Annotated in this window: 55 protein-coding genes and 1 pseudogene (2 of these 56 running past the window's edge); 19 read left to right on the top strand and 37 right to left on the bottom strand. The window is 44.2% G+C overall.

What is annotated here, in order from left to right; translation table 11 throughout:
• Nucleotides 1-1,154: the 3' portion of a glutathione-disulfide reductase gene (gene gorA, locus L884_RS0106775; protein ID WP_028766780.1), read on the top strand. Its footprint begins 202 nt before the window's first position; only the last 1,154 of its 1,356 coding nucleotides appear in the window; the start codon falls outside the window, past its left edge; it ends in the stop codon at nt 1,152-1,154.
• 99 nt (nt 1,155-1,253) lie between these two features.
• Here the strand turns inward: gorA and L884_RS0106770 are convergent, their stop codons facing one another.
• Both L884_RS0106770 and L884_RS0106765 read right to left on the bottom strand, forming a co-directional pair.
• Nucleotides 1,254-3,206: a BCCT family transporter gene (locus L884_RS0106770; protein ID WP_028766779.1), complete on the bottom strand. Its 1,953-nt coding sequence runs from the start codon at nt 3,204-3,206 to the stop codon at nt 1,254-1,256.
• Nucleotides 3,207-3,812: 606 nt separating this feature from the next.
• Entirely contained in the window at nt 3,813-4,904 is a 1,092-nt protein-coding gene (locus tag L884_RS0106765; protein WP_028766778.1) for an NADH:flavin oxidoreductase, read from the bottom strand.
• 673 nt (nt 4,905-5,577) lie between these two features.
• Here L884_RS0106765 and L884_RS0106755 point away from each other — a divergent pair.
• Together L884_RS0106755 and L884_RS0106750 are read left to right on the top strand one after the other, a co-directional pair.
• Nucleotides 5,578-6,813: a carbohydrate porin gene (locus L884_RS0106755; RefSeq protein WP_028766777.1), complete on the top strand. Its 1,236-nt coding sequence runs from the start codon at nt 5,578-5,580 to the stop codon at nt 6,811-6,813.
• Between the two features lie 163 nt (nt 6,814-6,976).
• A complete protein-coding gene (locus L884_RS0106750) occupies nt 6,977-8,065 on the top strand; it encodes a hypothetical protein (RefSeq protein WP_028766776.1) in 1,089 nt (362 codons plus the stop codon).
• A 119-nt stretch (nt 8,066-8,184) separates the two neighbouring features.
• Here L884_RS0106750 and L884_RS0106745 read toward each other — a convergent pair whose 3' ends face one another.
• Together L884_RS0106745 and L884_RS0106740 are read right to left on the bottom strand one after the other, a co-directional pair.
• A complete protein-coding gene (locus L884_RS0106745) occupies nt 8,185-8,781 on the bottom strand; it encodes a PepSY-associated TM helix domain-containing protein (RefSeq protein WP_237162522.1) in 597 nt (198 codons plus the stop codon).
• The gene (locus tag L884_RS0106740; RefSeq protein ID WP_245603082.1) at nt 8,774-9,205 is read right to left on the bottom strand and encodes a DUF4920 domain-containing protein; all 432 of its coding nucleotides are present in this window, start codon (nt 9,203-9,205) and stop codon (nt 8,774-8,776) included. The genes L884_RS0106745 and L884_RS0106740 overlap by 8 nt, the downstream gene beginning before the upstream one ends.
• A gap of 201 nt (nt 9,206-9,406) precedes the next feature.
• Here L884_RS0106740 and L884_RS0106735 point away from each other — a divergent pair, with 201 nt between their 5' ends.
• Nucleotides 9,407-11,593, top strand: coding sequence for a TonB-dependent receptor domain-containing protein (locus tag L884_RS0106735; protein ID WP_245603081.1), 2,187 nt, complete (start codon nt 9,407-9,409; stop codon nt 11,591-11,593).
• A gap of 293 nt (nt 11,594-11,886) precedes the next feature.
• Here the strand turns inward: L884_RS0106735 and L884_RS0106730 are convergent, their stop codons facing one another.
• The 4 genes from L884_RS0106730 to L884_RS0106715 all read right to left on the bottom strand — a co-directional run bounded on the left by L884_RS0106730 (nt 11,887) and on the right by L884_RS0106715 (nt 16,159).
• A complete protein-coding gene (locus L884_RS0106730; RefSeq protein WP_028766772.1) occupies nt 11,887-13,041 on the bottom strand; it encodes a M20 aminoacylase family protein in 1,155 nt (384 codons plus the stop codon).
• Between the two features lie 82 nt (nt 13,042-13,123).
• Nucleotides 13,124-14,110: a DMT family transporter gene (locus L884_RS0106725; RefSeq protein ID WP_028766771.1), complete on the bottom strand. Its 987-nt coding sequence runs from the start codon at nt 14,108-14,110 to the stop codon at nt 13,124-13,126.
• A gap of 39 nt (nt 14,111-14,149) precedes the next feature.
• Complete coding sequence (locus tag L884_RS0106720; RefSeq protein WP_028766770.1) at nt 14,150-14,929, bottom strand: maleate cis-trans isomerase family protein; 780 nt, start codon at nt 14,927-14,929, stop codon at nt 14,150-14,152.
• Nucleotides 14,930-14,992: 63 nt separating this feature from the next.
• Entirely contained in the window at nt 14,993-16,159 is a 1,167-nt protein-coding gene (locus L884_RS0106715) for a M24 family metallopeptidase (protein WP_028766769.1), read from the bottom strand.
• 339 nt (nt 16,160-16,498) lie between these two features.
• Here L884_RS0106715 and L884_RS0106710 point away from each other — a divergent pair, with 339 nt between their 5' ends.
• From L884_RS0106710 to L884_RS0106695, 4 genes are all read left to right on the top strand, one after another.
• Nucleotides 16,499-17,179: a helix-turn-helix transcriptional regulator gene (locus L884_RS0106710; RefSeq protein WP_028766768.1), complete on the top strand. Its 681-nt coding sequence runs from the start codon at nt 16,499-16,501 to the stop codon at nt 17,177-17,179.
• A gap of 20 nt (nt 17,180-17,199) precedes the next feature.
• Nucleotides 17,200-17,583, top strand: coding sequence for a RidA family protein (locus L884_RS0106705; RefSeq protein ID WP_028766767.1), 384 nt, complete (start codon nt 17,200-17,202; stop codon nt 17,581-17,583).
• A 109-nt stretch (nt 17,584-17,692) separates the two neighbouring features.
• Entirely contained in the window at nt 17,693-18,871 is a 1,179-nt protein-coding gene (locus L884_RS0106700; RefSeq protein WP_028766766.1) for a diaminopropionate ammonia-lyase, read from the top strand.
• A gap of 414 nt (nt 18,872-19,285) precedes the next feature.
• Nucleotides 19,286-20,230, top strand: coding sequence for a YeiH family protein (locus L884_RS0106695; protein WP_028766765.1), 945 nt, complete (start codon nt 19,286-19,288; stop codon nt 20,228-20,230).
• Nucleotides 20,231-20,549: 319 nt separating this feature from the next.
• Here L884_RS0106695 and L884_RS0106685 read toward each other — a convergent pair whose 3' ends face one another.
• The 8 genes from L884_RS0106685 to L884_RS0106645 form a co-directional block, all read right to left on the bottom strand.
• Nucleotides 20,550-21,263 (bottom strand): DJ-1/PfpI family protein, encoded by a 714-nt coding sequence (locus L884_RS0106685; RefSeq protein WP_051435559.1) that lies wholly within the window; start codon nt 21,261-21,263, stop codon nt 20,550-20,552.
• Nucleotides 21,264-21,455: 192 nt separating this feature from the next.
• Entirely contained in the window at nt 21,456-22,640 is a 1,185-nt protein-coding gene (locus L884_RS0106680; RefSeq protein ID WP_028766763.1) for an HD-GYP domain-containing protein, read from the bottom strand.
• A 254-nt stretch (nt 22,641-22,894) separates the two neighbouring features.
• Nucleotides 22,895-23,116, bottom strand: a complete 222-nt coding sequence (locus L884_RS0106670) for a hypothetical protein (RefSeq protein ID WP_028766762.1) — start codon at nt 23,114-23,116, stop codon at nt 22,895-22,897.
• 14 nt (nt 23,117-23,130) lie between these two features.
• Nucleotides 23,131-23,889: a DNA-binding protein gene (locus L884_RS0106665; protein WP_028766761.1), complete on the bottom strand. Its 759-nt coding sequence runs from the start codon at nt 23,887-23,889 to the stop codon at nt 23,131-23,133.
• A gap of 69 nt (nt 23,890-23,958) precedes the next feature.
• Nucleotides 23,959-24,495, bottom strand: coding sequence for a hypothetical protein (locus tag L884_RS0106660; protein WP_028766760.1), 537 nt, complete (start codon nt 24,493-24,495; stop codon nt 23,959-23,961).
• A complete protein-coding gene (locus L884_RS0106655; RefSeq protein WP_028766759.1) occupies nt 24,492-25,163 on the bottom strand; it encodes an energy-coupling factor transporter transmembrane component T in 672 nt (223 codons plus the stop codon). The genes L884_RS0106660 and L884_RS0106655 overlap by 4 nt, the downstream gene beginning before the upstream one ends.
• A complete protein-coding gene (locus tag L884_RS0106650; protein ID WP_028766758.1) occupies nt 25,153-26,517 on the bottom strand; it encodes an ATP-binding cassette domain-containing protein in 1,365 nt (454 codons plus the stop codon). Before L884_RS0106650 ends, L884_RS0106655 begins: the two co-directional genes overlap by 11 nt.
• Nucleotides 26,518-26,533: 16 nt before the next feature.
• A complete protein-coding gene (locus L884_RS0106645; protein WP_028766757.1) occupies nt 26,534-28,720 on the bottom strand; it encodes a TonB-dependent receptor plug domain-containing protein in 2,187 nt (728 codons plus the stop codon).
• Nucleotides 28,721-29,181: 461 nt separating this feature from the next.
• Here L884_RS0106645 and L884_RS0106640 point away from each other — a divergent pair, with 461 nt between their 5' ends.
• The 3 genes from L884_RS0106640 to L884_RS0106630 all read left to right on the top strand — a co-directional run bounded on the left by L884_RS0106640 (nt 29,182) and on the right by L884_RS0106630 (nt 31,991).
• Nucleotides 29,182-30,528 (top strand): isochorismate synthase, encoded by a 1,347-nt coding sequence (locus L884_RS0106640; RefSeq protein WP_211239194.1) that lies wholly within the window; start codon nt 29,182-29,184, stop codon nt 30,526-30,528.
• 222 nt (nt 30,529-30,750) lie between these two features.
• Nucleotides 30,751-31,410: a 7-cyano-7-deazaguanine/7-aminomethyl-7-deazaguanine transporter gene (locus tag L884_RS0106635; protein ID WP_028766755.1), complete on the top strand. Its 660-nt coding sequence runs from the start codon at nt 30,751-30,753 to the stop codon at nt 31,408-31,410.
• A gap of 122 nt (nt 31,411-31,532) precedes the next feature.
• A complete protein-coding gene (locus L884_RS0106630; protein WP_028766754.1) occupies nt 31,533-31,991 on the top strand; it encodes a GNAT family N-acetyltransferase in 459 nt (152 codons plus the stop codon).
• A gap of 613 nt (nt 31,992-32,604) precedes the next feature.
• Here L884_RS0106630 and L884_RS0106620 read toward each other — a convergent pair.
• Entirely contained in the window at nt 32,605-34,743 is a 2,139-nt protein-coding gene (locus L884_RS0106620) for a sensor histidine kinase (protein WP_028766753.1), read from the bottom strand.
• Between the two features lie 69 nt (nt 34,744-34,812).
• Nucleotides 34,813-36,235: pseudogene (locus L884_RS0106615) on the bottom strand (sigma-54-dependent transcriptional regulator).
• Nucleotides 36,236-36,462: 227 nt separating this feature from the next.
• On the opposite strand from L884_RS0106615, the gene L884_RS0106610 reads away from it, so the two are divergent.
• Genes L884_RS0106610 through moaA (L884_RS0106585) form a run of 6 tightly spaced genes read left to right on the top strand, consistent with a single transcriptional unit; the run spans nt 36,463 to nt 42,178 of the window.
• A complete protein-coding gene (locus tag L884_RS0106610) occupies nt 36,463-37,275 on the top strand; it encodes an ABC transporter substrate-binding protein (RefSeq protein WP_028766751.1) in 813 nt (270 codons plus the stop codon).
• Nucleotides 37,272-37,979, top strand: coding sequence for an ABC transporter permease (locus L884_RS0106605; protein ID WP_028766750.1), 708 nt, complete (start codon nt 37,272-37,274; stop codon nt 37,977-37,979). The genes L884_RS0106610 and L884_RS0106605 overlap by 4 nt, the downstream gene beginning before the upstream one ends.
• Nucleotides 37,980-37,983: 4 nt before the next feature.
• Nucleotides 37,984-38,718 carry an ABC transporter ATP-binding protein gene (locus tag L884_RS0106600; protein ID WP_037410506.1) on the top strand — a complete coding sequence of 245 codons (735 nt, stop codon included), beginning with the start codon at nt 37,984-37,986 and terminating at the stop codon, nt 38,716-38,718.
• Between the two features lie 42 nt (nt 38,719-38,760).
• The gene (gene mobA, locus L884_RS0106595; RefSeq protein WP_028766748.1) at nt 38,761-39,363 is read left to right on the top strand and encodes a molybdenum cofactor guanylyltransferase MobA; all 603 of its coding nucleotides are present in this window, start codon (nt 38,761-38,763) and stop codon (nt 39,361-39,363) included.
• Nucleotides 39,364-39,371: 8 nt separating this feature from the next.
• Nucleotides 39,372-41,171: a bifunctional molybdopterin-guanine dinucleotide biosynthesis adaptor protein MobB/molybdopterin molybdotransferase MoeA gene (locus L884_RS0106590; RefSeq protein ID WP_028766747.1), complete on the top strand. Its 1,800-nt coding sequence runs from the start codon at nt 39,372-39,374 to the stop codon at nt 41,169-41,171.
• Nucleotides 41,172-41,191: 20 nt separating this feature from the next.
• Nucleotides 41,192-42,178 (top strand): GTP 3',8-cyclase MoaA, encoded by a 987-nt coding sequence (gene moaA / locus L884_RS0106585; protein WP_028766746.1) that lies wholly within the window; start codon nt 41,192-41,194, stop codon nt 42,176-42,178.
• 216 nt (nt 42,179-42,394) lie between these two features.
• On the opposite strand, the gene L884_RS0106580 is transcribed toward moaA (L884_RS0106585), so the two are convergent.
• The 3 genes from L884_RS0106580 to L884_RS23015 all read right to left on the bottom strand — a co-directional run bounded on the left by L884_RS0106580 (nt 42,395) and on the right by L884_RS23015 (nt 44,701).
• Nucleotides 42,395-42,844 (bottom strand): hypothetical protein, encoded by a 450-nt coding sequence (locus L884_RS0106580; protein ID WP_028766745.1) that lies wholly within the window; start codon nt 42,842-42,844, stop codon nt 42,395-42,397.
• On the bottom strand, nt 42,837-43,514 hold the full coding sequence (locus tag L884_RS0106575; protein WP_028766744.1) for a trypsin-like peptidase domain-containing protein: 678 nt from the start codon (nt 43,512-43,514) through the stop codon (nt 42,837-42,839). The genes L884_RS0106580 and L884_RS0106575 overlap by 8 nt, the downstream gene beginning before the upstream one ends.
• A 1,043-nt stretch (nt 43,515-44,557) precedes the next feature.
• Nucleotides 44,558-44,701 (bottom strand): hypothetical protein, encoded by a 144-nt coding sequence (locus L884_RS23015; RefSeq protein WP_156925664.1) that lies wholly within the window; start codon nt 44,699-44,701, stop codon nt 44,558-44,560.
• 366 nt (nt 44,702-45,067) lie between these two features.
• On the opposite strand from L884_RS23015, the gene L884_RS0106565 reads away from it, so the two are divergent.
• Complete coding sequence (locus L884_RS0106565; RefSeq protein ID WP_028766743.1) at nt 45,068-45,520, top strand: hypothetical protein; 453 nt, start codon at nt 45,068-45,070, stop codon at nt 45,518-45,520.
• A 77-nt stretch (nt 45,521-45,597) separates the two neighbouring features.
• The gene (gene mutM, locus L884_RS0106560; RefSeq protein ID WP_028766742.1) at nt 45,598-46,413 is read left to right on the top strand and encodes a bifunctional DNA-formamidopyrimidine glycosylase/DNA-(apurinic or apyrimidinic site) lyase; all 816 of its coding nucleotides are present in this window, start codon (nt 45,598-45,600) and stop codon (nt 46,411-46,413) included.
• A gap of 17 nt (nt 46,414-46,430) precedes the next feature.
• Here mutM and L884_RS0106555 read toward each other — a convergent pair whose 3' ends face one another.
• From L884_RS0106555 to moaA (L884_RS0106480), 16 genes are all read right to left on the bottom strand, one after another.
• Entirely contained in the window at nt 46,431-47,096 is a 666-nt protein-coding gene (locus L884_RS0106555; RefSeq protein ID WP_028766741.1) for a TVP38/TMEM64 family protein, read from the bottom strand.
• 85 nt (nt 47,097-47,181) lie between these two features.
• Nucleotides 47,182-48,681 (bottom strand): capsule assembly Wzi family protein, encoded by a 1,500-nt coding sequence (locus L884_RS0106550; protein ID WP_028766740.1) that lies wholly within the window; start codon nt 48,679-48,681, stop codon nt 47,182-47,184.
• A 6-nt stretch (nt 48,682-48,687) separates the two neighbouring features.
• The gene (coaD, locus tag L884_RS0106545; protein WP_028766739.1) at nt 48,688-49,167 is read right to left on the bottom strand and encodes a pantetheine-phosphate adenylyltransferase; all 480 of its coding nucleotides are present in this window, start codon (nt 49,165-49,167) and stop codon (nt 48,688-48,690) included.
• Nucleotides 49,168-49,358: 191 nt separating this feature from the next.
• A complete protein-coding gene (locus tag L884_RS0106540; protein ID WP_028766738.1) occupies nt 49,359-50,042 on the bottom strand; it encodes a TIGR01621 family pseudouridine synthase in 684 nt (227 codons plus the stop codon).
• Nucleotides 50,043-50,077: 35 nt separating this feature from the next.
• Entirely contained in the window at nt 50,078-51,334 is a 1,257-nt protein-coding gene (locus L884_RS0106535) for a sensor histidine kinase (RefSeq protein ID WP_028766737.1), read from the bottom strand.
• A 49-nt stretch (nt 51,335-51,383) separates the two neighbouring features.
• Nucleotides 51,384-52,061 (bottom strand): response regulator transcription factor, encoded by a 678-nt coding sequence (locus L884_RS0106530; RefSeq protein WP_028766736.1) that lies wholly within the window; start codon nt 52,059-52,061, stop codon nt 51,384-51,386.
• Nucleotides 52,062-52,064: 3 nt separating this feature from the next.
• Nucleotides 52,065-52,586 carry a PepSY domain-containing protein gene (locus L884_RS0106525; protein ID WP_028766735.1) on the bottom strand — a complete coding sequence of 174 codons (522 nt, stop codon included), beginning with the start codon at nt 52,584-52,586 and terminating at the stop codon, nt 52,065-52,067.
• A gap of 44 nt (nt 52,587-52,630) precedes the next feature.
• Nucleotides 52,631-52,981 carry a NirD/YgiW/YdeI family stress tolerance protein gene (locus L884_RS0106520; RefSeq protein ID WP_028766734.1) on the bottom strand — a complete coding sequence of 117 codons (351 nt, stop codon included), beginning with the start codon at nt 52,979-52,981 and terminating at the stop codon, nt 52,631-52,633.
• Nucleotides 52,982-53,090: 109 nt separating this feature from the next.
• Entirely contained in the window at nt 53,091-54,197 is a 1,107-nt protein-coding gene (locus L884_RS0106515; protein WP_028766733.1) for an ABC transporter ATP-binding protein, read from the bottom strand.
• On the bottom strand, nt 54,178-54,858 hold the full coding sequence (gene modB, locus L884_RS0106510) for a molybdate ABC transporter permease subunit (protein ID WP_028766732.1): 681 nt from the start codon (nt 54,856-54,858) through the stop codon (nt 54,178-54,180). Before modB ends, L884_RS0106515 begins: the two co-directional genes overlap by 20 nt.
• Nucleotides 54,858-55,637: a molybdate ABC transporter substrate-binding protein gene (modA, locus tag L884_RS0106505; protein WP_028766731.1), complete on the bottom strand. Its 780-nt coding sequence runs from the start codon at nt 55,635-55,637 to the stop codon at nt 54,858-54,860. The genes modB and modA overlap by 1 nt, the downstream gene beginning before the upstream one ends.
• Nucleotides 55,638-55,668: 31 nt before the next feature.
• Complete coding sequence (moaE, locus tag L884_RS0106500; RefSeq protein WP_028766730.1) at nt 55,669-56,121, bottom strand: molybdopterin synthase catalytic subunit MoaE; 453 nt, start codon at nt 56,119-56,121, stop codon at nt 55,669-55,671.
• 1 nt (nt 56,122) lies between these two features.
• Nucleotides 56,123-56,374, bottom strand: a complete 252-nt coding sequence (gene moaD / locus L884_RS0106495; protein ID WP_028766729.1) for a molybdopterin synthase sulfur carrier subunit — start codon at nt 56,372-56,374, stop codon at nt 56,123-56,125.
• Nucleotides 56,375-56,382: 8 nt separating this feature from the next.
• Nucleotides 56,383-56,859, bottom strand: coding sequence for a cyclic pyranopterin monophosphate synthase MoaC (gene moaC, locus L884_RS0106490; RefSeq protein ID WP_028766728.1), 477 nt, complete (start codon nt 56,857-56,859; stop codon nt 56,383-56,385).
• Nucleotides 56,860-56,921: 62 nt separating this feature from the next.
• On the bottom strand, nt 56,922-57,446 hold the full coding sequence (gene moaB, locus L884_RS0106485; protein WP_028766727.1) for a molybdenum cofactor biosynthesis protein B: 525 nt from the start codon (nt 57,444-57,446) through the stop codon (nt 56,922-56,924).
• Nucleotides 57,447-57,544: 98 nt separating this feature from the next.
• On the bottom strand, nt 57,545-57,671 hold the end of the coding sequence (gene moaA / locus L884_RS0106480; RefSeq protein ID WP_028766726.1) for a GTP 3',8-cyclase MoaA. It continues 854 nt past the right edge of the window; only the last 127 of its 981 coding nucleotides appear in the window; its start codon lies beyond the right edge, outside the window — the gene reads right to left on this strand; the stop codon is at nt 57,545-57,547.

Genomic DNA, 57,671 nt, shown 5'->3' with positions numbered 1-57,671 from the left:
AAGATTATGGTTTTGATGTAAGCGTAAATAAGTTTGACTGGAGCACGCTAGTTGCCAGCCGCGAAGCTTATATTGATCGCATTCATGGCGCATATGATCGCGGCCTAGAAAGTAATGGCGTCACACTCGTACGCGGTTACGGCCGTTTTGTTGATAGCCGTACAATAGAAGTTAACGGCGAGCACTATACTGCTGACAACATCTTGATTGCCACTGGCGGTGCAGCAACTATTCCAAATATTCCTGGTGCCGAGCACGGTATCGACTCCGACGGTTTCTTTGCCCTTGAGCAACAACCAAAGCGCGTTGCAGTTGTTGGCGCTGGCTATATTGCCGTTGAGGTAGCAGGTGTTCTGCAAGCACTTGGCAGCGACACTCACCTATTTGTGCGTAAACATGCCCCGCTACGTAATTTTGATCCAATGTTAAGCGAAGCACTCGTTGAATCTATGGCGATTGATGGGCCAACACTGCACACCAACAGCACCCCAGAGTCGGTCACTAAAAATGCTGACGGTAGCTTAACTTTAAAGATTGAAAACGGCGAAAGCTACGATGTTGATTGCCTGATCTGGGCCATTGGCCGTCATCCATCTACCGCTAACATTGGTCTTGAAAACACTAAGGTTGAGCTAGATGCAAAAGGCTATGTAATTACTGATGAGCAGCAAAATACGACTGATGCAGGCATCCACTGCGTTGGTGATATTATGGCGGGCGGCGTAGAACTAACTCCTGTTGCCGTTAAAGCGGGCCGTTTATTGTCGGAGCGTTTATTTAATGGCATGACAGACGCCAAGATGGATTACAGCTGTATTCCTACCGTAGTATTTAGCCACCCAGCTATTGGTACAATGGGCCTCACCGAACCTGAAGCTATTGCTCAATATGGCGAAGACAACATTACGGTTTATACATCAGGCTTTACCTCTATGTACACCGCAGTAACCGCTCACCGTCAAGCTTGTAAGATGAAGCTAGTCTGTGCCGGTGAAGAGCAAAAGGTTGTCGGTATTCATGGTATTGGTTATGGCATGGATGAAATCCTGCAAGGCTTTGGCGTAGCAATGAAGATGGGCGCGACCAAAGCTGATTTCGATGCTGTAGTGGCAATTCACCCAACCGGTGCTGAAGAGTTCGTCACCATGAGATAATCTACTGATTATTATAAAAAAGCCGCTAAATTAGCGGCTTTTTTGTGTTTAGGTTTTAAATAACTACCCGCAACTCAATTGCAGGTAGTTAAAGCATGATTAGCTAGGTGTATTCAACCTTGCTTGAATCGCAAGCTTCACCTCTTCTTGTGCCTGTAGCGCTTCCTCTTCTAGCTTTTCACGCATAAGCGCATCAAAGGCTACACGCGCTTGTTGTGCAAGCTCTGAGGCTGCAAGCTTAGCTTCCTTAGCTTTCATCGACTCTTCTGTTAGCTGGCGCAACTGTTCAAGGATCTCATCTGGCGCATCACCTAAATCAATACTTGACTCACCGCGTGCTAATGCCTCTTTGCGTAACTGCTTTTTCAGCATCCAAATAGCATCATTAGCTTCACGCTCAAGATCTGCCGCTTCAATAGCATTATCGCGAAGCTGTTCAAAACGTGCCAACGCCTGACCTTCTTTGCTCCAAGGATCGACATCCGGTAGATCAGAGATATTAATCACTGGATCAACATAGTCATCTTGATGTGATAAGTCTAACGTTGCCGCCTTAACGCCAGAAATCATCAGCATTACCGCAATAATCAATAACGGTAAACCACCGACAATCGCCGCTGTTTGCAGTGTTGCCAAGCCGCCCATAAACATTAATGCCGAAGGCATAAATGATAGGGTGAATGCCCAGAACAAACGGTTCCAACGCATTGGATCTTCTGTCACATTAGTTTGTACTACCGACGCTAAAATATAAGAGATAGAGTCGAAAGTCGTTGCAGTGAAAATTACACATAGCAAGGTAAACAGTGCGATGATTAGCGTGCTAAACGGCAGTTGCTCTAAAATTGCGAAGATTGCACGAGTTGCACCTTCAGCGTTAAGAATGCTGACGACATCTAATTGACCAGACAACTGCAGTGATAAACCATAGTTACCTAGGATGATGAAGTACATAGAACAACCCAGTGAGCCAAAGAATACTGCACCTGATACCATTTGCTTAATGGTTCTACCACGTGAAATACGCGCAACGAATAAGCCCATACTCGGTGCGAATACTAACCACCATGCCCAGTAGAAAATAGTCCAGTCTTGCGGGAAGTGAGTATCAGCAAACGTACCTAGACCACCAAAAGGCTCAGCCCAAGTCGCCATCACAAAGAAGTTAGACAACATACGGCCGATCGAATCTAAGCCAGTTTCCAACATGAAGATAGTTGGACCACACACCAATACAAACAGCAGTAAACCTAACGCACCCCAGAAGTTAATATTACTTAAAATCTTAATGCCTTTATCCATCCCCATGTAAGACGAGTAAGCAAAAATACCGGTACACACCATGAGCACTAGGATTTGACTACCTGTGGTTGCAGGAATACCAAATAGATAGCTAATACCTTCGTTAATTAAAGGTGCCGCTAAACCTAACGTAGTTGCTGCGCCGCCTAATAGACCAAAAATAAACAACACATCAATCACTTTGCCTAACTTACCAAAGCTGTTGGCTTCGCCAATAACAGGCATCAGTGCGGCTGAGACTTTAAGTACCGGCTGCTTACGTACATAGAAGAAGTAAGCAATTGGAATTGCAGGGATCATATAGATACACCAAGCAATCGGTCCCCAGTGGAACAAGCCATAAGTTGCAGCCCAACGTACCGCCTCTTCACTACCAGGCTCTAGCTGGAACGGCGGACTTTGATAGTAATAGGCCCACTCAATTGTTCCCCAGTACAAAATACTGGCCCCAATACCACCACAAAATAGCATTGCCGCCCAAGAGGCCAACGCAAATTCAGGTTTTTCATCAGGATCACCAAGTTTGATCTGACCGATATCAGAAAAAACAATGTAAATCATGAAGAAAAATGCTGCTAAACCTAAGCCTAAATATGCAAAGCCTAGTTTGTCCGTCATAAATGTTTTAGCAACGGCAATCCATTCAGCCCCTTCAGCTGGATATAACAATAATGGGATAACTACTGCACAAAGCAGTAGCAGCGCACCGAAAAATGTCGGCTTGTCGATAAGCTCGAAGTGTTTTTTCATTTTTATTATCCGCAACAACCTACAACAGATTTAATTAAGTGCACGCCACAGACTGCTCCCCATACTGAATAGCTCAGACGGGTTTTCTACCAAGAGAAAGAGTATGAATTATGTGTGTGAACGGTTTTTTTTGTGAGTCTTATAACACTCGAAAGTTATCCAGATTACGATTAATTTGGACTAAGGATAAAATAATGTTAATTCAACTTACTGTCGACAAACTTATGTCGCGAATAAGCGCAATTTGTGACGTAGTTCTCATTAGATTTACACCACTAAAAACTTACTGAACAGCAAATAGTCAAATGTTAACAAAACCAGCCGCAATGGGACTCATAGACAGGTTAAAACAGGAGAAACCCAAAGAGAGCCTATAGAAAAGATATATAAACAAGCATTTCAAGCTAATATAGGCCGAACCTAATATAATTAACAATGTAATAATAAGGATGACGCAAGTTTAGAGCTTACTTATAGTGAAAGTAGAATTTAGCAATCAGTACTAATAATCTCAGCAGAAGTTGATGCCAATAAACCTTATACCAATCAGTATAAACATACAGTCACCTTGTACTGATTGGTATTAGCATCAACAATATCGACAACTTAGCGTTTCTTATATACCACGCAGAAATTACCACGCTTAGTACGGCATTTAGAACAGCGCTCGCAATCCACCTCCGCTAAGCTGCCCTCTTGCCAACGCTTGATTAACTGTGGTTCCGCCAATAAAGGACGTGACAAGGCAAAAAGCGCAATATTTGTGGTTTGCGCTAACTCTTCAATCGCACAGATGTCAGCAAGACCACCCACGGTAATAACGGGTAAATTAACTTCTTGGCTTACTACTGCGCCAAATTCTCTGAAGTACCCCTCACTTTGAATGGTATAACCATCAAATTGCTCACCAATCACAGTATTAGCATTACCGTGAATATTGCCGGAGATGATAATCGCATCAACCCCCACAAACTCTAACTTTTGACAGATCAGGCGAGTCTCAGCAAACGTTAAGCCACCGTCAAAAAATTCAGAAGCGGTAAGCTTAACTAAAATCGGATAGTCATTGCCTACAAGCTTGCGGATCTCTGCGTAGATCTCCAGCAAAAAGCGCATGCGGTTTTCAAGACTGCCGCCGTATTCATCTTGACGCTGATTGTAATATGGACTTAAAAATTGGTTAATTAGATAAGTATGTGCCGCATGGATCTCTACCCCATCAAAACCCGATAGTTGGGCACGATAGCTCGCCTTAGCAAAAGCCTGAACGATGTAATTAATCTCGTCCTTGGTCATTGCTTTGCCCATAGTTTGAGTCCCACGCTCAGCAATGGCACTTGGGGCAAAAATCACCCGCTCACCCACATTGTAAGTGGTCTTAGTGCCACCATATGCCAACTGCATCACTATCTTGCTATCGTAACCATGCACTAGTTCGGTTAGCTTTTGATACTCGGCAATAAAGGAGTCGTCATACATTCCCATCATGCCCGCGTTTGGCTTTTCTTCAGCGACAATATTGGCGTAGCCGGTAACAATCAACCCAACCTCACCTTTGGCAAGTTCTTCATACACTGAGTACAACTTGTCAGTCATATGACCTGTTTCAGTTGCCATATTTTCCCAAGTAGCGCTTCTTACAAAGCGGTTTTTTAGTGTCATGTTGCCAATACGGGCTGCTGAAAACAAAATGCTCACGTGTGATCCTCTTAAGTCATATTTACGCTTTGCCAATTGGCAAGACGTAGCAGGCGCGGCATATTACGCGCAAAACATAAGAATTTCCTTAAGCTAGATTAAGCTTTTGAGAATTGATGTGATTGTCGAGTTGCGAGCAGAACAAAACTAATCATTGAGCAATTGAACAATCAATTTGTATCTTGGTCTGCACTGTCGCTGCGTATATCGATAAATATTGTGCATTATTGCGGCAAACCTATTAACCACACAACAAACGTGTTAAATTTGCACCACATAAGGCAACCCTAATAAAACATTAATCACCCTGTTTTTTAACGCGCATTGATTTAACTACCATCTGGTTGCCCTATTTCAGGAGATTGAAGTCTGACTTTTGCATCGGCTTAGTTAGGCAACATAAATCTATACACTCAACGTATACGCTGCCAGGAGCCCTTATGATCCCCAGCACCTATATTGTCGTCCGAGCATTAACTCGAGCTTATCTTCAATCTCCCATCTTAATTGACCAGCAATCCCAATATCCAAACACTTATAAGCTCGCTATTTCTAAAGTGCAGCAACAAGAACTAAATCTTACAAACAACACTTAGCGTTACCGTATTAACTCGACCTCAAAAAGATAGCGGTAACCAGTTTACTCAACACAATTGAAACTTAAGGATAAATGATGACACGTTACTCACTTGCCGCTTGTATCGCCTTAGCGTTAGCTTCCAACGCGCAAGCAACTTCGGTTGATGAAGAGCTCGCAGCATTAAAGGCTCGAATCGAACAACTTGAAACAGAGCAACAACAAGCCAAGGAACAAGCAGCTAAAGATGAGCTGCAAGCGCAAGAGAGTAGCGTTAAATTTGGTGGTGCAGTTCGCACCAATTACGTTTATGAAGACTACAATGACGCCAATGCCGATCGTGGTGGCGACTTCGACTTTGATCTGTTTCGCATAGATGTTTCTGGTAACTATAAAGATCTAATCTTTTCAGCCCAGTATCGCTGGTTTGAGTACATGAATGTGGTTCAGCATGCTTGGGTTGGCTATAACTTTACCGAGCAACAGCAAGCCAAAATTGGTGTCACCCAAGTACCTTTTGGGCTACTCACTTACGCCTCAAATAACTATTTCTTCAGCTCAAACTTTTATCTTGGACTAGAAGACGACCACGACTTAGGCCTCAACTACACCTATAAAGGCGATAACAACCAGTTTGATTTTGCGTTCTATAAAAATGATGAACAAGGTGGTATCGATGGCTTTGTGTCAGATCGCACCGACCGTTACGCCTATGACGTTGTAGGTATTCGTTTAGACGGCGAAGATGCCTATGACGCCCCAAGTGACGGTTACGCAGCCGGCGAGGTCAATACCTTTAACGCTCGTTACGCCCACACCTTTGCATTTAACGACATTAGTGTAGAGCTAGGCGCATCACTGCAAGCAGGTCAGCTAGAGATAGAAAATGGCACAGATGGTGACAATGTAGCAGCAGCGATCCACAGCATGATTAATTATGATCGCTGGAACGTAAAACTACAGGTGACTGACTACAAATACGATGTAGACGGGATGGATGTTGATCGTATTGTCGTGGCTGCTTATCATTTTTATGACTCAATTCCTGCTGAAGCAACCACCTATATTGCCAACCTTGCCTACAGTTTACCGGTAGAAATTGGCCCTATTTCAAACCTAACTTTCTATAACGATTACTCGTTAGTGACCGACAAGCCTGCAGCAATGCCTGACACCTTTATGAACGTCACAGGAATGGCCATAAGCGCAGGCGGACTCTATACCTATGTCGACTTTGTGGTGGCAGAAAATCAACCCTTTATCGGCGGCACTATGGTAGGTGATGGCGACACCAACACCCGCTTTAATATCAACTTTGGTTATTACTTCTAACTGGAAAGTCTGGATATTCAGTAATAATAGACCGATTTATTTACCAGTAAACTGATCTAAAAATGTTAGCTAACACCATGATTTTAAAAGATGATGGTGTTAGCATTCATCCCCTAAACACAACTTGCGATGCCCAGTCACGTTCCGATAAGAGATAACAATAATGTGCCCTAAGATGTTGCGCCTTACCTTAGCCTTTAGCTTAATATCTACTCTGACTTTACCGGCCTTTGCCGCAGATGAATTATCAGGTACTTGGCAAGGAACCTTAGGTAAAAGCAAAATCCGGGTTTGCTTCAATGAGTACGGCACCGGCAGTTATTACTATCAGCGTTATTTAACTCCAATCAGACTTGAACAGGTCGATAACCACTGGCAAGAAGACAAACAGACTGGCTTCTGGCAGTTTGATAGTAGCAGTGAACAACAACTTATAGGCCGTTGGTTTAAGACTGAGCCAACTCAAAATCAGTCAGCTAAATCGTTAACCATTAAGCTCGAACGCCAAATCAGCCCTGATGGTATCAATGATTGCAGCAGCGATGCCTATAACCTGCCGCTAGAAACCAAGCCAACTGTTCGCCGTGGAAAGTGGCAGCAGTTTAACTATGCTGACGCAGAGCATGCCAGCGCTAACAAAACTAACGCCAGCCCACTAAGCTACCGCCAACTAACATATGGCGCAGAACTCGGCCTCGAGCTTAAAGGTGAACAAACAGGTATCCCAGCAATTAACCAGTGGCTCAAGCAAAAGCTGACTAGCAAACAACAATTTGCCGAGACTATTGAAACCCGCCGCAGAATGCTGGCGCAGATCGGTCAACCAATTGCAGACGAAACTGGAGCTGAAATTGACTTTATTAACCAACATTGGCTTAGCGTACGATTTTATCGCTGGGCAGCAGGTTATGGCGCTGGCGGTATAAGCCGCACCTATACCAGCTTTAATCTAAACGATGGTCAAGCATTCAACCCATGGCAATGGTTTAAACAAGGCGTTGCCCTTGATGAAATGCAGCATCAACTACCAGATGCACTGCGCGAAAAACTATTTGCCGATATGGAAGTGTATGAGGACTGTGACAACTCAGACGGCTCAGGCTATTTCTATCTCACCCTCAGCCCAAAAGGCATCGAGCTCTGGGAGACACCAAACGGCAGCGGCTGTGAAAACGAATTCACCCTCAGCCCCAAAGAGGCAATGCCGTTCGCTACTGAGTACGGTAAGAGTCAGATTAAGCTAATGGATTAATCTTCTATTGTTCACTCTGGTGCCTTAACCTTAAGGCACCTTTGAGTAAAAAATAAAATCAACGCTCCATGATTTCAATAGCTAGCGCTTATTCACCAAGCTCATCGTCTCATACTCAATCAAGAGTAAAAGATAAAAAACAAAGGGATTAGAAAACCAATAAGCACCAACAATCCTTTCCTTCCTCTGGGACTATGTTTACCCTTAACCATAAATAACGCAGATGTTGCCAAAAAAATTAGCATCAGCGCATAGGCATCTGAAAATATAACCCACGCCTGTTTAGCCTCATTTAAATGCAGTCTATTTAAGCTTTTAAATATAATTCGCTCTTCAATGTGTTCAAATTCAATAGCACCACTCATTAAATTAGCCGTTAAATTACTTCCATCATCTAAAAAAACTTTAAGTTCATTTTCACTCGACCAATAATTTGCTTTAATCCGCTGCTTAACATCAAAGCTATTCATCATAACGTCGACGATTGCTGTTTCGTTATTTAAACCAATTAAACTTGGAACTATATTTACTTTCCTTACAATACTGTAATTTGGATTCCAATCTCGCAGATGGTTAACTGCAATTCCTGATATCGCAAACACCAAGGTTAAGCCTATGCATAAATATCCAACATCTCGATGTAAACTCCGATTTAAACGATACCAATTAATTTTTGAACCAGTGTGTTTGGCTTTAAAACCTCTTGGATTAATCAAGAATTTTTACCCCAGTTGGCACCAATTGATAAAGTGTTAATGCCTCTGTTATCGACGCGGGATCAAACTCTTGCTGTTTGCGCTTTGCTAGCATAGCCAAATAACGCTTAGACTGTTCTAAATCTAAATTAATCGCGCTTAATAAGCCTGTTGCAATTGCTTTGCTGCCCTTGCTACTAATAGGAAAAACCATATCTCCATCACGCACTTTTATCCTCAGTTTCTCATACCTTGCATCTGAAGCTAACTCCATCCAGCAGCCCCTTTTCTCACATACGCTAATTATCGTTCCAGAGATAGTTACAGGCTGCTCAAGAAACGCTTCAGGTTGAGCCAATATTTTAGAAATAGGTACAAGTTGAGCCTCATTTACCTCATCACCAAACTGATACTCTTTAGCCTGAATATTTAAACTAAAAAACACAATAAATATTCCATAAATATATATCACAATTCCCTTCCTTATATATTGAGCAACAACCTAAATAACTAAATCTGGTATTGGTTACGTAAATAAAAAATAACTAAACATCAGTTTTGCAAACTAAATGTAAATGACTTGCATTCTCATTTGGGTGAAAGTAAATTGCAAGCGTTTTTTGAAGTTGAATAAAAAAGGATGTTTATGAATAAGCTTGCTAGTTTCTGTCTTATCCTGAGCGTAGTACCTTATAGCTATGCCGAGACAGTTGAAGTTAAACCAAAAGATAAAAACGAAAATGATCCCGAAGTCATCGTTGTTATTGGTACTAAATTAGATATGCAACAGCAAACTTTAGAAGTGCCAAGATCAATGACTGTGATCACCGATAAATATATTGAAGATACCCAAGCTCAAGAATTAACAGATGTTATTAAGCAAACACCCAGTATTAGTGTCTCTAATAATGATCGACCATTAATGGGGGAAATTCTTATTCGAGGCTTTGGTAATGAAAGAGTTAACTTGATTGTAGATGGTGTCAATTATCAACAATATAGCGATGGTAGCAGCACTAGCACTTATGTCAGCCCACTCGATTTAGACCCGAGTATCGTAAAAGCCGTTGAAGTCACTCGTGGTGCAGATGGTGTTACTCAAGGAAGTGGCGCCATTGGTGGCCAGATACGCGTTGTCTCAAAAGGAGGCTGGGATTATGGTGGAATCGGTTCAGGTGTATTAGTACGAGGCGGATATGGTGATGCTAAAAATGCCCATCATTATGGTGTCACCGCATTTCACTCAAATGACGACCTTGCCCTCGCCTTACACGTTAACAAACGTCATTTTGGCAATATAGAGATCAATAAAAAAGATGAGGATGGTTCAGATAGAGGCCAAACTGCCGAAATTAAAAATAATGGTGATACAGAAGATTTTCGCCTTAAGGCCAATTTAGACACAGACTACGGTCGGTTTGACAGTAACACTTTCTACACCGAATCTACAATTGAAGACCTCCCCTTTCGTAACCAATCTCGCTGGGATACTCATCCGATAAGTGAACAGGAAACAGCGAAAAGATTCAGCCAAACATTTAACCATCAATTCGATCCAAGTTCAGATTTTATCAACTTAAATAGCCGTTTTTACTATCAGCAATACAAAAAAGAGCGTCTTCAATCCGGTGATATTATTTTTCCTAACAAAACCTATAGTTTCGATAATATTGAAAACTTTACAGATGAAACCTACGGTCTATCACTTGAAAATAGCATAGTTAATGACTGGCAGAATGTGACGTCTGAATCCATTCTTTTTGCAAGCTGGGAGCAGCAGAAATTTGAGGATGACAATCACGATAATCTAGCGCAAAAAGACTCTCAGTTATATGGCAAAAGTCGAGGTGATACTTTTGCTGGCGGTGTGTTAAACAACAGTCATTGGCAAACATGGTTAAGTACTGAAGCAGGTGTCCGCTATGATCATTATCGTCGTAGCTCAGATAACTACAGTGAGTATGGCAACAATGAAGATGGCGAGTTTTCGCTAAATGCGGGAGTAACACTAAGACCCACACAATGGTTGCGATTATATGCTCGTTATAACCAAGGTTTTAGAGGTCCGAATATCCGCGAGTTATATAAGTCTGATAACTGGGCTTGCCATCGTCCAACTAAAAACTGCTACTTAGAACCTCAACCTGATTTAAAAGCTGAACGCAGTGAAAATGTTGAGATTGGCTTAGGTCTCATCTTTGAGGATATGACTTGGGGAGATAAGTTTGTTTTTAAGCTCAATGGATTCGATACAGAAGTAAAAGACTTCATCGACAGCGCACCTTTCATGTACAAGTTAGTTGATAACAAAAAGGTCTTCGCGACTCCAGAGCAAGCAACTCACAGAGATTACTCAAGTAAAAACATCAGTAAACTTTACTCTAAAGGTATTGAAGCTGAGTTAAGTTACCAGATTGCTAAGTTTGATCTATTTGCCAACTACAGCCGTGTCAGAATGGACGTACAGGGCGTACCTAACTTCTATTTAGGTACTATTTCAGATGAAACAGAGCCTTACGATCGTGCTCCACAAGATAAGATTAATTTAGGCTTTAGCTGGCAAGTTTTTGAAGAGCTACGCGTGTCTGGAGTATCAAGCTATGCAATGGACATGGATAGATTACCAGAATGGCAACTAGAGCGAGAAATGAACGTAGAAGGATATCAGCTACACAACTTATATCTAACCTATAACCCTCTCTATCTAGATGATCTGGATATCCGTTTCGGTATAGAAAACCTAACTGATGAGACCTACTCAGTTTGGCCCGATGATGACGGCGCAACATTACCGGGAAGAAACTACAAAGTTTCGCTGAACTACCAGTTCTAGCTCCAAAATACTGAAAGGGCAGTTATTTTTATAGCCGCCCTTTATTTCGTCTCACCTTATTATGCCAAGCCATTTATCGCGACCTAACATTAGAAGTTAAAAGGTAGTCCACGACCTTTATCAAGCACAGCTTGATTGCTTACCACCTTAAAGCGTTAAGTTCAGGCGTAGCCTGATAGAATTATCAAAAAAGTTTTATCGCTCCCACCGAGCAAGCGGTAACAAAAAAGGCTATGAACCTAAGCTCATAGCCTTAATCTATACCTGCTATATAGCAAATAGTTTATAACGAACTATTTAGCCAAGCACTGTTCTACAAGCGTTTGCCAGTACTTCATACCCGGAACTAAAATATTGTCGTTAAAGTCGTAAGTAGGCTTGTGTAGTGCCACGCTACCACAACCACAGCCAGCGCCGTTACCTACTAGGATGTAACAACCTGGTGCTTCTCGTAGCATAAATGAGAAGTCTTCACTGATAGTGAATGGCTGACAGCTGCCGTTAACTTTATCTTCGCCAACCACTGTCTGCGCCGCGCGGATAGCATATGCCGTTTCCGCTGGGGTGTTGATAGTTGATAAGAAGCTATTATTAAACTTATAAGTGTAATCCACACCTGCAGACATACATTGACCTGCTACAACACGTTCGATCGCTTTTTCAATCTTGTGTAGTGCAATATCAGTAAAGCTACGGGTATCACCTGTGATAGTCACTTTAGTTGGGATAACGTTAACAGTACCGTTTGTAGCAAACTCAGTTACAGAGATAACTGCAGTTTCGTCAATTGCGCTTAAGTTGCGCGATACGATAGTTTGAATCGCAGTCACGATTTGCGCGCCAACCACGATTGGGTCTGTTCCCATATGTGGCATAGCAGCATGACCACCAGTGGCTAGTACTTCGATTTCAAAGCTACTTTCACTTGCCATTACTGAGTGTGGGCGAGTCACAAAATGACCTGCTTCAATACCCGGTAAGTTGTGCATTGCGTACACAGCATCGATCTTCCAACGAGTGAATAGGCCGTCAGCGATCATCGCTTTAGCGCCTGTGCCACGCTCTTCATCTGGTTGGAAAATGAAGTAAACCGTACCGTCGAAGTTCTTAGTTTGTGCCAGCTCATGAGCAGCAGCCAATAGCATTGCCGTGTGGCCGTCGTGACCACAAGCGTGCATTGCGCCTTCGTTTACTGATGCGTAATCAAAGGTGTTTTCTTCATGAATATGTAGGGCATCCATATCGGCACGTAGACCAATTGAACGGTCGCTATCGCCACACTTTAAAATACCAACAACACCTGTGCCGCCAATGCCTGTGTGTACTTCAATACCAAACTCTTCTAGTTTGCTAGCAACAAACGCTGCGGTTTCATGCTCTTCGGTACCAAACTCTGGGTGCTGGTGAATGTGGTGACGCCATTCAATAACTTTCTGTTCGATATTCATATGCTTTTCTCTTATAACAACAAACCGGTGACTAGGTCACCGGTGATAAAAATTAACTTTATTCGCTAACTGAGTGGCTCAGTTATTGGCTGCGACATGGCTTTGGCGCAACAGGTAATTCAGCTTCAACCTCTTCCGCTTTTACCTTGTTCTTGTTACCAAGCTTCATGAAGGCAACCATCGAAGCAATAACCACAGCGATTGCAACTAAGCGCATTGGTGTTACCTGCTCACCTAGAGCAAATACCGCTAGGATGAATGAAGATAGTGGCATTAGGTTTAGCGCCATACCGGTACCGTCAACACCCACACGCTCCATACCGTAGATGTAAACTAAGTAGCTCATACCAGAGATACATACACCTAGTACTACAATACAAAGGATGCGTAGTGGCGAGCTAAATACGTTCAATGCAGAGCTAAAGTCAGCGCCAACAACGAACAGGTACAGACCAAAACCAAGTGAAGCGAACACGAACTGGTGGAACATAGTCGCAACTGAACCGTACTTGTCTGCTAGTTTTGCACGAGCGTAAGCCATAGTTGCAAAGCTTGCTGCTGAGCCTAAACAGATCAGGTGACCAATGTTGAAACCGTTAGTTTCAGACTGTGGGTCCATAACTAGAATCGCCACACCGATGAATGCACCTAGCGCACATAGCATCTGCATTGGAGTGAAACGCTCACCGTGACGTAGGAAACCAACACTCAAAATAAGGATTGGGATCAAACCTTGGATAACACCGTTTTCAGAAGCGGTAATGTAGTCCAAAGATAGGAATGATAAGAAGCTGAAAGCACCTTGACCAATGATACCGCAGCAAGCTGCCCAGAAGATATCATTACGGTTTGCCCAGTTTAGTTTGAAGTCCGCCTTCTTAGTCATCTTGCCAGTAGCAAGGCCAATATTGAAGATCAAACCTAGGGTAATAAATGCAACTGTATAACGTAACCAAACAAGTACTTGAGGATCCATCACCTCAAGAATTGGCGTACCAACGATCCACGGGATACCCCACAATAGACCTACGAAAATAGCAGCCAACCAACCTTTTTGTGTATTAGTCATTATTATATTTCCAACGATATTTAATCGGTCGTCAACAGCTTAAGCTGTTTGATTATTAAGTAGTTTGCCGTAGCCCGGGCACATTGCCACGTTGCCAGTCAAGTGCATTGCATGCCAGAACATTGCAGAGTTACTGCACACTACTGGGATACCAAATTTAGCTTCAATTTCTTCGATATAATCGAGTACACGTAAGTTAGTGCATGACATAAACACTAGCTCTGCGTCAGAATCTTTTAGCATCAGCTCTAGCGCGGCGAACATAGATTCTTTAGCCACTAAAGTGATGTCTGTATCGCGTTCGATACCTAATGAACCTAGCGTTACTACATCGAAATCCGCATCTGTTAGCTGCTGATACAGTGGGTAGTTAACACTGGTTGGGTAAGGAGAAAATACGGCGATCTTTTTTGCATTCATATGTTTGAATGCTGCTTTTGCCGCTGTCCATGGGTTAGTCGCAGGGATATCACCACGGTTTTTAGTCAGTAGTCCGGCAACTTTTTCTTCGCCGATAATGATTGAAGCTGATGTGCAACCAAATGCCATCACATCCATTGGCAGACCTGTTGCAATCAAATCAGACGCTTCAACGATGCCGTTGGCGATTTGATCAAGTGCTTCAGGAGTCATTTCGCTTGAGTAGTATACGCGCGAGCTAAATACGCCAGCTTGGGTGCCGAGTAACTTTGCCCAATCCATTTCTAGACTGTGGTCAGTACTTAATTGCACTAAACCAATGTGTACGCGGTTAATTCTTGGTGCCTGCTTGTGCTCAAGCGGCTGTTCAAACGATGTAAAGGCTTCAAAACTCATCATAATGAGATGCTCTTCAGTAATGATTTCCCCAGTCCCCTCCAGGGAAATCAATGGCTATTAAAATTATTTGATAATCAGTAGTTCTGGCTCAGCGCGCTTGCTTAACCACTCTGCACCGTTCTCGGTGATCACGATGTTTTCTTCGTGAACCATAGACTTACCTGGTGCGTAAACCATGCCTGGCTCTAGTGTCATCACCATGCCTGGTACGAGTAATGTATTGTCAGTCGCTGTGTTCGATGGACGCTCAGTAAGTTCCATACCTAAACCATGACCTAGACGACCCACGTCGTTACCTAGTGCACCGTTAGCTTCTAGTACTTTCCACATTGCGTTGTAGATGTCAGAAGTCGTGTTGCCTGGGCGAGCAGCTTCAAAACCAGCTGTAGTTGCGTCATAAGTTGCACGGTAAGCAGCTTTAGTTTGCTCACTTGCGTGGCCAAAGGCCCAGTTACGGTCGAAGTCTGAGAAGTAACCGTCACGTACCGCACCAGTGTCGATGATCAATACGTCGCCATCTTCGATTACACGGTCAGTTGGGCCCATGATGATGCTGTCGTAACCGTCTTGACCTGAACCTGCGATGATGTATGGACATTCATCTGCGCCTTCCATCAGCATGTCGATACCGAACTGCTTACAGATTTCACGCTCTGTCATACCCGCTTTGGCGTAACCAGGGATCTTGTCGAAGCCAACGTTAGTGATACGACAGATCTCGCGTACTTTTTCAATTTCAGCTTCAGACTTAACTTGGCGAAGCTCATGAATAGCCAGTGATACGTCAACGAATTCTTTGCTTACTAAAGTCGTTAACTGTAAGTAGTTAGCAACTGGCATACGTAGGTGTGATTCAATACCTAGCGTTGCACCTACACGGCCAAAGCGAGAAGGTAGGCTATTAAGCACGCTAGCCACGATGCTGATACCGTCGTCTTCAGGACGTGGTGAAGCCCAAGTATGGATATCTTCAACCCAAGTACCCGCCATACCGCTAGCACCAATTTCAGGAATAACCGCAATTGGCTTGCCTTCAGCAGGAAGAATTAGGAACCATGGACGAGTTGGGCTGTGCCAGAACTGAGTGTGGAAGCCAGAAAAGTAACGTACGTTAGGCTCGGTCGTTAATATAATGGCGTCTACTTCTAGCTCGCGCATCTTCTGCTGAGCTTTAGTTGCACGCATTTCAAATTCAGCTGTTGTAAATCCACGCTGCAATATGCTTTTCATTTTTCTCTCCACATCCCACAAACTGGCCTAGTTGCCAAAAGGTCACTAAAGTGACCGGAAAACTGTTTTAGTCAACTATCGTTAACTTGATGCGCATCATACTGTTTGCTGAATTTAAAAATGTGACACATATCTCATAGTCAAAATCTGTTAACTCCAGATGTGTCGGCAAACAAAAAAATCATGATCAAAGTCAAATATTTTAAACCATAGTTAAATTTAACTTGCTTAAAACCGTAAAAAAACGTCACATAGTTACATAAAGTTGATTCAAGGGTTGAATTACTAACCCAAAAAGTTGACAATAACGGCATCTATAGTTCACAAAAGTAATCTGAAATGATCAAAGCGGCAGAACAGGCATACAAAACGGAATTTACACCTAGAGATCGTGAGTTACTGCAAAGCTATTTCCATCTAGCTGATAGCATGGCTGATTTAATTGGTCCTCACTGTGAAGTCGTGATCCATTCATTAGAGAGCTTTGAACAGTCGGTAGTCAAAATCGTTAACGGCCACCATACCGGACGTAAAGTGGGCTCACCGATCACAGACTTAGGCTTAAAAATGCTGCGTCAGTATGAGCAAACGGGCGAAGTCACCCCAAAAAGTTATTTCAGTAATAACAAAGGTGGCGAAATGCTGAAATCGAGTACCTGCATATTACAGGGCGAGAACGGCAGACCCATTGGCATGTTCTGCGTCAACATGAACTTGTCATATCCGTTTCCTGAGATCATCAAGACCTTGATGCCTGATACATCACAGCATCACAGTTTTGATATGACAGAAAACTTCAGCGCATCGGCTGGAGATGTGGTTGAGCAAGCGCTCACCCACGCGATTGCGGAAGTTGAAGCTGATGACAGCGTTAACCTAAAAGGTCGCAATAAAGCTATTACTAAAGTGTTGTTTGATAACGGCATCTTTGAATTAAAAGAAGCAACTAACATAGTTGCTAACCATTTAAGTATTACCAAGCATGCGGTGTACAAGTACATCCGTGAATTTAAATCCTAATTATCAGAGATAACTAAGCTATGAAAACTGTAATCCATACTGAAAACGCTCCTGCTGCAATTGGTCCATACTCTCAAGCTCTTGCTTTCGACAAGCTAGTATTTACCTCTGGTCAGCTACCGCTAGACCCAGCAACTATGGCTTTCGTAGAAGGTGGTATTAAAGAGCAAGCTTTCCAATCTCTAAGCAACCTAAAAGCGGTACTAGAGCAAGCCGGCGCAGGTGTTGACACTGTACTTAAAACAACTTGTTTCCTAGCTGATATGGAAGACTTCGTTGCTTTCAACGAAGTGTACACTGAAGTATTCGGTACTGAAGCAGCTCCAGCTCGTTCATGTGTACAAGCTGCTCGTCTACCAAAAGACGCACTAGTTGAAGTGGAAGCGATCGCTTTCATCAAATAACTTAAATTTGGGTTATTAACGACCTGTTTAAGTCAATCTGCCTGTCCATTTATCCATAATGCGTAAATGGACAGCAGCTCTCCCCAGTTCAAAATATATAGTGGTTACTATGCTAAAGCTGACTCAAAATGATTTCTTTAACGGCGAGACTTCTGACCTTTTCACAGCTGAAGTTGCTGAAAAAACTCGTCAATTCCACCAGCAGATCGAAGCTTACCAGCCAACACCGCTGGTCTCTTTAGAGCAGCTTGCAGCGCGCTTAGGCGTTAAAGCTATTCTGGTGAAAGACGAATCGTACCGTTTCGGGCTAAATGCGTTCAAAGTACTTGGTGGTTCTTACGCATTAGGTAAGCAACTGGCTGAGCACCTAAATGTAGATATCAGTGAAATTGATATGAAAACCGTTGCCGCTAAACTAAGCGCGCCATTGGTTTTCGCTACTGCAACTGCTGGTAACCACGGTACTGGTGTAGCTTGGGCTGCACGTGAAATGGGCCAAAAAGCTGTTGTTTACATGCCAAAGGGCTCGTCTCAAGCAAGTGTCACTCGCATTCAAAACCTAGGTGCTGAGTGTATTGTTACTGATTGCAACTACGATGACACTGTACGTATTGCTAACCAAACTGCCACTGAAAACGGTTGGATGCTAGTACAAGATACAGCATGGGAAGGCTACGATAAGATCCCTACTTGGATCTCTCAAGGCTACATGACTATGGCTGTTGAAGCGCAAGAGCAAGTTGAGGCTATGGGTCTAAAACCGACTCACCTAATGCTTCAAGCTGGTGTTGGCGCAATGGCTGGCGGGATCTTGGGTTACTTCGCTGATAAAGTTGGCGCAAACAACTTCAAGACGATTATTGCTGAGCCTGCAAAAGCTGATTGTATCTACAACTCAGGTATCAAAGGTGAGATGGTTGCAGTAACTGGCGAGCTAAACTCTATCATGGCAGGTCTTGCATGTGGCGAGCCGAACCCTGTGACATGGCCAATCCTAAAACAGTGCAGCAGCTTCTTCGCATCAGTTGAAGATCAAGTGACCGCCACTGGTATGCGTATTCTTGGTAACCCACTAGCAGGCGACACTAAAGTTGTTAGCGGTGAGTCAGGTGCACTAAACCTAGGTCTACTATACATGCTAGCAAGCCGTGAAGAGTACAGTGAATACCGCACTCAACTAGGCTTAGACCAAGACTCTGTTATCATGCTATTCAGCACTGAAGGTGACACTAACCCTGACCGTTACCGTCAAATCGTTTGGGAAGGCATGCACAGCACTGCGCAATAAGTTTTAAATTTATCCCAAGCTAAAAAAGCCGCTATTTGAGCGGCTTTTTTGTTTTTAAAAGAAGGGACGGACTTCGTCCTGATAGGTCCTAGGACGTTCGCAAGCTCACTGCGAGGACGCCAACATATAAGATAGGGCACTCGCAAGCTCGTTTCTAGAACGGTGCTACGCACCTACTAGGACGCCAACAAGTTGGCTGCTAGGAAAAGCTAAAAGCACTTCAAAAGCAGAGCGTTCTGTCAGTGACGCAGTCACGCTCCCTAAGCCGCAGGCCGTCCTTTCTTTGCCCTATCTTATAACCTTCTTAATATTCAATTTTACTTACGCTAACTGTCAGTACTATTTAATTTATTAAATTATTAGCCAAGACTATAATTAACTGCCCAACTATAACCTTGTTAAAAACACCTATAAATGAGCAATCAAGCCAGCAACAACGCACCTAATAAAATCCAACTCGTAATATTTATTTTAGTAGGTATAACGTGTTTATTACCTATGGTGTCATCCCCTGTAGCACTGATTTTAGGCTTCACCCTTGCCAGTATTGGCTGGGCTCCCGAGCAAGTGCATTTAGCTGCACTTACCAAAAAGCTGCTAGCTTACTCAATTGTTGGTTTAGGTTTTGGGATCCAGTTCGACAGTGCACTTGCAATAAGCATTGCCAACCTACCGCTGATCTTAGGCTCGATTATTCTGACCCTAGTGCTAGGTTTTGCGCTAACTAAACTACTTAAACTCGAAACAAAAACAGGCCATTTAATTGCCTCTGGTACCGCAATTTGTGGTGGTAGCGCTATTGCTGCGGTTTCTCCAGCGATTAAAGCTAATAGCGAACAAACCGCTATTGCTTTAGCCACAGTATTTATTCTTAATTCAGTCGCTCTGTTTGTGTTTCCCGCCATTGGTCACGCATTATCAATGAGCCAACATGACTTTGGCGTATGGAGCGCGATTGCAATTCACGATACCTCATCGGTTGTTGGCGCTGCCTCTGCTTATGGCAACGAAGCACTGACAACCGCCACAACCGTAAAGCTGGCTAGAGCACTATGGATTATTCCAATTGCATTCATTAGTGCGATGTTGTTTAAAGGTGACAACAATAAAATAGCCATTCCTTACTTTATTGGCTTTTATTGCTTAGCCATTGCCATTGCCCATTTTTTCCCAGCAGGAGAGATCGCTTACAGTGCAATTTTCGAAGTCTCTAAACGCGTCTTGGTAGTCTGCTTATTCTTAATTGGTGCAGGCATTACTATTCAAAAGATGCGAGCCACAGGCCCTAAGCCTCTGGTGTTAGGTGTACTACTGTGGCTGGCTATTGGTGCCAGCTCATTGGCTTATATCTTAATTTAATAGCAAGCATCATTAGCAACGGCCAAATTAGCGGCGCTGTTTTTTAGTTAAATGGCGCCAAATAATTAGCGATAACAAGCAGCTAAACGCCCCTAAGTCGATAAGCGCTCGCGTTAAGCCACTCGTTAATAAAGAGGCGGCAATCAACACTGCACAACACAATAAAATTAGCCAGTTATTCAATGTCATCTCTCCTCTTAGTTCGGCTAAATAGATGACCATTATTGGTGCTAGCTGTCGATTACGCCAAGATCCTTTATTACTAATAAATAGCAATATCTGATAAGACTAGATGATTTGCTTATATGAGAAAGGTTTTTTAAATGGCTGCATAAGGGTCATTCGTAGGATCAGCATTCCAATCATACTCAGTCAGAGTCTGAATACGCTTAGCTTCTGCTGCACCGTGTAAATGTTTTACCCAAAACAACGCTGCATCGGTACCCGCTGATACCCCTGAGGACGTTAAAAACTTACCATCAAAGACCCAGCGTGCTTTAGCCTGCCACTGCGGGTTAGCATTCAAGGAAGTCACCCATTGAAACGCCATTTTGTTGGTGGTGGCTTTGCGCCCATTAAGCACCGACGTCATAGCTAGCAGTGCCGTCCCGGTGCACACAGTAAACACATTCTGACTACGAGCAACTTGCTCAACAAGCCATTGCCTTAATGGCAAATCATTAATCAAGGTGCGTGTTCCCATACCGCCAGGAATTAACAGCAAATCGCAGTCATAGGTATTCGTTGTAAGGCAGTCAGCTACCACTCGGGGACCTTGATAACTGCGTACAATTTCTGTTGCCGCTACCAGCTTAATCTCGGTATTTGGCATATGGCCGAGCATCTCGACCGGACCATGTAGATCTAAAGTTTCGTAATCATCAAATACCAGCGCTAAAATGCGGTACTTGCCACTGGTAAATGCTGCTGTGGAAGCTGAAACCTGTGAGTTAATATTGGCCTGTGCTAACGGGGTAATCGCACCTGCCGCCATTAACATTGAAGCCCCTTTAATAAACTGTCTACGCTGCATTTCTGTTATCCCCCATCAAATAAATATGAGGGTTTAGTCAGTCTATAGCGTTATTAATTCAATGATTATGCAGCGGAAATTCAACTCGTTCATCAAAAATAGAAGCAACGCAAATTATCAGCAATAGTGAGATCTACCCCCAGCAATAAAAGCGATTTAGAACTGAAAGTAAAAAACGCCCCAAAAGGCGTTTTAATAAAATGGAGTGGGATCTATCTCTAAACTACTTGGCGAGATCCCCTTTTCAATATTAAAAGAGGAGCGTTTTAAATCGACAATCTCAACCTTGGTATAGCAGCGTTTTTTTACTGAATAAAAGCACTTCACTTTAGGATGGAGTACATCACGGCCATTTGCCTCCCAGACAATACCGATGCGACCATCAGATAGCTGCACTAACGAGCCAACTGGATAGACACCGATACAGCGGATAAATTCATAAACCAATTTTTGATCGAGATGAAACGGTGTCAAACTGATTAAGATTTTAAATGCGGCAGCAGGACTCATGGCTTCTTTATAGCAGCGCGTTGCAGTTAAGGCGTCAAAGATATCCACAATACAGCTCATACGCCCATGCAAAGGGATCTCGTCGCCTTTTAAGCCACGCGGATAGCCATTACCATCAAGCTTCTCATGGTGCATCAAGCTTATATCTTTGCTGATCTGCGATAAGCCTTTGGTTTCTTCCATGATCTCAATGGCATAGGTTTGATGTAGCTTTACATGCTCGAACTCTTCTGGGGTTAACTTACTTGGCTTATTTAAAATCTTGCTATTAATTTTAATCTTGCCAATGTCATGCAATATTCCACCAATAGCCATTTGCCGCAGCATATCGGTATCGAAGTTTAAATAGCGGCCAAAGGTCACCAGCAAAAAAGCAACATTAATGGAGTGTTCAAGCAAATAAGCATCTTTGGAACGTAATGCTGAAACACATTTCAGTGCATCAGCATCTAACATCACCGATTCGATCATGTTATCAGCCAATACTTCAAACGGCTGAACTTCAACCGCTTTGCCCTCAAAGGTTTCAGACAACACTTTATGGATGAGATCTTTAGCTTCAAGCATCAAGGCTTTTGCTTGTTTTTGCCTAACAGCGCGATCAGCCACCACTTTTTTAGCAGCGGGCTTAGCAGCAACAACAGCTCGAGCCAAACCTAGCTCAGGAGCTGAGCGCTCACCATTGACCCAAACATGGGTAATGTGATTTTTGTGCAGCTTTAAAATCGCTTCAGCGCTACGAATTTGTCCAGCACTGGCAATATTGACCCTACTTTTATTACGGTCAATAGCCTGCACAAACATACCGACTTTTAATTCAGAAACAGCAATCTTTATTAAATGACTAGATTCAAGTGAATCACCCATTATCTCTGAGGTCCCCGGATGATTTAATCAAAAATACAGCAACATTAAGTCACTGTACCCGCCGTAGTTAGGTGATGTTTTGACTCAATTGAATATTGAGTCCATCTATTTTTTTCCTACGACAATTAAACCATTCTATTCTGGGATTTGTTAAATCACCAGAGACAAAGTTAATTTATCTACACCAATGCAAATAATAAGCGATGGAATTAATACAATATTAGGCTGCTTATGGTTAATAAGTTCAGTAGTCATTACCGCAAAGCACTTTGTTTGTGACACTGGAAGCTGTCTGGCTGCCAACGACGATACATGCAATTAAAACAAGATCTGCTGACATTATCGGTATGCTCATCTTCATCATCACTTAAAAATGTTGAGCAATCTGCAGCGGCTTCTCGCGCTGGTTGATAATCATCGACACCAAACTTAAATTGCCAAAGCTCATCCACAGCCACAAACCATTGTTGCATCATACTTAGCTCTTTCATTAGTAGGCCTTTAATTGTTGTTGGTTAGCGTTACGCCACTCACCAGATTCATTACTCACTAACAAAGCAAACTGATGCTGAATATACACAGCTTTTATCTTGCCTTTTAAATTCAATAGCTGTTCATGACTTAACACTTCACCACAGGTTGAAATAACCGTTTGCAAGCCTGTTTGCGCCAACACTTGAGCGACCGACAACTGAATCGTTTTGGAACCATCAAATTCAGCATCCAGTGTTAACTGGCCCTTCACTCGTCCATCTTGACCGCTTAAGCGTAAACCTAAGCCCGCTAACGCCCCTATAACTCCCTGACCGGTGCCGCCATGCTCAGATAAATCGACGCCCAGCTCTGCAGCCAACTTATATGCTTGCTCTTTGGTTTTAACGCCAATTTTTGACTGCTGACCAAAAGCAATTAACTGCTCGATATTGTAGTCTGAGGCGAGATCCAAAATGGCTAAGCCCGGATCGGATGCTGCTGCAGACTCTTGCTGCAAATGAGCAATACAGATGGCTTTAATTTCATTAAAGTCGAGATCCGTTTCAACTTGAAAGCACATGGCGCTGTTGTGCGAGGTATAAGGAATATCTGGGTGCACAAATAATTGATGTCGAGTGACAAATCGACGCACATCCTGTTGCCCATCTACATAGGATTTCGGTGCCAATTTTGCAGCTATCTCCTCCGCAATTTCCCCGGTTCCTTTGGTACCAATATCATCAGTGTCATCAATACAGATCAACCACGCTTTCATTTAAAACCCTTATTGTTATTAACTTAATAGCCACGTAACTCAACATGGCGAAGCTTGTTTGTTAAACGGTTACTCAGGCCTATTTGGCAGCAAGTCATGGGCATGTAAACGACTTAACACTGTTGGAATTAATAACGCTGCCGCTAAAGCAAACATGCCGCCCTGAATAAAGCTCAAACCAAACTCAGCCAGAGCGACTTGACCACTCATACCAATCAACAAATTACTTATCAGCCCTTTGCCAGCCCATGCCAGCGTACCGATTAGCGCTAATACAATGCTGCGCCAACGGAGGTTGAATACACCTGACATAAACAACAGCGCGAAATCCATAGCCATTGCAGGCAAGCCAAACTTGAGCAAAATCATCGGTCCGCCTTTGCCCACACTTAGCATCATGGCAACAAGGCCTGCTAGTAAGCCACAAACTGTCATCGCACCAACACGATTAACTACGCCGTAGCAAATAAGGTAGAAAAAGGTCATTAAAAACATCGAGTGACCACTTAAGCCAAGTTTAAGTCGCAACATACTTTTTAATACCACCAGCAAAGTGGCACAAAAACCAATAAATAACGCGTCTTGTAAATCGAATGGAGACTTCATTCTTCCTCTCTTGTTGCAGGCCAATGTGTTGGTTTAGCGACACTGCCAAAATGACGCAGCTTGGCCGCTTTAGCCATCTGCTTAGATAATTTTAGTAACTGAATAAGTACTGGCAGCACCACACAGTAAATTAGCTCTGGCCAGTTTTTAGGGTTACGCAATGCTTTGGGAGTGATATTGGCACCACGTAAGCACTGCATGGCATAAATCTCTTTCGTTTCCTGCAGCATATAAGGCAGCAAACCAATGGAAGCCGCTATCACAAACGCCCATTTAGTGGGTAGCCCCCAACTCAGCACCTCACCAATACGTTCAGGCTTTTGGGTCGCAGATAACCACCACCCCGGAAGCAGCGCCAAAAACACCCGTAACACCACGATTACCCCTTCCAATAATTGATTTTCACCATGAATGAGGTAATAAAGCGGTAAGGTAACCGCCAACTGCGCTAAACCGATCCGCAACAGTGCAGAGACTTTATTCTTCAGGTAAACACCGTGCAAAACGAGGATAGCGTCAATAACAATCAACCAGCCTAAGGCGCTATTAGGTAAGAAAAATGCGCCACTTGATAACACTAAACTAAGTAGCAGTGCTGCGGCGCAATAATGGCTTGCACTGAAGCGGAAATATGGCTGCCTAACGCCTTTGCGCTCTTTAGCCCACATTCGCTTGCTCAGTAATTTCAGCACCATCACGCAGATAGCCATTGTCGATAAACCAATATCGATCGACCTCTAAAAACGGCACGCTACGGTGGCTCGACAATAAGATACAGCTACCTTGTGATCGTAATTGTAATAACAGCTGCACCACTTTCACTACATGTTGTTTGTCTAAACCAGCAAAAGGATCATCAAGCAGCAATAGTTTTGGTCGTAAGCAAACCAATGAAGCTAGCGCAATAATATGCTGCTGACCGTAAGACAACTTATGCGGCGAACATTCGGCTAAATCTTGTAAGCCTAGCTCTGCAAGGATCTGCTCCGCCCGTGCTAACGGCAGCTTGAACCGCTTTAAACTAAACTGCAGCTCAGCAAGCACGGTTTGTTCAAACAACTGCCTGTTCGGACGCTGCATCAATAAGCCGAGATCTGCGCCATAAATTCCAAGTTGTGGTCGCTTATCAAGTACAGTGATCGGCAGGTGAGTAATGTTAGCCTGAATACCCGCTAAGGTTTTAAGCAGGCTACTTTTGCCAGCACCGTTATCCCCCACTAGGGCTACGATTTCTCCACTAGATAGCGCTAACGGTTGTAGACAGGAAAACAAGGGATCTTGGTCGACAAAACGGAATTGATGCGGCGCTAGCTTAGCCACCACTTTACTAGGACGATGATTAACTGAAGCGCTAATATTTAACACCGAGGCTGCGGAGTCAGCAATGGGGCGCTGCCCAGCCTTAAGTTTACCATTCTCTAATAGCCAAAAATGCTCAACCAAATCGACAAAGGCACTCGGGTTATGCTCAACCATCACAATGGCTACGCCCTCATCGAGTAGTGACTTTAATACACAATTAAGCTCTTTTACTCCGCTATCATCTAACTGTGCCCAAGGCTCATCAAGTAATAGCAGCGTTGGATTAAATACTAGTTGTGCCGCCATCATGAGGCGATATTTCTGCCCAAGAGACAACACCTCAACTGGTGTATCTAAACTGGTATACAAGCCAACTCTACGCAGTGAGTGCTGCACTTTCTCTACCATAAGATCAGCAGCAACGCCGAGGTTTTCTAATCCGAATGCGATCTCTGCACCGACATTTTGCCGTAGCACCTGCGCATTAGGATCTTGCATAACTAAGCCAATCAATAATGAAGGATCGCGATACACATCCCCTTCAAAAGGGCGAGATAACTGCCCCGACATTAAGTGCAGCAAGCTCGATTTTCCCGAGCCTGTTGCACCGTTAATGCAATGGCATTCACCTGCATTAATCACCAAAGTGAGATCGTCCAAGATCTCGCTTTGGTCTGAGCCATAGCCAAAATGAATCCCTTCTAATGCTATGAGTTTCATACGCTTCCTCGTATTCCTAGATTTGCCAGTTGATGCCGATAAATACTTGACGACCAGCCTGTGGAAGCGCTTCACTTTGGTCATAGTTTTCGTCAAGTAAATTGGTTGCACGTAGATACAGCTCTAACTTGTCATCCATTAGTGGCTGCACAATATTGATATCAACTAAGGTGTAATCGTCTAGCGATTGCTCAACAAGCTGAGTTGTACCAGCAACCTTATGCTGGGCGTAATACACCTGATCCATAATGCGCTCAACATTCAAGTTAATGCTGGTTGCAAATGGCAATGTGTAAGCTGCTTGGAAACGAACTTGATGCTTAGGACGGTATTCCAAAGTCTGCATATGCTCTTCAGCACTCTTGTCTTCGGTATCTAAATAGCTATAAGAAAGCGTCATAGATAGATCATCAAAGCTGTTGTTTTCTAGCTGTAAATCAACACCTTTAAACCCATAACGCCCCATATTCTGATACATGCCATCGAGATCTTTTGCGATATAGTCTTCAGCATCAGTGTAATAACCCGCAATATTCAGCTCGGTTGAATACCCTAATTGTTGCAGCAGCCCTAACTCATAATGTTCAGACGTTTCTGCTTGCAGCTCGGCATTACCTGTTGATTGTGCATAAAGATTACGCATAGATGGGAAACGCACTTTACGCGCCACGCCCATGTTAATACGGGTATCTTCTAATGGTTGCCAATAACCTGAAACCTGAGCTGAATAATCGTTTTCAGATTCCTTTACACGATCTTGGTCATGGAACGCACCACCAACTGTAACGCCGTAGTTATCCGCTTGATATTGATATTCAAGGGCTGCTGTATATAGCCACGATGAATCGTCAAACGTACCACCGCCGTTACCGCCGCCATTGCCACCGCCATTGCCACCGCCGTTACCGCCGCCGTTGCCACCGCCGTTACCACCGCCGTTACCACCGCCGTTGCCACCGCCGTTACCGCCGCCGTTGCCACCGCCGTTACCGCCGCCGTTACCGCCGCCGTTACCGCCGCCGTTGCCACCGCCGTTATCACCACCGTTGCCGCCGCCGTTACCACCGCCGTTACCATTGCCACTGAATGCACTAGCGTCGTTAGCCGTGACTGAATAAGATTCCCAACTTTGCTTTTCAGCAATTAACGCGCTGGTTAGGACACCTGCGTTATCTAAGTTAGCAATAAACTGTAAATTACCGCCCTGAACTGTAGAACGACCTTGTTGCTGGGCTTTAATAGCTTGATAGGATTTGTCTTTATATTGAGTCTCAAGTACATCACTTTGGTTGTGATAACCAAAACCACGTAACGTAAAGGTGTCGTTGAACTTATGCGCAACACCTAACTGAAATGTTTTAGATTCATAGTCATCAACTCGTTCAAACTTAACGCTGCCAGTGCCACGACCATCACGACTTGGCTTGCCCCAATCGCCATCGCGATAGCTCATGTTTGCCATTAGCTGAGTGTTGTCGCTAATCAAGTAACTGCCTTGAGCGTAAAAGTTGTTTAAGGTTTTATCGGCGTTTTCGCGTATATCACCTTGTTGGTACTCTGTGTCCTTATAATCGCTAGACATAGGCCAGCCATCGGTTTGCTGGCGCGAATAGTTAACAAGACCTTGCCACTTTTCACCGCTACCAGCGGCACTAATATCACCATTAAAGGTATTATCTTCAGCCGCCTCTAAGCGACCAGAAAGTGCAGGCGCATTATCACCACGTTTAGTAATAATATTGATCACACCGCCAGCGCCACCAGGACCATACAAGACTGATGATGGCCCTACAGAAACCTCTATAGATTCAATTTGTGCAGTTGGAATTAGACTTGGATCGAATTGACCATCTTCGGCATCATTAGCAGGAACGCCATTGATGAGGTAGATAACATGCCGTGCTTTAAAGCCTCGGATATCGACGCGTGGTGTACCTTGACCACCTGTACGAACGTAGATCCCAGGTACATTCTTTAGCACCTGATCTAAACTTTGCGCACCAGATGCCTTGATAGCTTCTTCATCAAGACTCCAATGAGTCGTCGCCGCTTCAGTCACTGAAGCGCGCTCACCGTGTACTACGATCACCTCAGCAACATCAAGAATTGGATCTCTGTCGATTTCATCCGCCTGAGCCTGATAAGCCAAGCTCATAGCCAGTGCCAAAGTAGAAACTCTGAGCACTTTTTGTTGTTTTTTCATCTGCCTTCATCATCCTAACGATATAATTGGCGCCATTTTCAAAAACCACGGCTATTCTCTCAAGCAGATAAAACCATAAAACAAACCTAGATCGACTAATTTTACGAACGGGTAAAGATAAAAAGGTTAATAAAGGACATTTTGACCTAATGCGCGTGAGCTTCGGACAAAAAGGGCATCCACCATCACACTGCGGTATTAAGACATAGATAGAAATGAAATTTAGTTCGCTAATTTAGCTACAGTTTTTAACTCAACATCATAATTTAGACGCAAACTAAATGTGAATTACTCAGGGGGAGCTCACATAGGCAGAGTGATCAACTTGACACTGTAAGTTCAGCCTATTACTTTGTGTTAAAGATTCTTATTACCAATGGGTAGTGAGTTTTCTAGGTTAGAGGTCGCTCCTCTAAACTGGCCCTAATGATATTTGTTTGGAGTACTTATTGACCATCCCCATGCTACCTCAAGCTATTAAGTCCTTAACCGACAAAATCAAATCTTTTACGCTTCAACCTAACAGTGATCCAATTGTGCAGTTGTCAGTGGCGGTTGCGCCTATCCCGGTTATCGCCTGGTTAGCAGCACAAACCACTTATCCTAGAGTGTATTGGAAGGGCCGCGATACCGAAGAAGAAGTTGCCGCAATCGGTTGTTGTAAAGACTTTTTCTTTGGTGACGATGTTGATGACATCGAGCTTTCGCACGAGTATCAAAAGCAACGAACCCTGACCAATAATCAAGATATTCGCTATTATGGCGGCGTTGCATTTGATCGCCGCAATGAGAGTTGGCAAGAATTCGGTAAAGCGCACTTTATCCTACCAAGAGTAGAACTACGCCGTAGTGGTGGTGAATTTAAGCTACTGGTAAACCTTAACTTTACTGAAAATGAATTCAGCATTGAGATCAATAATGCTTTATTGGCATTAGCCGCTCTCGATGCACCAAAACCATTAACACCACCGAATAAAGTCGCGTTAATGGGCCGCAGCGATCGACCAGATCGTTATCGCTGGGAAGAGCTAGTTAATCGTGTCACTCATCCTAAATTTATTGCTGACACCCCTAAGGTAGTGCTGTCTCGCCTAACACAACTTGAGATCAATGAAGAGGTTGATCCATGGATGCTGCTAGCTTGCTGGCAAGGCCGCAACCCAAACAGCTTCCAATTTGGTTTTCAATTTAGCCCTGACAGCGCCTTTATCTCTTGTACACCAGAGCGCTTATATCGTCGTCGCCAGCGTGAAGTCTTTACTGAAGCTTTAGCGGGCACAACGGTACGCGGTCTAAATCAAGAAGAAGATAAAGCCTTAGCGCAGGCGCTGCTTGATGACACAAAAAATAGTCATGAAAATCAGTTGGTTCGACAACACATAGTTAATGTACTCAATCCGCTGAGTAACTACGTTGGCGCAGAAGAAAGCCCGACTGTGTTTAAGCTGAGCCATATTCAGCACTTACATCGCTCGATCCGCGCTGAGTTAAAACCCGGCGTGAATGACTTCCAGTTAATCCAAGCGCTGCATCCAACTCCTGCTGTTGGTGGACTACCGAAAGAGTCTGCAATGAACTTTATTCGCCAACAAGAAGGCTATGTTCGTGGCTGGTATGCCGGTGCTTGTGGCTACTTCAATAAGTACGAAAGCGAGTTTGCTGTCGCTATTCGTAGCGCATTAATTGAACCAGGACGCATCAATCTATTTGCTGGTGCAGGTATTGTTGCCGGCTCTGAAGCTGACAAAGAGTGGACTGAACTTGAAAACAAGCTTAGAACCATTTTGTCGATTTTAACCGAGTTATAAGTAGCTAAATCAAAAGATTACCCTCAGCCTTTAGCACAAGTGGCGGTTTAACAGTACTAAGCCGTCACAATTTATCCTTGCTCAAATAAAAAACTGCTCTATAATTTGCCGCCCCCGACTCATGGGGCAAACTTCGTTATTAACCAAAAATTGCAAAATTATAGCGCTCGTCGCTATTGCGGGTTCCCTAACCCCGCCCGATTTAACTAAAAAGGCCACAAGATGTTGATGTTATCTCCTGCACAGCTACGCCGTGCATTGCTGCTTTTAGCGAGTTTTCATATTGCTATTATTTGTGCCAGCAACTACCTAGTACAACTTCCATTTCAAATTTTCGGCTTCCATACCACATGGGGCGCATTTAGCTTTCCTTTTGTGTACCTAGCCACCGATCTCACCGTGCGCATATTTGGTCAGCAAGCCGCCAGAAAAATCATCTTTCTAGCCATGCTACCCGCGCTAGTTATCTCCTATTTAATGGGGGTAGTATTCCATCAAGGTAGCTTCCAAGGCGCTGCTGCGCTGCTTGAATTTAATAGCTTTGTATTTCGCATCGCTTTTGCCAGCTTTGCTGCCTACCTTGTTGGCCAGCTCATGGATATTTTTGTATTTGCCAAGCTGAGAGCCACTAAATCTTGGTGGGTTGCTCCATCAGCTTCGACAATTGTCGGCAATCTCATCGACACTATCGTGTTCTTTGGCCTCGCGTTTTACGCTTCTACCGATGAATTTATGGCTGCACACTGGCCTGAAATCGCAGCGGTTGATTACGGCTTTAAACTGATTGTCAGTTTAGGTTTATTCTTACCTGCATATGGCCTACTACTAAAGTTCTTACAAGATAAGATCTTACAAAACAATAGCTCAGAAACCGCTTTCTAGCGCGATTTAGCGCTTAACAACAACTGGACTGACCTGTTATAATTTCGCCAATTCGTTCACCTTTCAGCCAATGGGTTGGTTGTATTAGTAGGGTGAACTGGCGAAGTTATTGAGACCAATACATGTACACCATCGAAATTGAAGCTGTAACTGAGTTTACTCCAGCAACCTTAGCGCAAGTTGAAAGCGTTTATCGCATTATTCCTGAATTTGAAAGCGGTTATAGCCGTGAAGAGATCAGCAAGCGCTTGCTTGCAGGCCCTGCACTGTTACTTATCGCTAAAGTTGAAGGTGAAGTTGCAGGCTTTAAGCTTGGCTATCAAACAGAAGAGCAAGTTTTCTATAGCTGGTTAGGTGGTGTTGCACCTGATTTCCGTGGTCTTGGCTTAGCAAAAAGCTTATTGGAATACCAAGAAAAATGGGCAAAAGAGCAAGGTTACCAACGCATTGACGTTAAAACCCGTAACTGCTTCCCTGCCATGTTAAACATGCTTATCAGCAGCCAATATCAAATCACAGCTATGATTAACGATGCGCACAATCATAGTCAAAATAAACTGCATCTGCAGAAGCAGGTATAAAATTATTTATTTGGCGCAACAGTAGCAAAGTAAATAATTCTAATAAAATGTGACAAAAGTGTAGATAACGCTTGCAAATCTAAATGAGAATGATTATTGTTAACACGCGTTCCAGAACTCGGAATAACGGATAAAGTTCTCATCATCTTTACCTGCATAGAGTTCTTTATGCCTTCGACTATTCTTAGCAGTCGAAGGCAATAGCACGACATTGCTCACACACTCTTTAAGTGGCCGGGATTTTTCCCGGCTTTTTTTTGCTTCAAATTTATTACCAATCAGTTGAACTGATTGGTGAAAGTAAACAAAACCAAGCTAATGACCTGATTAGTAAGATAAAAATTAAGTTTACATAAATTATGAAGATTTAATTGTGCATTATCCTTGCACAATTAAATGATAATGATTATTATTTACATGCGTTCCAGAACTCGCAGTTACTTCAAGGCATCTCATCTCCTTAAAGTTAGAGTTTTATTAAGCACGACATTGCTCACACACTCTTTGTGGCCGGGATATTATCCCGGCTATTTTTTTGCCTCGGTTTTAGTAATATTCACTGCCAGCAATAGACTCGCGCCTGTATTGGTATTAACTCTCTAGCTAATGGAGTTTAGTCTTTTGGCTTGTCGTTATGCTGGCCATTAAACTGCAGGCCTTCATAAGGCGTGTTGACTTGCTCCTCTATCGCCTTATGGTAAAGACCGATTGTAAATAAACTGCCTTTACCTACTGTGGAGCTGACCTCTATGGTGCCACCAATACGTTTGATAATGCCGTAGCTTAGCGAAAGGCCTAAGCCTGTGCCGTCTTTACGTGTAGTGTAGAACGGGTCGAAAATTCGATTAAGCTCAGCCTCAGGTATACCTTTACCTTCATCTTCAACCTCAATTTTAACCCCAACCGGATCGCCGCCCTGTACCCAGTCATAAGTACGGATCCAGATCTGACCTTTACCGTCCATCGCGTGGGCAGCGTTTACGACCAAGTTAATCAACACCTGCAGTAATTGCGGTCGGTTAACCTGAATAGGATAACTCGCATTAAGCTCTTGGTTGAGCACCACTTGCTGCTTTTGAATCGAATGGCGAACGAGCACCAACATCTCTTCGATAATTGGCGTGATCTGATGCATTTCCAGCGGCGCGTTAAACTCCCCCGGACGGCTATACTGCAATAAGCTACGGATAATAGTGCTAATGCGGCCAACTTGCTGGATCACTAACTCTATCTCTTCCTCAACATCGTCAGCTCTATCACCGAGTTCATACTTGAGCAGCTCCATATTGCCCAAGATCACTGCTGTTGGGTTGTTGATCTCATGAGCGATCCCCGCCGTTAACTCACCGAGTGCGGTCAACTTTTCGTTGATCACTAGCTGTTGACGGGTTTCATTTAACAGCGCCACGTTAGCCTGTAGCTCTTCTGTTTTCTCTTGCAAGCTACGAGTACGCTCTTCGACTTTAACTTCTAATTGCTCTGCAGCTGCCTGAATTTGGCTATTTCGGCGCTGCAGTAGATCCAACATACGATCAAACTGCTCTGCCAGATTCGACAACTCGTTGTCGCTGTCTAGTCCCAGTGAACCGATACGCAGATTACGTCCCGACTGTACCGCTTTTACCACGTGGTGAATTCGTTCAATCGGCTGTAATAAGCTGTAAGCACCACGATATACCAACCAACCCGACACCAGCAGCACTAACATCAAAATAGTGCCAAGCTCAATAATGTTGAGTAAGTAGTTATGAATAAAAGGAGATTCTGAAAAGCCAGTATAGATCATACCAATTCGCTTACCATTAATGTCTTCAAGTGGCGAATAAGCAGAAATAAACCAATCGTTAAACACAAAAGCACGGTCAACCCATAGCAAGCCTTGATTAAGCACTTTCTCACGCACTTCAGAGGAAACGAGGCTTCCTAACGCTCGCCCTTGCTCTGCCTCACCTTTAGGGAAAAAGTGCAAAGGCACGTTAGTGCTAATACGAATATTATCGAGGAAGATGGTCACGGTACCAATAGAGCGCTCAGGCAAGGTGCCTTTGTCGTAAACCAGATCGCGAATATGATCAACAATGCGGGTATCGCGGTTAAGCATAATGCCGCCGTCTAAATACCAAGCCACATTGCCATTTTCACCAACGACAGGCAATAAGCTGCGGCTTAATAAACCACGCTTTTCTTGGGTTTTACTGGGTTCATGCGCACGTTGGGTTTTGATGATATCGATTTTAGCCCGCTCAGCTAACGCAGGGTCAATCCTTGCGAGTCGACTAGAGTCAAGTACCATCAAACCAGAAAACGGCGCAGTCCCATCGATATGTGGCAACATCTGTCTAAGATCAGGATCCGATGCCGCTTCAGAAACACTCACAAGACGCAAAAAGTCTAAATCAAATTCTTGTTTCGCCTGTTCAAGCACGGGCCCTAACTTAGCCCGCTGCTCAAGCGGATTAAGCCCCAACTGACGAAACTCATTTTGAAACGGCCATGATGCCATCACTAATTCGAGCTGGCTTTCCTGATTGTCTTGTACAGTGATGAGCGTGCTATTCGCTACGGTCAAATCAGCTTTGACCTTCATAAATAGCTGCTTGCCGGTATAGCTAATATTCCAATAGATGGTAATAAACACCAAGCTGACCAAGGTGAGCAAAATGGGCAACAGGGTTAAAATCAAGATGCGATAACGCACCTTAGCTTGCATTTGCTGCCAGCTAACACCAAACAGATTGGAAAAAAACGACACCTAAACTCCCCTTAGCGCGGTAAAACTGATCCATAAACAAAGAGCAGGCTTGCCTGCTCTTTATTACGACTATTCAGCTTCGCCACCGAACCATTCTTTATATTTACGATCCAGTGTCTTACGTGACACTCCAAGATCCCTTGCTGCAGCGGACTTGTTGCCGCCATGCATATCCACCACTCGGGTGACATGGTCACGTTCAACATCTTTGAGCGCCCATTGTAATGGATAACCCGACTCCGCCGCCATTTCTGCTTTTGGCTGAACTTTCCAATACTCTGCCGGCGGCTTGCCTAATAGGATACAACGCTCAATCATATTTCGCAGCTCGCGTATGTTACCTGGCCACTCATGTTGTTGCAGCTTTAATAGATCTTCATGACTCCAAACCACTTCTTTTACCCCCAACTCCGCAGCGAGTTGGCAAGTAAAGTGATGGGTCAATTCAACGATATCTTCAGGACGTTCACGCAAAGGAGGAATAACAATATCAAGCACATTAAGGCGATAGAATAGATCGCGTCTAAAGTTACCAGCCTCAACTTCTTCTGATAGTTTACGGTTAGTCGCTGCTAATACCCGTACATCAATATTAATCTCTTTTTCACTGCCGACAGGACGAATTGTGCGCTGCTCAAGCACTCGCAGCAATGCGGTTTGCATCTTCAGTGGCATTTCACCAATTTCATCGAGGAAAATAGTACCACCAGAGGCAAAGCTAAAGAGCCCTTCACGGTTACCCTTTGCGCCAGTAAATGAGCCTGCTGAATGGCCGAATAACTCACTTTCAAGCAGTTCTGGCGCAATAGCACCACAGTTAACCGGCACAAATGGCCCTTGGCGACCGCTGAGAATATGCAGCTGACGCGCAACTAACTCTTTACCTGTACCTGACTCACCTTCGATCAGTACCACAGCGTTAGTCGGTGCGACACGTTCAATAACATGCTTAACCTCAGTCATCGCCTCGCTTTGACCGATAATGGTGGAAGATTGATTAAATGACACTTCGCGACGTAGCATCAAGTTTTCACGCTTAAGCAATCGACGCTCAATACAACGGTCAACCGCTTTCATCATCTGCTCTAGGTGGAATGGCTTCATAATAAAGTCAGACGCACCCGCACGTAGCGCTTTAATCGCCACATCCATATCGGCATAGCCTGTCATAAAGATGATGTCTGAGCGCCTTTCTTGATCATTAAGTGCTTCATGCCATTCAATACCCGAGCGGCCCGGCAAGCGAATATCAACAATTAACAGATCAAAGTGGCAGCGAGATCGCAGTTGTTCAGCGTCTTCAACACTTGAGGCGGTTTCAACCAATGCAAACTTTTTCGCCAAGGCTTTTTTCAAAAAGCTGCGCATGCCCGGCTCATCATCAACAATCAATACAGATACAGCAGAAGGAAGTGGCTTCATATTATTCATTCTCTGCCCCAGCTTGTCTGGCTAAGGGACATTTTGACTCATTATGTAAGCAGTCTAACATTGAACTAGTCTAAATAGGTCACTATGAACCATATAATCGCGACATTGGGACATAATGTCTGGGATTTTTCTGCTATCAATGCGACATAGATCACACCAAAGTTACAATTGTGAACTCAAATAATCTTATATAAGTATGGCATCAAACTTGCTTTTAAGGCGATGTATTCGATTTTATTCGGGCCCTCAGGTATCGAGACGCCTATTTTATTTTCCATAGGAGCACAAATGTTAAACCTTAAACGCGCTATTGGTCTTGCGGTTACCGCAGCACTATTCGTAGGTATGCCAGTTCACGCAACTGAAGTGATTAAGCTAGCAACCACTACAAGTACTGAAAACTCAGGCCTATTAAAAAACTTACTACCTAAGTTTGAAGAGGAATCTGGCTACAAAGTACAAGTTATCGCAACGGGTACTGGTAAGGCGTTAAAGCTAGCTCGTCAAGGTGACGTAGATGTTGTAATGACACATGCTCCAGGCGCTGAAGCAAAGTTCGTTGAAGAAGGTTATGGCCGTCTACCTCGTGGCATCATGGAAAATGATTTCGTTGTTCTTGGTCCTAAGAATGACCCAGCTAAAATCCGCTCTAGCAAAACTGCTGAAGAAGCATTTGCTAAAATCGCTAAATCAGGTGTGCCTTTCATTTCACGCGGTGACAACTCAGGCACCAACATGAAAGAATTGAACGTTTGGAAAAACGCTAACATCACTCCAGACTTCAAAGGCTACACTGCAGTTGGTCAAGGTATGGGCAAAACCCTACTAATGGCTAGCGAATTAGAAGCTTACACTCTATCTGACCGTGGTACTTTCGTTGCTTATTCAGGTAAAATAGACCTAGCTGTTGATTTCGATGGTGGCCCAGCACTAGCTAACCCTTACCAAATCATCCTAATCAGCGAAAGCAAGTACCCAACGCTAAATCACAAAGGCGCTAAAGCACTTAGTGATTGGCTGATCAGCGCTGAAGCGCAAGGCATGATCAACAACTACAAGGTTCAGGGAGAACAATTGTTCAAGGCAACTTATAGCGAATGAATGAAGGCTGGTTAGCCCTAATACAGCAGGCATTAAGCCTGCTGTTTTCATTGGACCCCGAAGTGTGGTCCATTATTTCCGTTTCTTTTGCAGTATCATTTGCGGCATTAGCGATCACGCTATTACCGTCAATGGTGTTGGGATTCCTGTTGGCCTTTACCCGTTTTCCTGGGCGCTGGCTGGTGACCAACCTTATCCAAACACTGCAATCAATTCCCACAGTGGTCATTGGTCTACTCGTATACCTACTGCTAACACGTATGGGACCGCTCGGCGACTTAAAATGGCTATTTACCCAAAAGGGGATGATATTGGGACAGATGCTTATCTGTGCACCAGTATTAGTTGCCATGAGTCAGGCCGCATTCACCAGTGTTGACCGCCGCGCATGGGAAACCTCACGCACTCTCGGCGCACCTAAACTCAGTGCTATTTGGGCCGTCTGCAGAGAGCTTAAAGTTCCACTATTATTAGCTATTGTGGCTGCATTTAGTCGAATTTTAACCGAGATTGGCTGCTCGATGATGGTGGGTGGCAACATTGCAGGGGTAACACGTAACATTCCAACCGCGATCGCTTTAGAAACCAGTAAAGGCGACTTTGCTCAAGCTATCGCACTTGGATTAGTGCTACTCGTTTTAGCGCTCATTTTGAACTTTGCTCTAGGTACACTAAGAGGCAAAGCTGAGCCAAGGAGTCATTAACCAAATGACCACTAACACAGCAAAAATTATCGCAAAAGATCTTGAGATGCGCTTTGAAGATAAGCACCTTTTTAGCGCCAGTAAGTTAGTGTTTGAACAAAACCGAGTCATTCACCTACAAGGTGATAACGGCTGCGGTAAAACCACGCTAATGAAACTGCTTGCTGGCTTTTATCAGCCAACCAAAGGCAAGATCTACGCCGAAGGCTTTGCCATCGCACCTTGGTGGCGCAGTAATTCAATAACCGGTAAAGCGCTTTACTTGCACCAGCACCCTTACCTATTTGAAGGTAGCGTGCTGTATAACCTCACTTATCCGCAACGGTTTTTAACCGCAGATAAAGCGCAACTACAAGCGCGCACCGAGCAAGCAATTGATAAGGCGCAGCTGCGCCACTTATTAAACCAAGCAGCCTCCAGCTTATCCGGCGGTGAAAAACAACGATTAGCCATTGCCAGAGCGTGGATCATTCAGCCTAAACTATTAATGTTAGATGAACCCACCTCCAACATGGATAAACATTCACAGCACTTAGTGCTGCAAATGATCACCGACTTAAAACAACAAGGCACGGGTATGCTAATTAGTAGCCACCAGACTTGTATGTTAACCAAAGTATGCGATCATGCATGGCTAGTGAGTGACAAAACCATCACCACAGACAATGTCAGCACGCTTAAAGATACTGAGCCGACTCAAGTTGAACTTGCTCCGGCTTTACAAGTATCGGCTGGATAATGACATAGACTATTTTTAGTAAAAATTATTAGGGTAATAGTAATGGCAGCACAAGTTGATGCGGTCATCCTTGCAGGTGGTATGGCTAGACGCATGGGTGGCAACGATAAAGGTTTAGTCGAGTTGCGAAATCAACCTATGATTAAACATGCGATAGATCGGATACAACCTCAAGTTAAGGAGATCCTGATCAACGCAAATCGTAATCAAAACCGTTATGCTGAGTTTGGTTTTAAAGTGTTCAGTGATCAAGACAGTGGCTATTTAGGTCCACTTGCTGGCATGATCACCGCAATGAGCGAAACAAACGCAGACTACTTATTGGTTGTTCCTTGCGATTGCCCACTGTTACCAACAGATTTAGTCGCTAGAATGCTAGCGAAATTAACGGCTGAAGATGCTGAACTTGCAGTGGCAAGTGACGGCGAACGCGAGCAACCTGTGGTTATGTTGCTTAAGCCAAGTTTACGCGCATCAATGAAAGCCTTTTTAGATGCCGGCGAGCGCAAAATCGACTTTTGGTATGCCAAACATCACTATGTTGTGGCGGAATTTGCCGATCAGCCAAATGCCTTTGTCAACGTAAACACACCAGAACAAAAACAGCTGCTTGGCGATGCCATAGCAAATGAAGAAAATCACTAGAGGTGTAAATGAGCATACCTTTTACTAATCCGTTACCTATCCCAGTTCTCGGATTCTGCGCCTACAGCGGCACAGGCAAGACCACATTATTAAAGCAATTAATCCCTGAGCTTAATCGCCGTGGTGTGCGACTCGCAGTCATTAAGCATGCTCATCATAACTTCGATGTCGATATTCCGGGTAAAGACAGCTACGAGATGCGCAAAGCCGGCGCTAAGCAGATGCTAGTTGCCTCTCACGTACGCTGGGCCTTGATGACCGAAGACGCCAAAGATGGCGATCCTGAACTGCCACATCTGCTCAAGCAAATTGAAGCAGACAAAGTCGACATCGTACTGGTAGAGGGTTTTAAAAAGCTCGAACTACCGAAAATTGAACTACACCGCGCCGCCCACGGCAAACCTTTCATCCACACCCACGATGACAACATCCAAGCTATTGCCTGCTGTGATGACACCGAATTACCAAGCGACTTACGCCGCTTAGACATCAACAACATCGAACAAATCGCTGATTACGTTGGTGAATACATTGCCGCATGGCAGCCTTGCCCTGTTGATCTACCTATGGCACCAACTTGTGGCTGTGAACTTGATACCAGCACTACGCTATCGGTTCGCCAAGGCATTGATAAGATCCTATCTTACGTTAAACCAATTAGCGCCAGCGAAGTAGTAGCCCTTGATGAGCTTGAAAATCGCGTACTGGCAAGCGATGCAATTTCGCCAGTTGATGTGCCACAACATACCAACTCCGCGATGGACGGTTATGCATTCAAACTAAGTGACAGCGCAGATGCATCATACAAAATGGTTGGTGAAGTCATGGCCGGTCATGCGTTTAACGGCACTCTGCAAGCAGGTGAAGCCGTGCGGATTATGACTGGTGCACCATTACCTGCAGGCGCTGATACAATTCAACTACGTGAGCTTGCCAATGAGCAAGATGGTGCCGTTAGCTTTGAAGGCGAGTTAAGTGTTGGACAACATATCCGTTTAGCCGGTGAAGATATTGCCCAAGGTGCCACAGCGCTAGCAGCTCACTCACGCCTGCACGCTGCCGAGCAAGGTTTATTAGCATCACTTGGTTTTGGCGAGCTACCTGTATTTAAGCGCCCTGTAGTCGCAGTATTCTCAACTGGCGATGAAGTGTGCCAACCGGGCGAGCCGTTAAAAACCAACTGTATTTTCGACTCTAACCGCTACACCATTAAATCAATGGCTAAAAAGCTGGGTTGTGAAGTCATCGACTTAGGCATTATTCAAGATTCTGAAGCCGCACTGGCACAAGCGTTAAAAGACGGTGCAGCACAGGCTGACATAGTGATCAGTTCAGGCGGCGTCTCAGTTGGCGATGCTGACTACATTAAGACCGTACTTGAACAAGTCGGCCAAATTAATTTCTGGCGCATCAACATGCGTCCGGGTCGCCCGTTAGCCTTTGGCCAAATCGACGATAGCTTATTCTTCGGTTTACCGGGTAATCCAGTAGCAGTAATGGTGTCGTTCCTGCAATTTGTGCAGCCAGCCATTCGCAAACTTGCCGGTGAACAAAACTGGAACCACACCTTAGTGCCAGCAATTACCGACAAACCGCTACGAAGCCGCACAGGCCGCACCGAGTTTACTCGCGGTGTGTACCACCTAGCGGCAGACGGCAAGTTACATGTAACCACAACCGGTGCTCAAGGCTCAGGGATGCTTAGCTCAATGGTAAAAGGAAACTGTCTCATCGTTATTGGCGAGAAAGATGATCAGTTAAACCCTGGTGACACAGTTTATATTCAACCTTTTGCCGACCTTCTATAGAGGTCATGTAGGTAGCTAGTATGAGTTTGATCGTTGACACTTTTGGTCGCACGGTAGAGTACCTGCGCCTTTCCGTCACTGACCGCTGCGATTTTCGTTGCGTATATTGCATGACAGAAGACCCGTGCTTTTTAGGCAAAGACCATGTGCTTAGCCTTGAAGAATTAGCGTGGGTCGCTCAAGCCTTTACCGAGTTAGGCGTAAAGAAAATTCGCCTAACCGGTGGTGAGCCACTGGTGCGTACCGACTGTGATCAATTGGTCAAACTACTGGGCAAACTACCCGGTCTTGAAGAGTTGTCGATGACTACCAACGGCTCGCGTTTAACCCGTTTTGCCGCAGAGATGCACGATTCAGGTTTAAATCGCCTCAATATTAGCCTCGACACCTTAAAGCCCGACTTATTCACCAGCCTAACCCGCAATGGTAAAGTCGATCGCGTGATTGCCGGCATCGATGCCGCTATCGCCGCAGGATTTAAGAAGATTAAGATCAACGCGGTAATTCTGCGTGGGCAAAACGACGATGAAGTATTAGATCTCATCGAATTTTGCCGCGACCGCGACCTAGACATCGCCTTTATCGAAGAGATGCCATTAGGCGTGATCGATGAGCGCAAACGCAGCCGTCATTGTAGCAGTAAAGAGATCCAAGACATCATCAGCGAGCGTTACCCGCTGCTTCCATCTGACCGTCGTACTGGCGGCCCAGCACGTTACTTCACCATGCCGGGCAGCGACATCCACGTTGGGTTTATCTCGCCCCACAGCAACAACTTCTGTCACGAATGCAACCGTGTTCGTGTCACGGTAGAAGGCAGATTGTTATTGTGTTTAGGCAATGAGAACTCAGTAGACTTAAAAGCGATCGTGCGCGAGCATCCCGGTGATATTGAACGCCTGAAAACCGCAATTTTGAATGGCATAAAACATAAACCGAAAGAACACCATTTTGACCCAAATGGGGAAACACAGATCTTGCGGTTTATGAACGCAACGGGTGGTTAACTGTTGCTTGAACAGTTTCTTCTTCGCTTGGTTTGCTGCGGTGGTTTCTGTTACCACAGTTGTTAACTGTTAGCTTGTGCTACATACACAAAACCCGACGCAAATGTCGGGTTTTTCGTAACGATTTGCTAAATAGTCTTAAAATAGCTTGCTGAAATTCGATAAGAACGGGCAAAACTGCTGTTTTGTCATTTTCAGCCAATTGTTAAAACACATTTATTCAGGTGTGTTGATTTTGCACCAAGCATTTTTACCTATCTTGAAGAAGCTCAACAGTGCTACGGTAACTGCACCAGTAACAACACCAACTGCAATATGGAAACTAGACGCTATGGCTGTAGCAATAATCGTAATGATTTGTTTAATCGTTATGCCAGCTTCTTTTCTTTCTTTAGAGTACTTTCTAGAACTAGTACACATATAGTCATAAATTTCAGCTTTTATTGCACTCCAAATACTTCCTCCTGAAGACTTAGGGGCAGAAGTGGGGACAATTAAACCCGTTTCTCTTTTTTCCCCAGTTAATGACAATCCGATTTGATCATATTCAGTTTCATCATCTGTATCTAATTTAATGAACTCAATAATTTTGTTTTTTTGGTACGCTGGAACAAGGTCGTTTACAGCATCAAATAACTCTTGATGTTCGAAAAGAAGATCAGACATTTAACCCCTCACTTTCCATTAATGCGCGAGCATAATTGATTGAAGTAGCATAAGATATGGTACTTTCTGTACCCAGAGCATGATTACCTATTTTTATATGCCCCCCCGAACCAGTAGGGCTAAATCTACCACTAATAATTCCAATAATTTGGCCTGATGCAATATCAATTAATGGCCCGCCACTATTTCCCTCATGTACCATTGCATCTAATTGAAATTGCTTTGTTCCATTAGTAGATTTCACTTTAGAGCTGATTATGCTCTGAGATACTTTCAAAGTATGTAGCCCTGCTTGACCAAATGGAAACCCTAAGTAACCTACGCTAGCACCAACTTGAACAGAGCTCTCATCTCCTATTAGATTGGGAGGAACTGAAACGGGTTGTGGGTGGGTTAATTTCAATAATGCGACATCGCTTTCTGGGTCAAACTGAGCCACGGTAACATCAAAAAAATTTACTCGCTCTAGAGTTAATTGATTAAATTCATTTAAAGGTTGAGGCGGAATTACTGCAAGTTTATCAGTCAAATTAATCGTGTGTGCGCACGTGATAATATATCCCTTACTGTGACATAGAAAACCACTGCCTATAAACTCAACTCCTTTTTCACCTGTTTTAACAATCATCATGCAACCACCACCGTGGTGCTGAGCTATCCCTTTTAGCATACGTTTCCCTTAGCTAGTGTTATAAAGCTTATTGAATTACAGCATTGACAACATCTTTATCCATACAACATTTATTATCAGTGTGCCTTTATTATTTCCCCAGCAGAATATAGACCATTGTTTTAAAAATTTATATCGGATTATTCAAGGCATTATTGATGCAGCTTTATATGTGCTTGATAAGGCATGACAGTAACTCAACTGTTGCGATTTCTGCCTCTAATATTGTCATTACTTTCGTCCAGAATTTTATGCAGCTAATTGCCTGCGGCAGGCGTATGTGCAGATACTTCTGAGGCTCGCTTGTCGTCATCCTTGACCGCTCAACGAAAACATCCATGTTTTCGACGGCCTCAGCCGCATCTACACTGGGTTTGAAAAGCACAACCTTTCAACTTCTGCGTTAGACCTATTAAAAGAAAAAGACAAAACAAAGACACAGCAAGACCAACAACGACTCAAAGGTTACAGAAAACACCAATTTCCCCATCGAGGTTGCCGAAATACGCAGATAACTCTTTACCTTCAAGAGTGCCGTAAAACCATCATGAATGATGGTTCAGGCTCAGGGGGACATGGCCGTTCTCTGGCATCCATGCCATCACGGCATTTGTGAATCCATTCGCATCAGATGTCCCATCTGAGCCGTTAGGCGATTTTTATTGGAGTATGAGGATAAACAACTTCGTCTGGAGCGCTGAGGGTTTATTCTTATGAAATCAAGAGCGGGGACAAGCGCTTTCCCCCTTGGCTCGGATGTGAGCGAAGCGCCACGACCTTTATCAAGCGCAGCTTGATTGCTGTTAACTTACGCAAAGAAGGCTATTTTTTCAAAAATAACCACATAGCACGATAGTGAATTGGCTTTAATGAACTTAATGTAAATTTAGGAGCTTCAATTAATAGCACTAGGATCGAATAATAATCGAATCAGGAGTTAACACTGAAGGGTTTGTAAGATTAAAAAATTTGTTAGCCCCCTACTTCAGCATAATTTGCTAAGAGGCTAAACCGTATCTACAGATACAAAAGGCTATGACTAATTATCGCTGAATAACGATATAGCATTCCCACATATCTATGGTTGGACATTTATCATCTTCATCGCCGCCTGTTGCAAAGCTAGGAGCCGCAACGAAAATAGAGAATATAGCAAACAAAGACGATAACTTTTTCAAATTCTTCATACTAAAAATCCTTTTTATAAATTCAACTAGACCATTAAATATGGCAAAAAAAACATAACATCGAAAAAACAACAATTCAACCCAGCACCAGCGTTACAACAGTAAATACACTCCCCATCGGAAGCGTTAGTGATTTATCCGTAGGTATGAGGATCAACAACTTCGTCTGGGGCGGCAGGGGTGATCCAAGAGGGGATTGCTGTTGATCCCCTCTTGCCCGGCTGTGGGATGGAATCCCACGACTTTAATTGTTAGACAACGTCTAACCCACCACCCCAAGCGGCAGCTTGAAATCAACCATTTGTGGTTAAACCATCTTGCAGATACACTTATAAAACAACCATTCACATAGCAATGACCCAAACAATGGCACTCTCACGAAAAAAGTGGAACAGCATCATCATCGTGGCATCAATACTGATGATCTCTGTACTGACTGTGATAGAAAAAAACAGTCAACAAACACCACTGCAAACCCAAGCTCTGTTTGATCACGCCGCGCCACTGTCACAACTGCAATACGGTGAACTCTGGCTGCAAAAAAGCCAATCTGGCTGGCGATGTAGCAGTGAAGTACTCAACTGCTTAGAATGGGCTAACGCGTGGCAACAAGTGCATATTTCAGCGCTCAGCGAAAAACCTGAAACCGCGGAAGAAGCGATCGAGCTGGTGATCCAAATCGATGATCTCGATGATGCACAGCTATGGATCCTGTTTAAACAACAAGGCTTATTAAAGTCTCCTTCAGGCAACTGGTATCAAGTACCGCCTAGCCTACGTGAAGGTTTAACGCCAATTATTCGCGCGCAAGTAAACTAATCTGCAAGCCAAAACGTAATAATTAATCGCAATCAATGCTAGCAACCACCGCTGAATAACAACAAGAGAGAGCATCAATGCCAGAACTCCCCGAAGTTGAAGTGACTCGCCAAGGTGTATCGCCTTTTCTTATTGATAATCAAGTCACCGACTTAATTGTACGTAACCCATCACTACGTTGGCCGGTCCCCGAAATAGCCAAGCAGATCGTCGGTCAGACAATACGTAATGTACGCCGCCGCGCGAAATACTTGCTGATTGATACTGATGCGGGCACCACTATTGTGCATTTAGGCATGTCTGGCAGCTTGCGTATCTTGCCCGCCACAACTCCGGTAGAAAAACATGATCATATTGATCTGGTGCTCGCTAGCGGCAAGGCTCTGCGCTTTAATGATCCAAGACGTTTTGGTGCTTGGCTATGGTGCGAACTACCTGAACAAGCTCACCCATTATTGGCCAAATTGGGCCCAGAGCCACTAACAGACGCATTTAACCCAGCTTACCTATTACAAAGTTTGGCCAATAAGAAAAAGGCTATCAAGCTGTGTTTAATGGACAATCACATCGTAGTGGGTGTCGGCAATATTTACGCTAATGAAGCGCTGTTTGCTGCAGGTATTCATCCGCAAGCAGAAGCTAGCAAAGTGGATGCCGAACGGATTGAAGTATTAGTTGCTGAAGTGAAGCAGATCCTCGCAGGTGCAATCAAACAAGGCGGCACGACCCTCAAAGATTTTACTAATGCTGAGGGTAAACCAGGTTACTTTGCGCAAAAGCTACATGTGTATGGCCGTGGCGGTGAGACCTGCACTCAATGTGGTCACCTGCTTAGTGAAATCAAGCTTGGGCAGCGGGCAACTGTATTTTGCAGCTTATGCCAGCAACGATAACTCATATATTAGCGAGGTTATTTATCCTCAATAACCTCGCTAATTTGCTCTCTTAACCGCGTCTTATAAAGATAAAAGGCGATAATAGAGGCGCAAATAAACAGGCTGATACTGATCAGCAAACTATTATTGTCTGACAGCCCAACTCCGGCACCAGCAAAGCTAAACACTAACATTTGCGGTAAAAAGCCTATCCCACTACCGGTAAAAAATCGCCACGCACTGATATGAGTCGACCCCGCTGCAAGATTAGTTAAAAAGTTACTGCTTAGCGGCAATATGCGGATCATAATCATCTTCAAAATCGTGCGCTGCACGATTAAGTTTTCTAAACGGGTCAATTTAGATTGAAAGCGCTTTTTTAAGCTGCTGCGAAACACAAATCTGGCAAAGTAAAAGGTAATGATGCAGCCCAAAAGTGCTGACAATGTACCAAGTAATGCGCCATTAACACCGCCTAATGCAAAGCCAAAAGCAAAAGCCATAAACTGCCTTGGGCCGCCAACACTGGTGTAAGCCGCACCGACTAGAAATAATACCACCAGCCCTTCATTACCTTGCTCTGCTAGATAATTCGCTAACCAATTAGTGTCGGTAAATGAGGCAAATACACCTTGCTTGAGTGCATAAAGTGCTAGACCCAGCACGGTAAGAATTGCCAATATTTTTGCAAAACGTTGCATATACAGTCCGCAATAAACCTCAAATGTATAAAAAAGCCAACGCTTTCACGTTGGCTTGTTATAGCAATTAAGCCCTAAATTTCTATTAGAAGCGGTACTCATAAGTACCAAAGACACTGGCATTAGTATCACTTGCTTGTACCTCAAATTCAGATTGAGATACGCTGCCGCCAATACTCATCATGCCGTACCATATAGGCATCCGATAACTTAGCTCTAGCATCAGCAAATCCTCTTTGAGCGGTTGCGGTGCCCAACCATGAGATGGACTTTTACCATCTTTGTTTAACTGCGCATAACGTAGCAACGAGGTAAAGCCTTTGCTATTGGCAAACTGGCCAATCAAGCCTAGTACATACACATTGGCGTCGCTGTCGTAAGTGCTACCTAAGGCTCGACCGTAGTAGCGAGAACCACTCTTGTAGGTTGAGTGCTCGTAGAAACAGTTGAAGGCGTTTTCATCCTCACCACAGAACACCATAGTATCTGTATATTCGAGGAACAACTTGTATTGCTGACCTTCTAAGTTAAAACGTGTATCTGCACCAAATAGCTTGCCGCAATCTGCGATATCCCAAGGTGCAGAGCCATTAGAATCTTCACAGGTTCTTTGGTAATACACGCCAAACGGTACGTCGTACCAAGTGTCGCTAAAACGAATATCATAACCAGCGATTTGGTTACCATAGTTAGAGCAACCTACTTCATCTGAATTATCTGCACGGCAATCTTTTTGCCCTGTGATAGATTTAAATGCACTATCCCAAGTACATTCTTGGCCATCGCCACAAAACTGCGTAGTCCACGACACCCCCATCTCTAATTGTTCAAATGGACGAATCGAACCACGGAAATTCCACAGTAGTGCATTAGGAGCGTAGCGCTCCTCTTCAAACATGCTAATTCCAGCAGTAAATGTCCACGGTCCCAACCAAGACAGCCAAGGTGTTTCAAACGCTGCAGCATTATTACGGCTCAACATTAACGATGGCATTGGACGCGCGTTATTTGACTTATGCAGTGTTGAGTCAAAGCTTGGTCCCCACCACTGCTCTATCGCGCCAAAGGTAAACATCCAGTTACCCAAAGCCATCGCAAGGTAAGAATCATCAAAACGAAACTCTTTGTCATCTGCAGGATCGTAATTAGCCGATGCAGAGATTTTGTAAGCAAAACGCTCACCTAGATACTCATAAGATGCACTCGCCTCGCCTTGTTCACGATAATCGGAGCCAAAATGCTGAAAACGTGCAGCGTCACTAGCCGCTGCTAGCTTTATGCTGGTATTACCGCGATTATTGACCGCATTACGGTAGTAATAATTCACCCGAGAAAATGCTTCAACTAAAGCGGGACTCAGCTGTGATGGCTCCGCTTTTGCTAAATCAGCGCCGATACCCGACCACATTAAAGGGTAAGTATTTACCGGCACCGTGATAACGCCAGCGTCTGCAAGCGCTTGAATATCGGCTCTTAAGTATATATCTGAGGTGTCAACCCATGGTGCTGCAACTGTTGCCCCAGAGCATACAACTGATAACGCTGTTAGGCATTTGATGGTTTTATTTTGAATACGCTTAAACATGAATAACTACTTAGCCTTAGTTGTTAGTGCATTAGCCACTTCAGCGTGGACAAATTGAGTCACATCGCCGCCATGCAGCGCAACCTCTTTGACTAAGGTTGAGGAGATAAATGAGTTTTCTTCTGCTGGAGTTAAAAATACGCTTTCCAGATCAGGACTTAAACGGCGATTCATATTTGCCAGTTGGAATTCGTATTCAAAATCTGAGACTGCGCGTAGTCCGCGCACTAACACGCTAGCGTTTTGCTGTTTAGCAAAATCCACTAATAAACCACTAAAGCCAACCACTTCAACGTTATCCAAATGGGCGGTAACGGTTTTTAACAGTTCAACCCGTTTGTCTAAGCTAAATCTTGGCTGCTTAGATGGGTTAGCGGCAATACCAATAATCACGTGCTCAAATAAATTAGCCGCACGCTCAATGAGATCGGTATGACCATTGGTCACAGGATCGAATGTACCGGGATATATTGCTCGCTTATGCACGTTAAGATCTGCCCTTATGATTTAGTGATTAGCTGTAACTAAACTCAATGCCCTGTCACAGGGCTTTTAAAGGCTATATCCTACTCGTTATGGGGGGAATTGTGAATGAAAAAGCAGTTTTACAGCGCATATAGTCGTTGATATTAACTAAGCCTTATACATCAACTAAACATACTGTCTATGTGCTGCTATCACTCGTTTTTCTTCAGCGCAGGCCAACTTAGTTCATTAGGTTGCTGCCATACATTAAGCTGAGCACTGACTGCAACTGCCGTAAAAGCTTCGCCCAGATCAGGCGCGACGGTATAGTCATAAGTTTGCCCTAGGTAGCTAAAATGCAGACTATAAGCGTGTAGATAGCCTCTGTCGGCAGTCGCACCACCATATAAGGTATCACCTAAGATTGGCGTGCCAATACTGGCCAGCGCCACTCGTAATTGGTGTGTTTTACCACTATGGGGTTTGAGTAAATATAAACGCTCACCTTCTCCGACTGAGTGTGAGAAGAACTGGGTTATTGCTGGATTATTTGTGCTGCGCAACAGTTTATGCATGCTACGGCGAGATTTAGCCATATCGCCAATCACCCAGCCCTGCTTCTTTTTAGGTTTGCCTTTGGCTAGCGCTAGATAGTACTTCTGCACAGCATGAGCCGCAAACATACGGGTAAATTCAGCCGCCGCTTGGCTCGATTTAGCCAAAATAATCAACCCAGAGGTCAAGGTGTCGAGTCGATGCACTGCATACAGCTTAATGCCTAAGTCCACTTCAGCCTGCGCCACTACACCTGCGCTGCCATCTTGGCTATGAAAATGAATATCGGCGGCTTTATTTATCACGATAAAATCGTGTTCATCAGCGATGACTTGATACATGGAGATCCTACATTAAACGAAGTTGGCTAAAGCAGTTAAAAAGTGATGGTCACTCTTAGGCCTGGGTAGGCGCTGCTAAGGGCGATTTTAGCATTATGTCGCGATAGAATCGCCTTCACCATCGACAAGCCTAGTCCGGTACCTTTATGGTGACGACTTGGATCGAGTCTAACTAAGCGTTCAAACACTTTTTCTCGCGACGACTCAGGGATCCCCGGGCCATTATCTTGAATAGATATCACGTTACGGTTTTGCGAAATACGGATCTCTGCCCCCTCGCCTGAATACTTGATTGCGTTATCAACCAAATTAAAAAGTGCTTGGAAAAGCAAATACTTATCGCCACTGACCTGAAACTCCTCACCTGTAGTTAAGGTAAGTGACTGACCATTAAACTCAGCCATCGCCTCAGCCATCTCAAACAGATCTTGGCTAATCGATACTAAGCTAACATCTTGAAGCTCTAAGGTTTGCTGGCCTTCTTCAATGCGTGTTAACGATAACATGGCATCGAATGTAGCAAGGCAATGATCTAACTCTTCAGTAATAATGGCGCAGCTTTCGGCTAGCTCCTCTTTAGGCTTACTCGGCAGTTGCTCTAGCCCTATGCGTAAATGCGACAGTGGCGTGCGTAGATCATGGGCAATGTTGTCAGTCACTCCACGTACCGCTGCTAAGTTTTGTTCGAGGGCATCAAGTACACCATTAAACTGCTTAGCCAGCATATCAAACTCATCTTGGCGCCAACTCACAGGTAAACGCGTGGAATATTGCCCTTGCTCAATCCTTTTACTTAAGCGGTTGTATTGCACTAAACGACGTAAAATAGCTTTAGAAAACAGGTAGCCCAAAGCTAAGGTTAATACTACCGTTAGCATTAACGCAGTGATCGCCGCATTGGTAAACTTATCAATTAAGGTGCCGAGTTGATCAACTCGAGTAGCAATCAACATTGGCCCGTATCGGGTCATCACCATGCCACCCGTCAAGATATGCAGTTTTTCAGGGCCGCCAGTAAAGACTGGAAACTCACGCCTTTCAGGCAACATAGGCATATCTTTGGGGATCATACTCAGTGAGCCGACCAAATCGAGGGAGTTGCGCCAAACGATTAACGCCACCTTAGGATCAGCACTTTTCACTTGCGTCGCAAAACTGCGTCTATCAAGGGTCAGCGCCATCTGTTGGTAGCGAGTCATTTCAGCGTCTAGATGCAAATCCAGCTGATATTCTTGTTCGTTTATCAGCTGGCGATACATACCTAGTAATAGCGTGCCAATAATGACAGTCACTAGGGCTGAGAAAATAATGGTAATGCGCCAAGCACTACTCTGGTAGGGCTTAATGCCCTTGGCGTAGCCGATATCCAGCACCTCGTACAGTTTCGATTAACTCGCCATGACCTAACTCTTCAAACTTACGTCTTAACTTAGCGATATGGACGTCAATCACATTGGTACGTGGGTCAAAATGATAGTCCCACACTGCTTCAAATAGCAATGTACGACTGATCACTTGGTTAACGTGTTCCATTAGATACTTCAGCAACTGAAACTCTTTCGGTTGCAATAAGATCTCTTGGCCATCAAGGGTGACTTTACGGGTCAATAGCTCAATAGTCAGTGGGCCGACGTTAAGATCAGTAATGGTTGGTTGCGACTCTCCACGCTGCATTAACTTCTCTGCGCGAACCAGCAATTCAGAGAATGCAAATGGCTTAGTCATATAGTCATCGCCACCTGCACGCAAACCTTTTACACGCTCATCCACATGGCTAAGCGCTGATAAGATTAATACAGGTGTTTGGCTGCCTGTAGCACGCAGTGCTGCTAACAATTTCAGCCCATCGAGCTGTGGCAACATACGATCTAAGATAATCAGATCGTATTTCATACTTGTCGCTAACAATAGACCTTGATGGCCATCGGTTGCGGTTTCAATATTGTGCCCTTGCTCAACAAATCCCTTTACGACATATTCGATGGTAGTCGCATCATCTTCAACCATGAGTATCTTCATGTTTTAATCCCATTTGAGCAGTGGTAGTAATTGTTTATTTTCGATATCAAAAGCCAGCTTGCGCTTGCCATCAACATCTAGGATCTCTAACTCTATATAGCTGATCCCTAAGTCGGTGTCGACTTCAGCTTTGACGATATGACCGTCAGTTTCTTGGTTAACCAGTGTCAGCATATCCGACAGCGATAAACCATTTTGTTGCAGCATTAACACACCCGTTAGCTCGTCGTTGTCGTCTTTTTTAAGACGACCGACTTCACGTTCGATTAAGCTGCCATCGATCGCTCGAAATTCATATTCAGTGATGGTGTTAGCTTGCGGATCGATCATCTTGAATTCGTAAACTAATTCGCCATCTTCGATTTCCGCTTCAAATTCAGAGATCACCCCTTGGTGCTTAGATTCGAGCTGTAACATCGTTTCTATTGGCATAGGATAGTCGCCAGTAGCAATGTATGAATACAGGCCTTGCCCGGCAAACGAACTACCAGAAACTAATAATAAACCAATTAGCCAGCGAGCCATGGCTCCTCCGAAAATAAAACGCTAAACCACTTTAAATTAAAGGATTATTCAGAAATTAGACGCATGCTGTCAATTTCTATTTCAATACCTTGCCACTCATCGTCTACTTCACCAACAAGTTTAACTTTTGAATCTGGTGAAACTTCGATATCGCGCCATAGTGCATTATCAATCTCAACTTCAACGTCACCGCTTTCATCACGGAAAAGGTATTTTTCATCACCTAAGCTTTGCACTAAATAACCCGTTAATTCCACTGGGGTGTCATCTTGTGCTTTAGCCGCTTCAGCAGCTGTTTTCACGTGACTTGCAGGGCCTGGACCGTTATATGCAGCCATTGCAGGTAAGGTTAAAACCGCAGACAAAATCAATAAACCAGTTAACTTTTTAGACATACAATAAAACTCCTCTCTAATATAGGAGCTCATTGTATGTGATGCTATGTAACATCTAGATGGAGCAAAGATTAAACTTTGATCATAAGCAAATATAAGCGAATTGACTTTATGGTTCCAAAATATGGATCAGTTCAGATTTTAGTGCCACCGTCGTTTCACTGCCCTCTACTAACTCTAGTTGCTGCGCTAAATGCAGCGGCACCTCTGCATGGATCTTATGCTCTACACCCACCACGCTTGCTAATACCCTAACGCTTTCGCCCATCACTAGCATTGAATCAACGGTAATATCGAGCTTATTGAAACTGCGACACAAGCGGCCTTTTTTAATTGAGTTAAAACGCACGCCTTGGTTTGGGATCACCCAACGCACTTTGGTACCAATATCTAAATTGTCAAAATAAGTGCTGGCAATGAGATGTTCACCAAATTTAAGCCAAGTGATCTGCCGCTCTTCTTCTTGGGCAATCACCTCAGCATCAAAAATATTACGTAGCCCCATCTGCTTCGCCACAGCTTCATCTCGTGGACGGGTGAGTACTTCACGCGGTCGGCCTTGCTGTAGCATCTTACCTTGGCTAATTAGAATCATACTGTCAGCCAGCAACAAGGCCTCATTTAAATCATGAGTGACCATAATAACTGGGATGGCCAATTGCTCTTTCAGCCGGGCCAGCTCTAGGTACAAGCGTTCGCGGGTTTCTCTATCTACCGCTGAAAACGGCTCATCAAGCAGTAATACTGAAGGCTCGCGAGCAAGCGCCCGTGCTAATGCCACTCGCTGCCGCTGTCCACCAGATAATTGCGCAGGCAGCCTATCAGGCAAGCCATGTAAATTAACGCGCTCAAGCCAGTCTTTGGCACGCGCTTCACGTTCGGCTTTAGGAATATGATCCAATGCGGCAACCACATTTTCCAATGCAGTCAGGTTAGGAAACAAACCAAAGTGCTGCGGTACATAACCTAGATGGCGCTGTTGTGGCGTCAGTTGCACCTTGTTATCGGCATTAAACCAAGGCTTGTCACCATAGCGGATCTCACCCTGTTCTGGTTGAGATAAACCAGCTATCATCCGCAATAACGTTGATTTACCACCGCCAGATGGACCAACAACCGCTAAGACTTCACCGGCTTTACACACAAACTCGGCATCAAGTTTAATCGGTTTAGCTTGCTGGATACGGCAATATAGATCAGCGACGGTTTGCGACATGCTGACCTCCAACACGGCGAGACAAACTTGTTGTCAGTGCAAGCACCGTCACCGCGAACAGCAGTAACACCAGCGACATATTACCGGCGCTAGCAAAGTCAAATGCCTGCACACTATCGTAAATAGAGATGGCAATGGTCTTGGTTTCGCCAGCGATATTACCGCCCATCATTAACACTACACCAAACTCGCCAAGTACATGGGAAAAACACAACACCATGGCTGTCAAAACACCCGGCCACACCATAGGTAGTTCGATTTTAAATAGCACTTTTAAGCGACTCATACCGCAACAAGCTGCTGCGTCACGTACATCTTCAGGCACTGCTTCAAATGCACGCTGGATCGGCTGAATCGCAAACGGAATATTCACTAAGATTGACGCAACCACTAAGCCGGAAAAATGAAACACTAATTGATGGCCAAGCAGTTGCTCTAGCGTGCGCCCAAGCCAAGATTCACTGCCTAATCCCACCAGCAGGTAATAACCTATTACTGTGGGAGGCAATACTAATGGCACCATGACCAGCGCTTCGACCCAAGACTTACCGCGAAAATGTCGATAAGCTAAAAAGCGCCCTGCAACAATGGCTAAAGGAATAAGAATAAGCACAGTGACTGTGCTCAATTTGATCGATAGCAGTAAGGCTTGCCAATCCATTAATGAGTCGCTCTCGCAAAGCCGTAATCGGCAAACACAGTCTGTGCAGCATCAGACTGCAAATAACTATAAAACAGTTTCGCAGTTTCACCCGCTTTTAGGGTTAATACCATACGCTGATCGAGCGGCGTATAATATTCTTGTGGAATTAGCACGTAGTTAGCACGTGCTTTAAATGGTTTCGCAACAGCCAATGACAAAGCAACCAAACCACCTTGCGTAGCGCCACTTACCGCAAACTGCGCCGCTTGTGACACGTTTTCGCCAAACACTAAATTAGCTTGAATATCTTGCCAAAGCCCGACTTTTTGTAGCACTTCTTTCGCACGCTCGCCATAAGGCGCATGCTCAGGATTGGCAATAGCAAAACGTTTCAGTTGCCCTGATGCTAGCAACTGTTTTACGCCGTTGAGCTCGCCATCAAGTGGTAAAGGTGACGACTTAGGTGCCGCTATCGCCAACTGACCTACCGCATAAATCACCCCGTCATCAGGGGTTTCATTGGCTTGGCTTAGTTGCTGGGTATAACGCTCATCTGCTGACAAAAACAGTTCAAATGGCGCACCGTTACGGATTTGCGCCACAAAATTGCCTGAAGAGCCATAAGAGATCCGTACTTTACGGCCTGTCTCTTGGGTAAATTGTTTAGCAATATCGTCAAGCGCAAACTTAATACTCGATGCCGCAGCAATAGCTGGAACATCTTGCGCCGCAAATAACACTTTACTGCACAGCAGTAACGGCAGTGCAAGCGCCAATACCATAGCCCTAAACTTCATTTAGCCCTTCTCCTAGCAATCAAAGCTTATTTTATGCTTTGTTATCCCACATTTTTGCCGCTTGCTCGTCTGCATCGCGAGCTTCAACCCAGTTTGCGCCTTTTTCGCCAGCTTCTAGCTTCCAAAATGGCGCTTTCGTTTTCAAAAAGTCGATTAAAAACTCACAAGCTGCAAAAGCCGCTTTGCGGTGGGCACTGGTAACACCAATAAATACGATCTGTTCACCCAGCGCCATAGCACCAACTCGGTGAATGATAGTGACATTGTTCAATGGCCAGCGTTCACGGGCTTGTGCTTCAATTTGATTCAGTACCGCTTCAGTCATACCTGGGTAATGCTCTAATGTCAGATCGGTAACCGCACTACCGTCATTAAAATCACGCACTTTACCCACGAATGTCACCACAGCGCCATCGCTGTTATCTTGACTAATTAGTTGATACTCATCGGGTACACTGAAGTCTGCAGTTTGAACACGGATCATATTAACCTCCGGTTACTGGCGGGAAAAATGCCACTTCATCACCATCAACGATGGGAGTATCCCACTGGCTAATCGTCTGGTTAACGGCAACCAATAATTTGTCAGATGCCATGACTTTCGCCCATTTATCGTCGGTTGCAGCTAAGGTTGCTCGCAATCCTTCAGCTGTTTGGGTGTTCTCACCCGCTTCAACCTTAACACCAGCAGTACCTAGCAATTCTCTAACTTGTGCAAAAAATAATACGTTAATCATAATGTTCTCTATACCTTAAAGTGCCCAGACTTACCGCCACGCTTCTCAACTAAACGTACTTGAGAAATCACCATATCTTTTTGTACCGCTTTACACATATCGTAAATCGTCAACGCTGCTGTAGAAGCTGCAGTTAATGCTTCCATTTCAACGCCAGTCTTACCAGAAAGCTTACAAAGACTGCGGATCCACACACGATTGTGCTCAGGTTGCGCTTCAAGCTCAACTTCCACTTTAGTCAGCATTAACGGATGACAAAGTGGAATTAAGTCCGAGGTTTTTTTAGCTGCTTGAATACCCGCAATACGTGCGGTAGCAAATACATCACCTTTATGATGGCTGCCGCTCATAATCATCTCTAAGGTTTCACTTGCCATTTCGATGTAGGCTTCTGCACGGGCTTCACGCTCGGTAACTGACTTATCGGTCACATCGACCATGTGTGCATTGCCGTCGGCATTAATATGGGTAAAAGCATTAGTCATTAGGGATACGCCTTTTGTAAAATTTAGTTCAAAGTAGCGTGTTATACGCTGCTGAGTAAGATCTATTCAGAGATTTTCTTCACGTGCATCACAAAGTTACAAGGACGATGTGTTGCATCCAGCTGCTCTTTTATTAACTTATTCCAACCGGTTTTACAGGCTCCGGTTGAGCCAGGTAAGCAGAAAATCGCTGTTTTATTAGCAAAGCCGCCTAGGGCACGGGATTGTACTGTTGAAGTACCAAGTTCGGTATAAGTAATATGGCGAAACAGTTCACCAAAGCCTTCAATCTCGCGATCAAATAATGGCTTAACCGCATCTGGGGTATTATCTCTGTCGGTAAAACCTGTACCACCAGTGGTAATAATGACCTGCACATCATTTGATGCAATCCATTGAGAAAGCACTGAGCGAATTTGATATTTATCGTCTTTAATAATTTGCCTATCAGCTAAGGTATGTCCAGCCTCAAGCAATGCTGTAGCTAAAAAAGCACCTGAGGTATCCGATGTAAAATCTCGGGTGTCTGATAAGGTTAAAACAGCAATATTTAGCGCCGTAAATTGGCTTTGAGTGCAGTGTCCCATTATGGTCTCTTATTTATCCGAATCATTGATAACTGAGTCTTAGCGACAATTATACGCAAGTTCTGACGCAACTTACGTTGCGTCAGATCAGCATTTAATTAGCCACCAATTGAGGCTAGGTGCTGTGTCACACCTGTAATGCCATCATGTAGGAAGTGAGTCTCTTTCTTCTGGGCTAATTGACCATGCAAACGCTCAATCAGCTCAGCTTGTTGATCAGATGAC

This window comes from Shewanella fidelis ATCC BAA-318, from assembly GCF_000518605.1.
Classification (GTDB): Bacteria; Pseudomonadota; Gammaproteobacteria; order Enterobacterales; family Shewanellaceae; genus Shewanella; species Shewanella fidelis.
This window is presented reverse-complemented; position numbering and strand designations above follow the sequence as displayed.

Coding starts and splice junctions, on each gene's coding strand:
- L884_RS0106525 (WP_028766735.1), bottom strand. CDS start 52,586: ATGGCTCGCTGGCTAATTGGTTTATTATTAGTTTCTGGTAGTTCGTTT.
- L884_RS0106610 (WP_028766751.1), top strand. CDS start 36,463: ATGTTAAACCTTAAACGCGCTATTGGTCTTGCGGTTACCGCAGCACTA.
- L884_RS0106640 (WP_211239194.1), top strand. CDS start 29,182: ATGCTACCTCAAGCTATTAAGTCCTTAACCGACAAAATCAAATCTTTT.
- L884_RS0106660 (WP_028766760.1), bottom strand. CDS start 24,495: ATGAAGTCTCCATTCGATTTACAAGACGCGTTATTTATTGGTTTTTGT.
- L884_RS0106650 (WP_028766758.1), bottom strand. CDS start 26,517: ATGAAACTCATAGCATTAGAAGGGATTCATTTTGGCTATGGCTCAGAC.
- L884_RS0106725 (WP_028766771.1), bottom strand. CDS start 14,110: ATGACTAATACACAAAAAGGTTGGTTGGCTGCTATTTTCGTAGGTCTA.
- L884_RS0106665 (WP_028766761.1), bottom strand. CDS start 23,889: ATGAAAGCGTGGTTGATCTGTATTGATGACACTGATGATATTGGTACC.
- mutM (WP_028766742.1), top strand. CDS start 45,598: ATGCCAGAACTCCCCGAAGTTGAAGTGACTCGCCAAGGTGTATCGCCT.
- L884_RS0106670 (WP_028766762.1), bottom strand. CDS start 23,116: ATGATGCAACAATGGTTTGTGGCTGTGGATGAGCTTTGGCAATTTAAG.
- L884_RS0106605 (WP_028766750.1), top strand. CDS start 37,272: ATGAATGAAGGCTGGTTAGCCCTAATACAGCAGGCATTAAGCCTGCTG.
- L884_RS0106770 (WP_028766779.1), bottom strand. CDS start 3,206: ATGAAAAAACACTTCGAGCTTATCGACAAGCCGACATTTTTCGGTGCG.
- L884_RS0106715 (WP_028766769.1), bottom strand. CDS start 16,159: ATGAAAAGCATATTGCAGCGTGGATTTACAACAGCTGAATTTGAAATG.
- moaE (WP_028766730.1), bottom strand. CDS start 56,121: ATGATCCGTGTTCAAACTGCAGACTTCAGTGTACCCGATGAGTATCAA.
- L884_RS0106580 (WP_028766745.1), bottom strand. CDS start 42,844: ATGTCTGATCTTCTTTTCGAACATCAAGAGTTATTTGATGCTGTAAAC.
- L884_RS0106710 (WP_028766768.1), top strand. CDS start 16,499: ATGATCAAAGCGGCAGAACAGGCATACAAAACGGAATTTACACCTAGA.
- L884_RS0106755 (WP_028766777.1), top strand. CDS start 5,578: ATGACACGTTACTCACTTGCCGCTTGTATCGCCTTAGCGTTAGCTTCC.
- L884_RS0106700 (WP_028766766.1), top strand. CDS start 17,693: ATGCTAAAGCTGACTCAAAATGATTTCTTTAACGGCGAGACTTCTGAC.
- L884_RS0106655 (WP_028766759.1), bottom strand. CDS start 25,163: ATGTGGGCTAAAGAGCGCAAAGGCGTTAGGCAGCCATATTTCCGCTTC.
- L884_RS0106735 (WP_245603081.1), top strand. CDS start 9,407: ATGAATAAGCTTGCTAGTTTCTGTCTTATCCTGAGCGTAGTACCTTAT.
- L884_RS0106590 (WP_028766747.1), top strand. CDS start 39,372: ATGAGCATACCTTTTACTAATCCGTTACCTATCCCAGTTCTCGGATTC.
- L884_RS0106565 (WP_028766743.1), top strand. CDS start 45,068: ATGGCACTCTCACGAAAAAAGTGGAACAGCATCATCATCGTGGCATCA.
- L884_RS23015 (WP_156925664.1), bottom strand. CDS start 44,701: ATGAAGAATTTGAAAAAGTTATCGTCTTTGTTTGCTATATTCTCTATT.
- L884_RS0106575 (WP_028766744.1), bottom strand. CDS start 43,514: ATGCTAAAAGGGATAGCTCAGCACCACGGTGGTGGTTGCATGATGATT.
- modA (WP_028766731.1), bottom strand. CDS start 55,637: ATGAAGTTTAGGGCTATGGTATTGGCGCTTGCACTGCCGTTACTGCTG.
- L884_RS0106695 (WP_028766765.1), top strand. CDS start 19,286: ATGAGCAATCAAGCCAGCAACAACGCACCTAATAAAATCCAACTCGTA.
- L884_RS0106630 (WP_028766754.1), top strand. CDS start 31,533: ATGTACACCATCGAAATTGAAGCTGTAACTGAGTTTACTCCAGCAACC.
- L884_RS0106645 (WP_028766757.1), bottom strand. CDS start 28,720: ATGAAAAAACAACAAAAAGTGCTCAGAGTTTCTACTTTGGCACTGGCT.
- L884_RS0106635 (WP_028766755.1), top strand. CDS start 30,751: ATGTTGATGTTATCTCCTGCACAGCTACGCCGTGCATTGCTGCTTTTA.
- mobA (WP_028766748.1), top strand. CDS start 38,761: ATGGCAGCACAAGTTGATGCGGTCATCCTTGCAGGTGGTATGGCTAGA.
- L884_RS0106530 (WP_028766736.1), bottom strand. CDS start 52,061: ATGAAGATACTCATGGTTGAAGATGATGCGACTACCATCGAATATGTC.
- moaD (WP_028766729.1), bottom strand. CDS start 56,374: ATGATTAACGTATTATTTTTTGCACAAGTTAGAGAATTGCTAGGTACT.
- L884_RS0106555 (WP_028766741.1), bottom strand. CDS start 47,096: ATGCAACGTTTTGCAAAAATATTGGCAATTCTTACCGTGCTGGGTCTA.
- moaA (WP_028766746.1), top strand. CDS start 41,192: ATGAGTTTGATCGTTGACACTTTTGGTCGCACGGTAGAGTACCTGCGC.
- modB (WP_028766732.1), bottom strand. CDS start 54,858: ATGGATTGGCAAGCCTTACTGCTATCGATCAAATTGAGCACAGTCACT.
- moaC (WP_028766728.1), bottom strand. CDS start 56,859: ATGACTAATGCTTTTACCCATATTAATGCCGACGGCAATGCACACATG.
- moaB (WP_028766727.1), bottom strand. CDS start 57,446: ATGGGACACTGCACTCAAAGCCAATTTACGGCGCTAAATATTGCTGTT.
- L884_RS0106600 (WP_037410506.1), top strand. CDS start 37,984: ATGACCACTAACACAGCAAAAATTATCGCAAAAGATCTTGAGATGCGC.
- L884_RS0106520 (WP_028766734.1), bottom strand. CDS start 52,981: ATGTCTAAAAAGTTAACTGGTTTATTGATTTTGTCTGCGGTTTTAACC.
- L884_RS0106680 (WP_028766763.1), bottom strand. CDS start 22,640: ATGGGTGATTCACTTGAATCTAGTCATTTAATAAAGATTGCTGTTTCT.
- L884_RS0106720 (WP_028766770.1), bottom strand. CDS start 14,929: ATGATGAGTTTTGAAGCCTTTACATCGTTTGAACAGCCGCTTGAGCAC.
- L884_RS0106685 (WP_051435559.1), bottom strand. CDS start 21,263: ATGCAGCGTAGACAGTTTATTAAAGGGGCTTCAATGTTAATGGCGGCA.
- L884_RS0106730 (WP_028766772.1), bottom strand. CDS start 13,041: ATGAATATCGAACAGAAAGTTATTGAATGGCGTCACCACATTCACCAG.
- L884_RS0106750 (WP_028766776.1), top strand. CDS start 6,977: ATGTGCCCTAAGATGTTGCGCCTTACCTTAGCCTTTAGCTTAATATCT.
- L884_RS0106705 (WP_028766767.1), top strand. CDS start 17,200: ATGAAAACTGTAATCCATACTGAAAACGCTCCTGCTGCAATTGGTCCA.
- L884_RS0106550 (WP_028766740.1), bottom strand. CDS start 48,681: ATGTTTAAGCGTATTCAAAATAAAACCATCAAATGCCTAACAGCGTTA.
- L884_RS0106515 (WP_028766733.1), bottom strand. CDS start 54,197: ATGTCGCAAACCGTCGCTGATCTATATTGCCGTATCCAGCAAGCTAAA.
- L884_RS0106540 (WP_028766738.1), bottom strand. CDS start 50,042: ATGTATCAAGTCATCGCTGATGAACACGATTTTATCGTGATAAATAAA.